We start from the raw sequence: 48649 nt of genomic DNA, 5'->3' as shown, positions 1-48649 counted from the left end.
TATATTTTGCTGTATTCGCTATTTTATCCTGGCGATTTACAAGCACGATAAAATCACCACGTGAAATAGGCATAAATAGCCCTTTGGGTAGTGTTAGCCGTAACTCACGTTTTAGTTCATCTGCTTCTTTTTCTAATTTAGAGATCTCTTTTCTGACCGCTTCCGCCTCTATCCAATTTTGTTTAGAGCTAGCTTCAAAAAAAGGGACCAATAAGTCGCAACAGAGAGCTACTTTGTCCATATGCATCTGAATGGGGTGAATGGGAGACTTTGCAAAAACTCCAAATATTGAATTAATTGGCATGACTGATCCTATTGTTTTAGTTTGATAACCGTCTAAATTGTTTTGTTTTAGTTTGATAACCGTCTAAATTGTCAGCTTGAACAGCAATATTCGGCGCATGTTATCTTTCTTTTGCACACATTTGAACCTGAATTTAGTATAATTTACGAATTATTGCGATTTTAGATCGTTGCATACTTGATTAATAGGGTTATTCGGAAAAATTATGGAAACAGAAATCGAGATAAAGTTTATTTTCAGCTCAGAATTTGAACTTGAACTGTACCAGAAGATTAATGCGCAGCACTTTATTTCCAGTAAAACGCAATTGTTACATAATGTCTATTTTGATACCGCGGATCGTGCATTGCGCAAAATGGATATGGGGTTACGTGTGCGTAGTTGTGAAAACCGCAGCGTACAAACGATTAAAACAGCAGGACGCGTGATCGGCGGCTTGCATCAACGGCCCGAATATAATGAACCGATAGAAGGCGCTCGGCCTGAACTTTCTCGCTTTAACAGTAAAATATGGCCGGATGACTGCGATATCAAATCGCTTGAGAGCGAATTATTTCCCATGTTTACTATCGACTTCGAACGTCAAACATGGCTTGTAGAAATGGCTGACGATACGCTTATTGAAGTTGCTTATGACCGCGGTTTCATTGAAAGCAATCAAGGTAAAGTCGCGATTTGTGAAATAGAACTCGAATTAGTTAAAGGTGATGAAAAACAACTGTTTGTTTTGGGTAATGATATAGCTTTATTACCCGAGGTGCGCTTAGGTAATGTCAGTAAAGCGCAACGTGGTTATATGCTGACAGATAAAGCCCTTTTTAAGGTAAAACCGCTTTCTCACTCTCCCCTTTTTCCCTCTATGTCAGTTGAGCAGGCCTTGCTTACCAATATGCAGCATGGCTTGCGTCATATTCAGTACCATGAAAGTTGTTATATTGAGTCATGTCAGGATGATGCTTTAATTGAATTGTTAACCGGCATTAAGTTTCTGCATCAAAATTTAAAATTATTTAAACAATCCTCGCCCCTTCTGCTTAAAGCGTCATGGATTGAAGATCTACATTGGTTAGCGCGCGCTTTTTCTTGGATTGATCAGCGCAGTACTTATCAGAGCTTGCTCGAAAACAGAGGGTATTATCTTAGAAAGCTGCCTAAATTTAAATCGCTGCTTAAAAAATTAGAGATTCAGGATAACAATCTGCCAAAGAAGCAAGATGTACTCGAACTGCTTAAATCCACCCGCTATTGCCAATTTATTTTAAATATTACGCAATGGCTGATTCAGTTTGAAAAGAGTACTTTTTCTAGCGAAAAGGCAAATTCTATTAATGATTTTGCTCGCGGCTATTTAACCTCTGCCTGGGAGGAATTAAGAGTTGGCCTCACTTCTGAAAAAGAGAATCAGCTGTTAGCCTATCAAGGCTTGTTAGAGGCTAATTTATTAATAGGTTTAAGTGTTGGAAATTTATTTTCAGAGGAGAAAAATACCGCTTTTCGTTCTCCCTGGTTAGATATTAAGCAGGGCTTAAAAGAGTTGGCCATGATCAATGTTATTGCTGATTTTGCAGAGCAGGAAGTGGATACAGAGCGTCGCAGTGAATACATTAAATGGATCAAACGTAAAGAGGAGTCTTTGCTGCATGCCCTAGAGCAGTCTAAAGAGCAGGCATTATTAAAAGAGATTTATTGGCGTGATAGTATCTATCAATAGGCATGCTATTAGCTCGTTATGTGACAAATTGTAATCAAATTACTTTTAGATCACAATTCTCTATTAATTCATTTCCAATTCAGTTCTTTAAGTCTATTTTTAAGGTATAACGTGTAGACTTTCCTTATCTCTCGTTGAGTTAGTTGCGGAGCTACTCAGCTGATATTTATTATTTATGCAGGTATATAAAATATGGCTTTATCAACATTAAATACAATTGAAAAAAAGTTTGTTAATAGGTCGATGACCCAAAAATGGGGATTGCTGTTATTGGTGGGAGCCTTTCTGTTTGTTATAAAAACATTGAGTGTAGGAATTCTCTTAAGCGATAAATTATTTACTAATGCACAGGATGCGTTGGCGCTTGTCAGCAGCTATAATTTATGGGCTGATTTAATCATTTTAGTTATTTTTATAGCCGTTTTATACTGGGCTATGTCGGTGATGAAAAAGCATATTTTAGTAACCTCTCGAGATTTAGAACTGGCCATAACTCAAGGTACCCTGGTGGATTACGCGCAATTAACTTCAAAAGATGAACTCGGAAATGTTGCGCGCATGGTTTGTACGGAAACTGGTAAGCTGCAGAATATTTTTCAGATGCAGAAAGAGAGTGCGATAGAGTTAAATGACATTATCGAGAGTCTATCAACCTGTATGGAAATTATTACGGAGTCGATGGATGAGGAATTTGGACAGGTTGAACAACTTGCCACGGCAATGAACGAGATGACTGCAACAGTCAATGAGGTTGCAAGCAACGCAAACAGCGCGTCATCTTCCACAACTGAAGCATCTGCCGTTGCCCAGGAAGGCAGTCAATTTGTTAATGCAACGGTCGCTACCATTAATTCATTATCAAGCAATATTGGCGCCTCAGCTGACGCGGTAAACAATGTTGAATTAAAAGTAGAAGGTATTGGCAGTGTTGTTGATACTATCCGCAGTATCTCTGAGCAAACTAACCTATTAGCATTGAATGCCGCCATTGAAGCGGCTCGAGCAGGTGAAGCTGGGCGCGGTTTTGCGGTTGTTGCAGATGAGGTCCGTAACCTGGCAAAACGTACGCAAGATGCAACGGTTGAAATTCAAGGTATGATTGAACAGCTGCAAAGAAGTGCGCAAGATGCAGTTGGTTTAATGGGTAAAAGTGTTAAAGAAGCTGATACGGGTGTGGAGCAGGTAACGCAAGCGGGCATACAGTTAGCCGGAATCGTTGAAAAAGTTCACCATATCTCTGATATGAACTATCAAATTGCATCGGCGGCAGAAGAGCAAACGACAGTGGCCGGCGATATCAACAAAAATTTAGATGAGGTTAAAGAGATTGTTGAAGGCTCAGTTACCGTATTAAAAGAGGTAACGGAAATGGTAGAAATGATAAGCAAGCATGCACAGAGCTTAAGCAAGTAGGCGAACAGTTAACCCTCCTTTACAATAGTAAAAAAAAAGCACTTCTAAGGAAGTGCTTTTTTTTACTTGTTAATATTAGAGTGGGATCAGTTTGCAATTATTTCTTAACTTCACTTTCCAGTGCAAATTTAGTCAACTCCTCAATCACCGACTTTTTTATTTCTAATTGTTGTTCTGCCGGAATTTTATAGCGTTCACTCAGTTGCTGGTAATCATCATCACTTAAGCTGACCGTTAAGCGAGGGCGTTTGGGTTTTGTATGAGTGGGCAGATCTAATAGGTAGCGGATCTGCTCTGATGGGCTGATTCCCTTATCTAATGCGCTGCGCCTAATGCTATATTGCAGTTTTGTATCCATATCAAATGCAATTTGTACCGCTTTAACGACCTTTGCTGATTGTTGCCATTTCTTTGGTAATTCTCTGTCAGCCATGGGATTATTCTCCTTTGATCCATAATTCTGAAATTTCATTGGCGGGTCTTAAAAAAGAGAGGTAGATATCGGTATCGCCATTTTCAAAAATAAATATATCAATGAAACGTTTTTCTTTGCCCCCCGATAATGAGTAAAACTCAAACTCACGGCCATGTTTTTGTGCATTGTCTTGCGGTGGTGTTGTTGTTCGGTAATCTTCCTGATGTTTATAACCTGTGGTCATAAAATCTTGCTGAATATATTCATCAGCAATCATATCCGCATAATGATGATTATTTGTATGTGGTTTCAGGCGCGCATTACCCGGCTCTTCGAAAATCTCAGAAAAAGCGTCTAAATCAAATAAGTTTTCAACATCATTTCGAGTTAGCAATAAACTAAATTTAACTAATTGTTGGGGATTAATTGGGAAACTTAAATAAACTAACTGTGGTCCGCTGCCTTGGCCGATAATTTGTGGATAATGTTCATGTTTAAACTCAAGTGTTTTTATATCAATGACTTGTAGTTGTTGTTTGCGCATCGCTTGAGGCAGCGCAAAACTATCCCCAAAGGTGAAAATGTCGTTAATTTGCAGATCTTGCGGCTTTGTTAATGTACGTGTTGTGATCGGTTGTTTTTTACTAAACAGAGACTTAAAAAAACTCATGATTTTTCCTTCTTTAAAAGCAAATAACCCAGTGCACTTTATGTTATTTGCTTTAATTTCACTCTTTATTACTTGGTTTTTAGGCGATCTAGAATTGACTGCGCGCTACTCTGTTGTGCGCCGATACCCGCTTGTTGTAATTTAGCCTGCAGTGAACTATCGCTATTTTCAGATTCAAGTTGCTCGGCGGCTTTGAGTTGATCATCAAACATCGCCTGTTTTTGTTTAATGCGCTCTAAAGAATCTTTCGCATTTAATAGCTTAGAGTTGCTTGCAGTAAAATTATCTGTGATTGCGGATGTGGCTTTCTGCACGCTTTGTGTTGTTTTTACCATGCTCAGCTGGCGTTTATAATCGGTTAATTGACGTTCACTTTTTTTAATTAACTCTTTTAAACGATCCGCACTTTTAAGATAACTTTCATTTGCTTGCTGCTGGTCAGCTGCGCTGCTTTCGAGTTCTGCAATTTTCTCCGCAACTTCAATCGCCAAGGGCTCATTGCCTTGATTAAGGGCCTGCATTGTGTAACCTTCATGCTCTTTAATGCTTGCCTGCAGTTGTGTGACCTCTCGTTCCGCCTGCATCTGTTTTGCCATCACTTCGGTTAAATCACGTTTGGCAAGGGTGATATGTTTTTCTGAATCGCGGATCTCCTGTTCAAAAATGCGCGTAGAGTTGGCATCAACGACAGCTTCACCCGCTTCGCGTGCGCCACCACGAACTGCGGTCATGATTTTTTTAAATATGCTCATAATAAACTCCAAATTAATTTAAGTAACTATCCATCTCAGTAATTACTTCAAGGCTGTTATCACTTAGCGTGACAATCTCTAACTCGATATCAGCAAGGTTTGAATTCACAGACAACGCACCAAATACCACATATTTGTCTTCTATTTTTGCAAATGCAGAGAGTGGCATGGGAATATTCATCTCCAGCATCACTTCCATCATATTGGCTTTGAGTTCAGTTTTAACCTCATCCTCGCCCCACAGGTAAGCAATACATAGAATTTGGTTATCACTAATAGAGATAAAAATGGGGATCTCTTCCCGGCCTAAAATTTCAACTTGCAAAACATCAATGTCGCCATTAATTGGCGTACAATCAAAACTAAAACCAGTTTCTGTTTTGTCATCTAACTGATTTAAATGGGTGGCAATTTTATGAATATTCATAATACTCCTTAATGGGAAAAGACATTTAATGTCTATATGCAGGTTAATTTAGTTTGCTTGTCATTATATGTCAAGCGCTTTAAGTCTGTTTTTATAGCTCTGCCGTATTAGTAATATTGTGGTGGATCTTCTATTATTATATTAGGTTGTATAGGTTATTCTCATGCATTGAGAAGCTAGTATCGTTTTTAGTATTTTTGTTTTTTTGTCTCTATGGATGCTCTATATGTCTTTATTAAATGATAATGCGTTGTGCCAATTTGAAAAAATTAACCAGCAAATTGATCTCTCTTTTCTCAATGCGCCGCAACAGGCTGATTTAAAAACAGCGTTAGGATTAAGTGATTTTATTAGTGATGCATTATCAAAGCAGCCCGAACTATTAACTGAGCTATATGGATCTGGTTTACTTGAATCAGAGCAACGCACAACACAAATCAGCGAAGATCTGCAACGTTTATTATCCACAACTCAAGACGAATTACTATTACATAAAGGGTTACGTTTATTCCGCCGTAAACATATGTTGGTTATCGCTTGGCGAGATCTACTCGGTAAAGCCAGCCTAGAAGAGAGTTTTGAACATACCTCGCACTTGGCAGAGCAGCTGATTCAACAGAGTCTGAACTGGTTATATAACAAACAGTGTAGTGAACAAGGCACCCCAACAAGCCCAGAGGGAATAAGGCAGCCTCTGTATGTTTTTGCGATGGGTAAGCTTGGTGGGCGGGAATTAAACTTCTCTTCCGACATTGATCTGATTTTTGCCTACCCGGAGCGGGGAGAAACGATGGGGGGGCGGCGTAGTATTGATAACCAGGCTTTTTTTATCAAACTAGGGCAACGACTTATTGCGGCGTTACATCAAATAACGGTGGATGGTTTTGTTTATCGCGTCGATATGCGTCTGCGGCCCTTTGGTGAATCGGGGGCGCTAGTAAGCAGTTTTGCATCAATTGAAGATTATTATCAAAGGCATGGTCGCGAATGGGAGCGTTATGCGATGGTTAAAGCGCGTGTGCTTGGTGAAGAAGGCACGTATAAAGCTGAGCTTGAGGCTATGCTCAAGCCATTTGTTTATCGCCGTTATATCGATTACAGCGCAATTGAATCGTTACGTAAAATGAAAGCGATGATCAGTGCGGACGTACGCCGTAAGGGATTAAAAGATAATATTAAATTAGGCACTGGCGGAATTAGAGAAATAGAGTTTGTGGCGCAAGCATTTCAGCTTATCCGAGGCGGGCGCATGGTGGAGCTGCAGTGTGAAGGGTTGCTGCAAACCTTAAAGGTACTTGCGCAATCAGGTGAATTGCCCGTTGAGAGAGCGCAGTGTCTGCAGGAATCCTATTGTTTCTTACGCAGAGTCGAAAATGTTTTACAGCAGATAGGGGATCAACAGACACAAACCCTGCCTGATAGTGATCTTGATAGACAACGTTTAATTCACGTTATGGGATTTGCCAATTGGGCTGGTTTTTACGTGCAGTTGCAGCAGGTGATGAAAAATGTGAATAATGAATTTAACTGGGTAGTTAGTGGTGAGGAGCAAGAAAATAAAGCTGCCGAGCAGGGATTATGCGAATTATGGGCCGTGAATTTAAGCCATAAGGAAACGGTTAAATTATTACAAGAAAAAGGGGTGGATCAGTTATCGGCTGATGGTTTCGCTGTGCAGTTATTAAGTTTAAAGGACGATATTAGCAAAAGACCCGTCGGACCTCGTGGTCAGGAAACGCTGGAAAAGCTACTGCCGGAAATAATCGAGCGGGTCGCTGTCTATAACAATCCTGTCGAACTGATTAGCCGGATGCGTCTTTTGCTCGTAAAAATCATGCGCCGCACCGCTTATTTAGAGTTGTTAAATGAAAATAAAGGGGCATTAAATCAACTGCTCAAATTATGCAGTGCTAGCCCGCTCCTAAGCGAACAACTTGCCCGCTATCCTATTTTATTAGATGAGCTGCTTGATCCCCAGCACCTTTATAACCCGACTGAGTTGGGTCATTATAAACGCGACCTACAACAATTTATGTTACGTATTCCAGAGGAGGATATGGAACAACAGATGGAAGCGTTACGCCAGTTCAAGCAGATCCAGTTTTTATATATCACAGCTGCAGATATTGCCGGTGCAATCACGCTACCTCAGGTCAGTGATCACCTTACCTATTTAAGCGAAGCGTTGATGGATTATGTGGTGCAGCTCGCATGGAAGCAGATGGTTGAAAAATTCGGTTTGCCGAGCAATGTTGTTGGCTGTGATCGTAAAGGTTTTGCGGTAATAGGTTACGGTAAAATGGGCGGTTTTGAACTGGGTTATGGTTCCGATCTGGATGTGGTTTTTTTGCATGAGAGTCATATCCAAGGGCAGACAAGCGGACCGCGTGTGATTGATAATCAGCTTTTTTATGCACGCCTTGCACAACGCATTATCCACCTCTTCAGTACGCGCACTAACTCAGGTGTTTTATATGAGATTGATATGCGTTTGCGCCCATCGGGGGACTCGGGATTATTGGTTTCTAGTGTGGCAGGTTATAGAAAATATTTAGAGAATGAAGCCTGGACATGGGAGCATCAAGCCTTGGTTCGCTCGCGTGTGGTATTCTCTGATCCGGAAATTTTAGCTGAGTTTAATCAGGTGCGTCATGCTGTATTGGTCTTACCACGGCAAAGTCAGTTGCTAGCAAAGGATATTAGTGAGATGCGCGGTAAAATGCGTAAACACCTTAATCGTGCTAAAAAAGGGGAGTTTGATCTGAAACAGTCACCAGGCGGTATGGTCGATATCGAATTTATTGCGCAGTATCTGGTATTAATTAATGCCTGCCAATCGCCACAAGAGCTGTGCAACTGGTCGGATAATTTACGTATTTTTGCAACGTGCAAAGATCTGGCTTTATTAACGCCTGTTGAAGAAAAATCGCTGACTGATGCATATTGCCATCTTCGCGATGCAGCTCACCGTTTAACGCTGAATAAACAAAGCCGTATCGTCAGCGATAAGCTGTTTGTTGATGAGCGCAAAGCGGTGCTAAAAATTTGGCATAAATGGTTAGATTAGATAAGTAGTATATAGCCAAGCTACCTCAAGATGCATCTTTAAGTAATTTGGCTGTTTTTATTACTAATAGAGGCTTTTCTCGCCCTCAGGACGTGTTTTAAAGCGTCGATGCATCCACATATACTGATCATCGCATTCGCGTACCATCTTCTCAATCTGCTGGTTAGTGCGCTGTGTATCTACTTGCAGATCTTGTGTCGGAAAGTCCTCAAGTTTAGGATAAAAAACTAGTTCATATCCGGCCTCAGCAGGCAGACGTTTTAAAAAAACAGGAATAACACAACTGTTTTTAACGCGTGCAAGGGTACTGGTACCCGCCACCGTATTGGCCTCTTTTATTTCAAAGAAGGGTGCGAAGACACTGCTTTTATGGCTGCCGTAATCATGATCCGGGGCATACCAGAGCGCTTCCCCCTTTTTCAAGGTACGTAACATAGCTTTAAAATCTTTGCGATCCAGCATCGCGTTATGTTCCCGCATCCGTCCCCAGTAAAACCAGTAGTCGAGCAGCGCATTGGAATGTTTACGGTAAACTGCACAGCAAGGTTGTACTAAACCTAATGCACGCGCCCCCATCTCTAGCGTTAAGAAATGTGCGCCGAGAAAAATAATACCCTGACCCTTCTCTTGTGCACCTTGAAGATGCTCTATGCCGGTTATTTTTAATAAACCGCGAACACGCCAGCTTGGCCAAAACCAGGCCATGCCCATCTCTAATAAGGCAATACCGCTGTTTTCAAAATTTAGGCGTACTTTTTTATCTACTTCGGCTTGTGATAATGTTGGAAAACATAATTCAATATTACGTCGTGCAATTTCGCGTCTCGATTTTACAATGTGGTAGGAGATACGACCGAGTTGCCTGCCGATAAAAAGTAAAACACCGTAAGGTAATAAAGAGGTTACAAATAGCGTAAAAATACCCGCCCAAGCGAGCCAGTATTTGGGATGGCAGAAGCTGACTTTCAGTTTGTATTGGTCCATAAATGCTCGATCTGGTCTAAAAGAATAGAAAGATTCTACCGAATTATCTAATAAATGCCTATTTTGTCTGGTATTTTTTTATTTTGCGGAACAGATAATTTTATCAGCGCGCTTCTGCGCCAGTTGCTGTAAATTTTTTAATGAGACCTTGATGGCTGATTGGGCTGGCAGTGCAAAATAGTGAATTGGCCGCTTATAGCGGCTGAGTTTACCCTTGAGGTAATTATCGAGCGCTGTTTGCAGTGGCGCTTCATCTAAGCAATCAATAAATGCAACGGGACGTTTCCCAAAAGCAGCGTCGTTAATTGCCACGACGTAGGCCTGCTTTACGCCAGGAAACGCCAACAACAGAGATTCAATCTCCTCGGGTTGGATATTTTCACCGCCACAGATAAACTGTCGATCCTTCCTGCCGATGATTTGTAATCTATTGCCAACCTTTTTGCCGAGATCTTTACTGGCAAACCACTGCTTTTCAGGCAGCAAACTATCCGCCATGACACCATTAAAGTAACCTGCAAAGCGTGTTTTGCCGCGCAGGAAAATCTCCCCTTTTATTATCTTCAGCTCTCTATATTTTAATATAAACAGGCTCGAGTTATTGCTTGAAGTCGCAACTTGGGAGCTCATTTCAGTTAAGCCATAACTTAAATGATAGTTAAAGCCACGCTGCTCTGTCTCCTTTAATAGTCGCTGTGAAAAGGCGCTGCCACCGAGCAGGAGATGTTTAATGGGCAAGTTTCTTTGCTTAAATTCGCTGTTTTCTAATAAACGGGAAAGTTGCGTGTTGACTAAAGATAGGTGGGTAATGTTCAGCTTTTTAAGCTGTTCGGCAGTTAATTGGCTATCACTGAGTACCACTGTTGCCCCTGCAAGTAAGGTCCGGAGTACTGCGGCATAACCGCTAATATGAAACAGGGGCAAAGATAATAAATTTTTATCGCCGCGTTGCAGGGGAATGACTTCTTGCGAGCCTAATGCGCTGTAATAGTGGTTACTAAAATTATGCATCGCCGCTTTCGCTTGACCACTGCTTCCGGAGGTGAAAATTATATTAATGACCTGCAGGGGATCGATGTTTAACTGCGAATTATTAATCTCCAGAGTGTCATCTACAGTGAAATTTAATGGCAAACTGGTTAACCCTAATCGTGATTGGGTCGGCGCTAAATAGATAAATTCACTATTAAGTATTGCCACACGAGAGGTTATTTCCGGATCGCTAAAACGCGGGTTGAGCGGACAAAAAATAATCCCGCTACGCAGGCAGGTAAGCTGTAGGAGAATGAGGTTAACCGAGTTGGGGGCAATGCAGACTAAGCGATCGCCTGTTTTTATTCCCTGTAAGCGCAACTGTTTTTCCAGTGAATTTATGCGCCCATCCAGCAGCTTAAATGTCAGCGAATGTTGTTCATCTTTAATCGCTATCTGCTCTGGTTGGATGATCGCTTGAAAACGGATCGGACAGTAATTTAGTGGCTGCGCCATAAACACTCCAGTCTCTGCAGATCCTGCTCAATCCGATTCTTATCTGTTAATAAAGCGGGCTGAAAATACTTCAAGGTATCCAGCCCTAGTGAGACTGATGCCTCTTTTTTATAACTATCTGCCAGGTAGGCAAGTTGTAATAAACCGATAATTGACTCAAAGGAGGAGCTGATACTGACCTGTAACTGCTGTTGACTGGCAATATTGATAAAATATTGCACTCTACTTAATGAGCCGATTAACGTCGGTTTTAAAATCAGCGCTTTGATCTGTTTGCTCTCTTGAAAGCAAAAATCGGCTTGCTGCAGAGTTTCATCAAGCGCCAGGCCTATCTGATAGCGCTGCGCCAGTTGTAGATTATCGCGAAAAGAGGGCGTTGGCTCTTCGATATAATCGAGCTGCTGCGTATTAATCTGGCTAAAAAAGCGGCTCGCCTGCTCGGTTTCCCAGCCTTGATTGGCATCGCAGCGAATTGCCAAAAGTGGATTAAGGGCGGTTAACTTTTTAAATAATAAAATATCTTGTTGCACGCTCTGTCTCGCGACTTTGAGCTTAATAAGGGGCGGTTTATTTAAGCTCAGATACTCCTTGATAAGATCGCTATTATCCCCTTGTAAGAGCGGGATAATATCGCTATCGGCAAAGGTTTTTGTAAGAGGGGTATGCTGCAGGGCGTTATCTAAAGCAAACTGCACACTGGGATAAAGCCCAGATTGCTGATTTAATACACTGATCCCTTCTTCTAATAACGTGATTATTTGCGCTGTTGCCTGTGCTAAATTCTCACTGCTAAAACCGGGCAAGGGGGCTATTTCGCCAAAGCTGCAGCGACCCTGCTTATCTTGCAGTTGTAAAATAAGTCCCTTGCGCAGGGAGATTCTCTGCCCGTTAAAGGTAAGCGGGCAGGTAAAAGGGATCTTATAGAGAAACAGTTTGGCTTGTGTTGCCTGAAAAAGAGCGCTCATCAGTTGAAAATTATTCGCGGTACTGCAAGTCAACACGGGCAGTCAATTTGGTGACTAACTCATAAGCGATAGTGCCTATATGCTCGGCCACCTGCTCCGCAGGTAATCCATCCCCCCAGAGCGTGACAGCATCGTCAACACAGTCTGAACTGTCTATACCTAAATCAACCGTTAACATATCCATCGATACACGCCCGACAATCGGTACTAACCGGCCATTGACCAAGACGGGCGTACCTTGTGGAGCCATGCGCGGATAACCATCACCATAGCCGATAGCAACTACGCCTAATTTGGTATCCTCTGCTGCAGTCCAGCTTGCGCCATAACCGACACTTTCTCCGGCTTTATGATCATGCACTGCAATCAAGCGCGATTTTAAGGTCATCACCGGCGTTAATTGGAAATCAGCGGCACTTTTCTCGCTAAAAGGTGAAATGCCATATAGCGCAATACCCGGGCGGATTATATCGTAATGTGCGTTCGGCCAGGCAAGGGTTGCGGCTGAGCTGGCCAGTGAATTTAAGCCGCTGCTCTCTTTGATATGCTTTTTAAACAGCGCAATTTGTAATTCCGTAACGGGGTTGTCCAGTTGATCAGCACAGTTAAAGTGGGTCATTAAGTTGATCGGTTTCTGTACGTTTTTGCAGTTTTGCAGCTGTAGATAAACCGCATCAAACTGTTCTGGGAGAAAACCTAAACGGTGCATCCCAGTATCAAGCTTCAGCCAAATTTGCAGTGGTTTGGCTAAATCGGCGTTTAAAAGTGCATCGACCTGCTGCTGTGAATGAATCACCGGCTGAAAATCTTGTTCCACCAAAGCCTGCAGTTCACTGCTGTTAAAAAAACCTTCCAGTAGCACGATCTGCTTTGTTATGCCGGCATCGCGTAACAGTAATGCTTCATTGAGACGTGCCACACCGAAGGCATAGACATCCTTTAATGTTTGCGCCACTTTGACTATACCATGGCCATAAGCGTTGGCTTTCACCACGGCGAGCACTCTGCTCTGTGGTGCTGTTTTTTGCAGCACATTAAGGTTTTGCTGCAAGGCATTTAAGTTGATAACTGCGTATGTGATATTCATTAAAAAACTCTACTTATCATTATCAAAAGGTCCTCACTATTATATGCGGCGCCAGTATAATCATCAAATCGGGAATAACGGCCTTGGAAAGTTAACCGTATTTTTCTGTATTTGGAATCCACTTATTCTAGACGTGTCAGCATGATTTAGTCCTCACTATTATATGCGGCGCCAGTATAATCATCAAATCGGGAATAACGGCCTTGGAAAGTTAACCGTATTTTTCTGTATTTGGAATCCACTTATTCTAGAAGTGTCAGCATGATTTAGTCCTCACTATTATATGCGGCGCCGGTATAATCATCAAATCGGGAATAACGGCCTTGGAAAGTTAACCGTATTTTTCTGTATTTGGAATCCACTTATTCTAGACGTGTCAGCATGATTTAGTCCTCACTATTATATGCGGCGCCGGTGTAATCATCAAATCGGGAATAACGGCCTTGGAAAGTTAAACGTATTTTTCCTATCGGTCCATTACGCTGTTTACCGATAATTATTTCAGCAATCCCCTTATCATTGCTGTCCTCGTGATAGATTTCATCGCGATAGATAAACATAATCAGATCGGCATCTTGCTCAATCGCACCCGATTCACGTAGATCCGAGTTAATCGGGCGTTTATCGGCGCGTTGCTCAAGGCCACGGTTGAGCTGTGAAAGTGCGATAACTGGGCAGCGTAACTCTTTTGCCAATGCTTTTAATGAGCGGGATATTTCTGAAATTTCTAAGGTGCGATTTTCACTTAAAGAGGGAACACGCATCAGCTGCAGGTAATCGACCATAATCATGCTGATCCCACCGTGATCTCGCGCGATTCGGCGGGCACGGGAGCGCAACTCAGTAGGCGTCAGACCTGAGCTGTCATCAATAAACATATTCCCTTGGTTTAATAAAATAGACATAGTGGATGAGAGGGATGCCCAGTCGTTTTCATCAAGCTGACCGGTACGGATTTTCCCCTGATCAATACGCCCCAGCGATGCCAGCATACGATTCATAATTTGCTCTGCGGGCATCTCCAGTGAAAAGATAACCGTCGGCTTATCTGAATTAAGCGCCGCATGCTCTGCCAGATTCATCGCAAAGGTGGTTTTACCCATTGACGGACGGGCCGCGACAATAATCAAATCACCGGGTTGGAAACCTGTGGTCATCTGATCTAAATCATTGTAACCCGAAGATAAACCGGTCACACCGTCACGCGGGTTTTTGCACAGATCATCAATTTTAGCGACGGTTGCTTTTAGAATATCCTTAATCGCCAGCGGGCCTTCACTTTTATTACTGCGTGCTTCAGCTATTTGGAATACGCGGGTTTCAGCAAAATCAAGCAGTTCAGCGCTATCTCGTCCTTCTGTCTCATAACCCGCTTCGGCAATTTCATTGGCGACTGCAATTAACTCTCGAACAACGGCGCGTTCACGGACGATATCCGAGTAGTTATTAATATTGGCGGCACTTGGGGTGTTTTGTAAAAGCTCGGCCAGATAGGCGATACCACCAATTCCTTCCAGCTCCTGTTTATTGTCAAGATGTTCAGAAAGGGTTACTAAATCAACCGGAATATCTTCACTGCTGAGCTGTTCAATGGTGGCAAAAATTTGTCGATGTGCACGGTGATAAAAGTCACGATCGACCACCCGTTCAGCAACATCATTCCATGCATCATTATTTAATAGTAAACCGCCGATAATTGCTTGTTCAGCTTCAAAGGAGTGAGGCACAGTTTTAATTGAAGCGATGGTTTTGTTTTTTGGTGCTGAATAGGGTTTATTTGCCATGGGATAATCCTAGCTCTGTTAATGATGCTTATAAAAAAAGGATTTCAATCCAAATATACGCGGTTAGAATCAAGGCGATTAATACTGCAGCGGAGCCCATATCTTTGGCCCGTCCGGATAATTCATGCAGCTCACTGCCAATTCGGTCAACGACGGCTTCAATTGCGGAGTTAATAATCTCAATAATCACAACTAAAACAACAGGTGCAATCATTAAAATCCGCTGGATTTGAGATACCTCTAAATAACAGGCAAGTGGAATTAGAATCGCCGCTAATAATAACTCTTGGCGAAAGGCTGCTTCATGTTTAAAGGCACTTTTTAACCCTTGTATTGAATAACCTGTGGCAAGAATAATGCGTTTTAATCCCGTGTTTTTTTCCATGGAAAGTTGAACCTGTTGGTAGTTTTAGTCAGTTAGTTATTTTAGCAAAATGCGCTGCTAAGATCACTGTCTATGCGGTGAATTTTTTAATAACCTTAATTATTTATTGCATATAAGCTGCCATTTAAAATGGCGCTGCTACTATCGAGATAGTTGTGCACTTTTTATATGTTAATATTCCTTATCTTTTGAATTTTCTCTTAGCCAGTGATTAAGGTTGTATTGTGTTAGCAAAAGGTTCGCTTTTTTCCCGTTTAATTAATAAATATTGGGTCCGCAGTCATTATGTGCCTGTGCAGCCGAGAGCCGAATTGCAACTGGATCTGGATCGGCCAATTATTTATCTTGTCGAGCAAAATAGCGCAACTGATTTACTGGGATTGCAGTCAAGTTGTTTAAAGGCGGGCTTGCCTGATCCCTATCGTACACTCAAAGTGAACGGTCAAAGCTTGAGCGCCACTATTTTTATTGATGATTGGTCGCTTTTCTCAACGCAGCATAAAAGCGAGCAAAATCCAGATGCTCGCTACATAAGGCAGTATCAGCAGCTACTCACTTTACATAAAGCGGATCCAAGTTTAGATATTCAGTTAGTGCCGGTGACATTTTATTGGGGAAGAGATCCGGGTAAGCAGGGTAAAAGCGCCTGGTTTGATCTGCTCGATCAGCGCCGCGTCGGTGCACTGCATAAGTCGCTGGTGGTGCTGAAAAACGGTAAAGATCATCTGCTGCGCTTTAACCCGCCGATTTCAATTGCACGGTTATGCCAGCGTCATAAATCGGAATCAGCGCAGCACTTAGCGCATAAACTGGCAAAAGTGGCGAACCGTTATTTTACTCAGCAAAAACGCAGCAGTGTCGGCCCCAAATTAGTCAATAGAAAAGAGATGATTAACGCTATTTTAGCGCAGCCGAGTTTACGGCAGCTGATCAAAGAGCGGGCCGAAATTGAGCAGCGTAGTGAAGCGCTCATTGAATCGCAGTGCCGCGGCTATTTGCAAGAGATCAGCGCAAACTTCTCTTATCCCTGGTTACGTCTATTTCGTAAAATATTAGGCTGGGTATGGAATCATATCTACCAAGGTATTGAAGTGCATCATGCACAAGCTGTTCGCCAGGCGTGTCAAAGCGGCGCAGAAATTATCTATATGCCATGTCATCGCAGCCATATGGATTATCTGTTACTTTCATCTGTTTTATTCGAGCAAGGGTTAACGCCTGCCCATGTTGCCGCGGGAGTAAATCTTAACTTTTTTCCTGCTGGAGCTATTTTCCGGCGCTCTGGTGCGTTCTTTTTACGCCGCACGTTTAAAGAGTCACCTCTTTATGCGCAAGTCTTTAATGCCTATTTTGCGTTCTTATTTAAGCAGGGTTATCCGATTGAATTTTTCACTGAGGGCGGACGCAGTCGAACCGGGCGTTTACAGCCACCGAAAACGGGTTTGCTGGCGACCGCTCTGCGGACCTATTTAAATCAGCCGGAACGTAATGTTTTGCTGGTGCCTGTCTATATCGGTTACGACCATATTATGGAGGTAGCCACTTACACTAAAGAGTTGGCCGGACAGAAAAAGGAGAAAGAAAGTTTTTGGCACGTTTTAGGGATTGTAAAAAAACTGGGTAACTTTGGGCGTGTTTTTGTTAATTTTGCTGAGCCGATTAATATTAAACACTATTTTGACAGTGAAGCGCCGAACTGGCAACAATCCGGGATTGAGCCGCTACAGTTTAAAAAGCAGGTAGATCAAGTCGCTTATAATGTGATGGTGGCTATTAATTCGGCCAGCGCAGTTAACGCTCTGCCTTTGTGTGCGGCGATCTTGCTGGCCAGTAAAAACCGCTGCGTGCAAAAAACGCTATTTCTTGAGCAGATAATTAAGCATCAGCAGCTGCTGGCGTTACTCAAGAAAAATAGTTTGCTGACCTATGCGCAGGGCAATGCTGCTGATATTTATCAGCAGGCGCTGATTTTAAAAAAATTTAGCGAGTCTGATGGTGTGGTTTTCTGCTCGCAAGTAGAGGCGATGCAGCTGGGCTATTACCGCAACAATATCATTCATCTTTTTGCCCTGCCCGGTTTACTGTGCAGCACAGCACGTTATCTTTTACGGCAAAATGAACCCTTCACCTTTGCCAATATCACCTGTTATGCTGCTAAAATATATCCGTTGCTAGAGACTGAATATTTTTTAAATAATAACCAGGATCTAAACAGTTTAATGGCAGAAGGGGTCAAGCAATTACAACAGATAGGTCTGTTTAGCGTTGAACATGGTCTGTATTTGATAAGCGATGAGCTGTTATTAAACCTCTTTATCGGTCATTTACAGGAAACATTTTCACGTTATCAGCAGCTTTTCCTGCTTTTGAGCGAACAAGAAAATTGCCGGGATTGGGATGGAAATCGTCTTGTTTTGCTATATAAAGCGCAGTTACAACCAGCAGTTATTGACCCTTTTGATGAAAAAAGTTTGCTCCTATTTCTGCAAACCTTGCGCGCCTTATACCCTGATGGTGTACGGCCCGATCAGCAACAACTATTGTTAGCGCTTGTTGACCATGCGCGTTGAAATTATTTTAAAACAAAGAGGGTAAGCAGATGGTTATGAATGGTAGAGCGCTTGTTGAGTCACTTAGATCGCAAGTACAAGAGTTAGACGTTGCACAATTAAAAGCAATTATGCAGCAAAACCCGCAGGCGATTGTTATCGATATCCGTGAAGTGGCGGAAACCGATGCCGGCTCCATTGCTGATACACTGCTTATTCCTCGTGGTATTCTGGAGATGCAGATTAATACTCATAAGCGCATCACCGAGCGTTTTTCGAACGTTGAATTGTTAGCTGAGCAGCCCATCTATTTGCTCTGCCGTTCTGGTGCGCGCTCTGTGTTATCTGCATTTTCCCTGCAGATGATGGGCTTTAAAGATGTTTATTCAGTTGCTGGTGGGTTTTTAGCGTGGCAGGCTGCAGGTTATGATTGTGCAAATTGATCGGCGGCAAGCCGGTACAGGTTTTTATTTTGTTTGCTAAAGGGTGTGATTTTTTATGGAATCTTTGTGACTGAGCCTTATCCTATTTTACAGGCTAATCTCTCTTTTGAAGAAGAGATCAAAAAAAGCCGTTTTATTACCTATCTGGCGCATGTTGAAGGCAAGCAACAGGCATTAGAGTATCTGCAATCAATAAAAACGTTGCATAGAGATGCCGGTCATCATTGTTGGGCTTATATTGCAGCTAGCCCTCACGATTGTGTCAATATAGGTTGTAGTGATGATGGTGAGCCCAAAGGCTGCGCAGGGAAACCTATGCTGGCTATTTTACAGGGTACGCACCTTGGTGAGCTTATGGCAGTGGTGGTACGCTATTCCGGCGGAATAAAACTCGGCACAGGCGGGTTAGTGCGTGCTTACTCCAATGGAATACAGCAATTAGTCAAGCAGATGCAAACAACTGAAAAACGCTTTTATCAACAATATCAATTGCACTGTGATTATGCTCAAATGGCAGCGATAGAGGGGATGTTAGCAGATCACTCCGGACGAATTGTGCAGGTAACCTATTTGCAGTCGGTCGATGCCGTTATTGCGGTGGATTTGCAGTTTACCAAGCAGTTTACTGAGCAGCTGCAAGCGCTGACACAAGGCGCAGTTTCTGCCAAAAAGATTGCTATTGAAGTCAACTAAAGCAAAAAACATCTAAATGGATTGTAATTATTACCATCTTGTTCGCTAGCTTTACTCGTTTTGTTTATTCCTGTTTGTGAGAAAATTAAAAATGACAATTAAAACGCTCGTCTTATACTCATCTGTTGATGGGCAAACGTTAAAAATAATAGAAAGAATTACAGCGCAGATAGAGGACGAGATCACTCTGTTTAATGTCGAACAGCCAGTGGATATCGACTTTAGTGAATATGATAAAGTACTGATCGGTGCGTCGATTCGTTACGGAAATTTCCGTAAAAGTCTGCTGAAATTTGTCAATAAACATAAAATACAACTCGACCAGCTGCCCAATGCTTTCTTTTTGGTTTGTTTAACGGCGCGCAAGCCTGAAAAAGCAAATCCGGAAAACAATGCTTATATGACCAAGTTTGATCAATTATCTTTATGGCAACCGCGGCTAAAAGGGGTGTTTGCAGGGGCTCTGTTATATTCGCGTTATAACTGGTGGCAAACACTGATTATCCAGCTGATTATGAAAATGACGGGTGGCAGCACAGACACAACAGTAGATATCGAGTTGACTGACTGGGCAAAAGTGGATCTTTTTAGTCGAGATTTCGCCGCTTTATAGCGCATCTATTCTCAACAAAAAAAGATGCGACAGACATGTCAGAATCAAATGTGTTGCGTATTAGGCTGAATTTTTCACCTGTCTGGCTTACAATACAGACTTTAAAATCATTAGACCCAAGCTAGGTGAAGATGCACAATCTGCATCTTCAAGTAGTTTAGGGTTATATTAATTTAGGCAGAAGTATAGTGAATCAACAACCTTGCCTCAACGCGCAACAGCTTCTGTTTGATGTGTTTGGATACAGCACGTTTAGAGAAGGACAAGAGCCGATTATCAACCAGCTTTGCGCCGGTAATGATGCCTTGGTGGTAATGCCAACGGGCGGTGGTAAAAGCCTCTGTTTTCAAATTCCAGCCTTGCTGCGTCCCGGTATCTGTTTTGTTATTTCGCCGCTTATTTCATTAATGAAAGATCAAGTTGATGCGCTCTGTGCCTGTGGCGTTGCTGCTGCCTATCTTAATTCCAGCCTCTCCTATGCGCAGCAAAATCAGATTATTAATGAGATGCATAGCGGGCAATTAAAAATTGTTTATATCGCACCGGAGCGCTTATTACGTCCGGACTTTATTGAACGTCTGGAAAACCTGCCGGTTAACTTGTTTGCGATTGATGAAGCGCACTGTATTTCACAGTGGGGGCACGATTTTCGACCTGAATATGCTCTGCTTGGGCAATTAAAACAGCGTTTTCCCAATGTCCCTTTGGTGGCCTTAACCGCTACCGCCGATCATGCAACACAGCGCGATATTTTGGCGCGTTTACAGTTTAATGATCCGCTGATCGCCATTCATAGTTTTGACCGTCCGAATATCGAATATCTACTGATTGAGAAATACCGTCCCCTGGCGCAGCTGTTTCATTATTTAGACGAGCATAAAAATGAAAGTGGCATTATCTACTGTACCAGTCGCCGGCGCACTGAAGAGTTAAGCCAAAAACTCACTGCAAAAGGTTTGCAGGCGCGTTGTTATCATGCCGGTTTAGCAATTGCAGAGCGGCAAACGGTGCAGGATCTCTTTATTAAAGACAAGCTTGATATCGTCGTCGCAACGGTTGCGTTTGGAATGGGGATTGATAAACCGAATGTGCGTTTTGTGGTGCATTATGAGATCCCTAAAAATATAGAGTCCTATTATCAGGAAACGGGGCGCGCGGGAAGAGATGGTTTACCCGCACAGGCGATGCTCTTCTATGATCCTGCTGATCCGGCAAGAATTCGTGGTTTGCTTGAAAAAAATGAAAACAAAGAGCAGCTGCGCATCGAGCTGCATAAGCTCAATACTATGGTTGCTTTTGCCGAGGCGCAAACCTGTCGCCGTCAGGTATTGCTCAATTACTTCGGAGAATATAGCCATAAAGCATGTGGTAACTGCGATATCTGTTTAGATCCCCCGAAAAGCTACGATGCAACTGAAGATGCGCAAAAGATTCTATCCTGTGTTTATCGTACCGGGCAGTACTTTGGTATGGGCCATGTTATCGAGGTTTTAAAAGGCGCACAAACGGCACGGGTCAAAAGTTTAGGGCACGATAAACTGTCAACCTTTGCCATTGGTAAAGAGCAATCCGTTGAACATTGGTTAAGTATTATCAGGCAATTGATTCATTGCGGTTTATTGATGCAGAATTTAACTCGAGGGTCAGCGTTGCAGTTAACGCAAGCCTCCCGTCCCATTTTAAGATCTGAACAGGTCTTGCTCCTGGCTGTGCCACGTTTGAAAATGGTTAAAGCTAAAAAGAAACGGGGGTCTTTATCCTTGGGATCCGAGAATAAACTGTTCGCTCGCTTACGGCAGTTGCGCAAACAGATTGCAGATCGTGAAGATTTACCTCCCTATATTATTTTTAGTGACGTATCTCTTTCGCAGATGAGTGAACTGTTGCCCCTTACCAATGCTCAGTTTTTGAATATTAGTGGTGTGGGGCAAGTTAAGCTTGATAAATATGGGGTTGAATTTTTAGCGATTATTAATGAATATTCACAATCGCTGTAAAACCAGTAGCAAACTATCTCAGCGACCATTAATGGTAGCTGAAGAACTGAAGTCGTGTTAATGCGCACTCTAATATATATGGGCTCATTTGTTCTTGCAGTTCAGGCAGATCATATGTTTTGAATATGTCTCCTAAAATAACGCACAAGTAGATTAAAGGTGCATGGGAAAATAACTTTGGGTTGTTTAAATAATCCTGTCCTTTTTCTCGCATCCAATTGGTATTATCATATTTGCAGCTAAAGTTGAGCTCATAAACGGCCTTTTTCAGGCTGCTTAAAAGCTGCGTGTAATTAAAGGTCTCTTTATCAAACTCTGAGCGATAGGTTGCAATTGAATCGATAACTGCTTGGCTTGGTAAAATATTAAGTGCATGTATATCTGACATATTAGCCCTCATTTTTTTTAATAAGTTTAACTGCGACCCGTTTCAGAATCCCAGCAATTGTTTACTATTTACCTGTTTTTTTGTGCCATGATTAAGACGTGATTTTATAAATATCATTGACTGTTAGTGGAAATTATCATCTTATTTGTAGAGTTTTATTTTGTAGATACAGTGTAGTGCTATTTGTCATTTGTCACCCAGTTTTTAGAAAAAAATAAAAAATAAAAAATAAAAGTGATAAAGATCTTTTTATGTTGCGTTTTTATCATTAATTCATAAAGTTGTATCTTGCTATCTGCTTCTGATTTTTTAGTCGCAGGTTATCCCTTTTTAAGGAGCAATTATGCTACTAGCTCGAATAGAAGTGGTCGGATTTCGTGGTATTAATCGCTTGTCGATCAATGTCAAAGAGCTGAGTGCTTTTCTTGGTGAAAACAGCTGGGGAAAGACCAGCCTTTTCGATGCGTTATCTCTTTTTTTCTCTGGTACTCATAAAACCTATAAATTCATCGCCACTGATTTTCATCAACCCCCGAATCCGGAAATTAGCAGTAACAAACTGATCCATCTTGTTTTTACTTTTAAAGAGCAGTGTAGCGGCGAGTTTCAGCAGCGCCAATATAAAAACATCACTGAAATATGGAACCCTTCTAAAGACTCTTTTCGTTATATTTATCTGCAAATTGATGGCGAAATTAGCGACTCTGGCGAGATCATAACGCGGCGCTATTTTTTGGATAATGAGGGAAATGAAAAATTATTCAGTAAAAAGAGGCTAGCGAATCTGCTTAATGAATTTATCTCTTTTGTGCCTGTTTTGCGTATGGGCAGTGAAATCAGTAAAAGAGAGGAAGTTGACTCATCAGAGGCTTATAGCAAACGGGAGCGCTGTGAAGCAAGAATAAAACGAATTTTCAAACGTTTGCTTAGCTCTTCACAACAGTTATCCGAATATGAAATGAGCCGTGGATATGAAGCATTAACCTATCTTTTTGATCATTATCTGTTTAAACGTTATGGCACAGTCAACTATAGCCGGGTTGATTTTGAGCATGATATCCACACCCAGCGACCTTTATCTTTTCAGGGATTAACTCGATTCAATGATCTCTTAAAAACAGGACATAAAAGAGATAGGGCGATGTTGTTATTAATATTTGGGGAATTTTTAGAAACTCGTGGCGAGCACCTGTTGCGCCGCGGGGCTAGCCCTATCTTATTACTTGAGGGCCCTGAAAATAATTTACATCCCGTTAATTTAGCTATTACCTGGCGCTTTTTTTCATTATTACCGATGCAGAAATTGGTCTGTACCAACTCCAGTCCGCTTCTCTCTTTTTTTCCATTAAGCCGCATTCAGCGTTTAGTGCGTCATGCTGACTTAATTAAAAGTTATTCGTTAAATGTTAAACATTTTTCAGGGAATGATCTGCGCAGAATTGCTTTTCATGTGCGTATGAATAGACCACAGAGTCTATTTGCTCGCTGCTGGTTGCTGGTAGAGGGGGAAACTGAAACTTGGTTATTATCAGAACTTGCTCGTTTATGCGGTTATTCTTTTTTGGTAGAAGGGGTACAAATTATAGAATTTGCGCAGTGCGGGCTAGATCCCTTAATTAAGCTTGCGCAAGATCTCCATATTGAGTGGCATGTGTTAACCGATGGGGATAGTGCAGGGCAAAAATATGCGCAACGAGTTGCTGATATATTATTAGGCAAGGATTTTTTGGGTAACCGCCTTTCGGTTTTACCCGCGTTAGATATTGAACATCTGTTCTTTGAACATGGTTTTGCGCATGTCTATCTTGAGGCTGCAAGCTGCACGGAAAAAGATTTAGCCCACCTTACGGTGAATAAAGTTATTGAGAAAGCGGTCCATAAATATTCAAAGCCAGAGTTGGGTTTGGCGATCGCCAGCGCCGTTGAAGAGTGTGGTGCGGATTCTATTCCGCTGATATTAAAACGATTATTTGCGCGCTTGGTGGGGTTGGCAAGAACGCAATCGGGGTGATTTAGTTGCCATAAAAAGGTTACTGCTGAATTGTATAGTTCAGGCTATGCGCCGCACCTAGCAGTGTAAGTTTATTGCCGCTTAAGGATACTGCAGACCAGTCACCTAAGATACTGGAAACAACCAGTTCAATATCATTCAATTCACCTTGGCACATTTTACGTGTACTGGCCATCTTATCTATTCTTAATCTGTTATCTTTGAGTTCCAACGTACCAAAAAAATGGTTGCAGGCGAGATTTCCCGTTGCTTTGGCTCCGGCTGCAATTGTTAATGTACTTGTTATTTTTGTATTTACTGCTTGCTTATCAATGGCGACCAAAACCCATTGTTGCTGAATCTGTGCCAGTTCAATTGTTTTTTTTTCAGGTTCAATAGTGTTAGCGGTTTCAGCGCTACAAGCAAATAAAAATAGTGCAGTTAAAAAAAACGGCTTTTTGTTAATAAATTTCATCTATTGCTCCTCTTTTATCTGTTTCTTTTTATTGCCGCGCTTGACACTTTTAACATTAGATAGTTTTTTAATTTGCCGCATCAAACGTGATAAGTGGATGCGGTTAATAACAGTCAAGGTGACATTAATTGCGTAAACATGATCGGGCAGTTCTGTGGTTTGCAAATCCATTACATTCGCATTACTTTTGGCGATGATGTTAAACAGCTTAGCTAGCCCTGCTTTATGGTTAATCATCACTATATTGAGATCGCTAGAGTATTCGTACTGGTTCATAAAGTTCATATCCCACTCTACGGGAATATACTTGTCTAGCTCAAGCTCGAAACCGCTAACATTGTGGCACTGTTTGGTGTGTACTACCAGACCTCTGCCCGGGCTGGTGCGTGCCACAATTGAGTCACCCGGTAAGGGTTTGCAGCAGTTTGCATAAGAGAGCATCATATCCTCAGCGCCCTTGATGGCACTTTGGCGGTTGCTCTGTTTTAGCTCTGACTCCGTTAACTCATTGGCATTGCCACGCAAACGACGGGCAATCACAATACTCAATAATTTTCCGCTGCCAATCTCATGTAATAAACTATTAAAATCATTGAGGTGATGATCCGCTATCACCTTATCAATATTATCTTGTTTAATATCGGTTAAATTGGTTTTATTTAAAGCCAGTTTTAATAAACGTCGCCCTTCAGGAATAGTGACTTCTTTAGGCTGTTGTTTGAGGTACTGGCGAATACTATTACGGGCTTTATGAGTGGCGACAAAGTTCAGCCAATCGGCATTGGGATGTGGTTGATCAGAGGTGATAATATTAATGGTTTGACCGCTTTCAAGCTTATCACTGAGCAAGGCAAACTCTTTATCGACAGTAGCGCTGATGCAGCGGTGGCCTATTGTTGTGTGCAGCGCATAGGCAAAATCAATCGGTGTTGCATGGGCAGGTAAAACTATAATTTTACCTTGTGGGGTTAATACATGAATTTCATTATTGCCCAGCTCTTGCTTGATATTTTCTAACATGACCAAAGAGTTACTTGAAGGCGTTTCATTTTCAGAAAGCCCTTGGAACCAGTTTCGCGTTTGCAGTTGCGCAGTGAGTTTGGAATTTCCTTTGCCCTCTTTGTAGCTCCAATGTGCTGCGATTCCCTGTTTTGCGACTGCATCCATATCTTCAGTGCGGATTTGGATTTCGATATTTACGCCATGTTGGGTGATTAAGGTCGTATGCAATGACTGGTAGCTATTGGATTTGGGAATAGCAATATAGTCTTTAAAATACTCAAGCTTAGGCTGATACAGGTGGTGCATCTGTCCTAATACTCGATAGCAGGTGTCGAGATCTTTTACTATGATTCTAAAGGCATAAACATCCATCACATCATGGAACTGACAACCTTTTTTGCGCATTTTTTGATATAGGCTGTAAAGGTGTTTTTCGCGGCCGGTCACCTCAGCGTCAATTGAAATATTGTCTAATTTGGCACGAATTTCATTACAAATACCCTGAATAAAATCCTTCCTGTTACCGCGCGCTTTTCTAATCGCCTCATGCAATACATTATAGCGGGCTGAATTTTGTGCCTTAAAAGCGAGTTTTTCCAGTTCATTTTTAAGGTGATGGAGACCCAGTCTATCTGCTATGGGGGCAAAAATTTCAAAGGTTTCCTGGGCAATGCGGTGGCGTTTATCGGGGCGAAGAGAACCCAGGGTGCGCATGTTATGTACACGATCGGCAAGTTTAATAAGCATTACGCGGAAATCTTTGGACATAGCAATCAGCATTTTACGAATATTTTCCGCTTGCGCCTGTTCCCTATTTTCAAAGTTAACCTTATCTAATTTAGTGACCCCTTCGACTAAGTCAGCCACGCTGGGATTAAAAGCATCTGAGATTTCTTGATAGGTTATATCTGTATCTTCAAGCACATCATGGAGTAGCGCGGCTGCAATTGCTTCATGGTCAAGTTTCATCTCTGCCAGAATTTCAGCGACAGCGACAGGATGAGTGATATAGGCTTCGCCACTGGCACGCGCGATACCATCGTGTGCGTGATAAGCAAATTTGTAGGCTCGTTCAATAAACTCACATTGCTCAGGGGCAAGGTAAGATTGAATTGAATTTTTAAGAGCTTGAAACATTGACATTTGCGACCTTTTTTTAAATGATTACTATGGCTTGTTTATCTTTGTTATTTATTCCTGCTGGAGACTGTTTTTATGCTCAACAGAGGGTAACTTCAAAGATAAACAGGCTTTAATGATAGTAAAGCCAGTTTGTTTGCTTGGGAAGCATAAAAAAGAACTTTTTATAGATTATTTCGCCCATTCTTTTAATTGTCTGATCTCTTCTGCCCAAATATCAGGATTTGTTGTCTCTAACACCATGGGAATCTGCTCAAAGCGCGGATCCTGCATAATATATTGAAAACAGGGCCAGCCAATTTCGCCCTCGCCCAATGGGGCGTGTCTGTCGACGCGGCTTGCAAAAGGTACCTTGCTATCATTGATATGCATGGCACTTAAATAGTCGAAGCCAACAATATCTGAAAATGCCTTAAATGTATCGTCACAGCTCTTCTTGCTGCGCAGATCATAGCCAGAAACAAAGGTGTGGCAGGTATCAAGGCAGATTCCAACACGTTGCTTATCTTCAATATGTTCAATAATGGTGGCCAACTGCTCAAAACGGTAACCTAAATTAGTGCCTTGGCCTGCCGTATTTTCAATAACGGCCTTAACCGATCTTGTCTGCGTTAATGCCTCGTTAATTGATTCTGCAACGCGCAGTAAACAATCCTGCTCGTTTATTTTATTAAGGTGGCTACCCGGGTGGAAATTTAACAGCGTTAAACCGAGTTGCTGACAGCGCTGCATCTCATCAATAAATGCAACTCTGGATTTTTGCAGCGGTTCACTTTCAGGGTGGCCGAGATTAATCAGGTAGGAGTCATGCGGCAATATTTGCTCTGCACTGAAATTATAGCGGGTACATGCTGCTTTAAATTGAACGATTGTATTTTCATCAAGTGCTTTGGCTTCCCAGCGGCGCTGATTTTTTGTAAACAGAGCAAAGGCGGTTGCGCCAATGTCATATGCATTTTTAGGGGCATTAAAGACGCCTCCTGCAGCACTTACATGTGCGCCGATATATTTCATAGATGCTTTTCCAAAAGAGAAATAGTGTAAACTCGATTTGAGTTAAAATCCGGATAAAGAAAGTAAATGATTTTAACCTCCTTATCAATCGATTTAAAATAGTACCTTAAATGCACTGATCAAGAGTAAATAAAAGGAAAAATTGTGCCGTGTAAATTCTGTGCTAAAAATACGTTTCGGGAAAAACTGGGGCGTTGCCAATTTTGTATGTGGCTTAACCTATTATTGCTGGTAGCGAGTGCTATCAGCTGGTTTATCTGCTACCAATCAGCTCCCAGAGAGGTTGCAACCATTGCGTTATTGTTAACCTTTATTGCGACTGCGCTTTTGATGCTGCTGCATATAGGTGCTTATATTTATTACCGTTATCAAGGGGTAACAAACCCTACGCAAGATAAACACAACCTAAAATAGCATCTTGCCGCGCGCCCGTTACGCTTTTAAGGGCGATCGGTGCCTTTAACAGGCGCTGCTCTGCGAGCCAGGCAAAGGCAATCGCTTCAACAAACATAGGGTCAATATCCAAGGCATTAGTATCATTAACAGTATGCAGTGGCAGTAAGCTTTGTATGCGCTGCATAAGTAACGGATTTAATGCGCCTCCGCCGCAGACAAAAACATCCCCGCCTGCGCTGCTTTGTTTTATCTGCTGGCTAATGGTTTGCGCGCTCAGCTCCAGCAAGGTCCGCTGAATATCGGCATCGGACAATAAAGCGCCGTCAATTTCAGTTAACTGCTGCTCGAGCCAGTCAAGGTTGAATTTTTCCCGGCCGGTGCTTTTGGGGGCCGGGAGTGCAAAGTAGGGATCGCTGAGTAACTGCGTTAATAATAGCGATGACACTTTTCCATGTTTGGCAAAATCTGCATTTTTATCAAACGGTTGGTTTTTTACTTTATTGATCCAGCCGTCCATAAGCATATTACCGGGACCGGTATCGTAGCCAAGCAACGGTTTATCTTCACTTAATAGCGTGATATTGGCAATGCCGCCAATATTGACAATGACACGATTTTTACCGTTTTTAGAGAATAATGCGTGATGAAAGGCAGGTACTAACGGCGCCCCTTGTCCGCCATAGGCCATATCCATGCGTCTAAAATCGGCAACACAAGGGATGCCTGTGCGCGCGGCAATCAGGTTGGCATCACCTATCTGTTGGCTAAAGGGAAACTTGCCAAGCGGGCTGTGAAAGATTGTCTGTCCGTGACTGCCAATCGCGCAGATCTGCTGGGCATTAATATTGCTGTTTTTAAGGAGTTGGTTGACCGCCTCTGCGCAGGCTAAAGCAAACTGATGATCCACTTCACCGAGCATCTGCAGGGTAACCTGCTTATCCTGGCAAATTTTTAAAATCTGCAAGCGCAACGCTTCCGGTAGAGCCGGAGAACAAGCCGCAATCTGTTTAAAGCCCGATCTGCTGCGCTGTGCAATCACCACATCAATGCCGTCCAAGCTGGTGCCGGACATAATGCCAATATAGTAATTGCCTAAACTAGGTTGAGGAGCCGGCTCTGTTAAGTTAGCCATTTAAATAACGCGCGAGAACTGCTGCTGGCGCGCTTTGCTGCGCAGATAAATATCAAAGCACATGCAAATATTACGAATCAATAAGCGTCCTTTGGGCAGGACAGTGATTGTCTCCGGGGTGATGACCAGCAGTTGGTCATCGATAAAGCACTGCAGTAATTTAATATCTTCAGCAAAATAATCGCTAAATACCAGATCGAATTGTTGTTCAATCTGTTTAATATCCAGTTTGAAATTACAGATAAGTTTTTTGATCACCTCGCGGCGAATCAGATCATCTTGGTTAAGGCTAACACCGCGCCATTGCGCATGGCCTAATTCATCTATTTGACTGTAATAGTTCGCCAATACTTTCTGATTTTGTGAATAGGTGTGGCCAATTTGACTGATTGCGGAAACGCCCAGCCCGAGAAGATCAGCATCCTCCTGCGTGGTATAGCCTTGGAAATTACGGTGCAATATGCCATTTGTCTGTGCAAGTGCCAGTTCATCATCCGGTTTAGCAAAATGGTCCATACCGATAAACTGGTAACCGGATTGGGTTAAAAACTCAATCGTATACTGCAGCATGGCCAGTTTTTCAGCAGGCTTGGGCATATCATTCTCATTAATTTTACGCTGCGCCGCGAAAATAGTCGGCATATGCGCATAATTAAAAATGGATAAACGCGCGGGATCTAACTCCAGCACTTTTTCTAAAGTATGAGTAAAACTTTTTTTGGTTTGCAGCGGCAGTCCATAAATCATATCTAAATTGGTTGACTTGAAACCTTGCTCTTTAGCGCGCGTTAGCAGCGCGATTATAAAGTCTTCATCCTGCTCGCGATTAACCGCTTTTTGCACCTCTTTATTAAAGTCCTGCACGCCAAGACTGAGGCGGTTAAAACCTTCATTAGCAAGGTGATCAATGGTACTTAACTCTATTTCGCGAGGGTCAACTTCAATACTTAATTCGGCATCTTCTTTAAAATTAAAGTTATCGCGTAACAGTTTCATCAAACGTGTGATTTGCGCCGGTAACAGGAAGGTCGGTGTACCGCCTCCCCAGTGTAATTGGCTTACATGGCGATTGCTAAAATAAGGCGCTTGAATTTTGATTTCACGTTCAAGGTAATCGAGGTATTTATCCGCTTTTCCCTGATGGCGGGTGATCACTTTATTGCAGCCACAAAAGTAGCAAATTTTATGGCAAAACGGGATGTGGATATAAAGAGAAAGCGGGCGCTCGGGATAGGTTTTTGTGGCCTTGATTAACGCGGGGTATTGAAAACTTTCGTCAAATTCTAATGCGGTAGGATATGAAGTATACCTTGGCCCGCTGTAATTGTATTTTTCAATTAGCGCTTGATCCCAAACGAACTTTTCCATTTATATCTCTCCTCTTTGCTATTGGCAACGACTTTTACAGTGAAAAATTTTCCAGTTGTAAGGCTTCTTTAATAATCGCCTGTTCAAGTTCTGCTTCAAAACCTTGGCGTTTTTTATCCAGTATTTTAAGCGCTTTTACTGCGATTTTTTTACGTTGCTCATGAGTAGGCATCTCTTTCACTTTATCGAACAGCTCTGATAAAGCGGGGTACCTATTTTCTATATCAATTGCTTCTTCCACGAGTAGGGTTTCCAGCAAGACGGTTAAACGAATCGCTGCCTCGGAAACATTACACTGTTTTTGCGCTGTCGCACGGGCAATCAAACGAATACTTTCACAAATATGGTCATTTCGCTGCTGTTTTTTTAATACAGCCTGTGCCGTTTGCTCAGCTTCTCGGTGCAGATTCTGAGCTTTTTGCCTTTTTATTTTGCTAATCAGCATGCCAGCATAAAATGCCAAGGCGATAATAATAACAACCGAAATACCGGCCAATAAAAGATCAAATTGCATTTTTTCCCTCGTTATTATCGAAACTCATCTAACGCTGAACTTGCATCTTCAAATTGCTGCAGAAGATCTTCTTCTCCATCGTCATCTAACCAACCCAGTTCTTTCATCAGTTGTTGATGGCGTTTGGTCTGCTTATTAAGCCATGACTGATCGCTTTGAGAGATGGTTTGCTCGTTATCAAGTTGTTCAAGGAGATCATTAAGGCGATCATCGTTTTCAATTAAAGCGAGCTCTTTTTCCGGTGACAATTTTTCTTTAACTTCAACTTCTTTAACTTCTTTTTCAATCACTTTTTCTTGCGTTTTGGGCTCTGCTTTTGCTGTGTTATTTTGCGGTTTTTCTCCAATAACCAGCGGCACCGCTTTTTGGCTGCCGAGACGTTTGCCATGGAGCGCTTGCTTGGCGTTATTCTCCTGCGTCGGTTTGGATTCATTGGCATTACGGCCGCCGGGTTTATTGCCTTTTAGCTTAGTTTTGCGTTTTTTTTCACGCGCATCTTTTGCCTGCGAAGATGACTCTTTACGCTGACCGCTGAATTTCGGTTCTGAACCGTCTGAGGTGCGATTTTTTTTAGTGCGGGACATGATTATTTACCTTTCATTTTTTTTAACTGGGTTGGCATTTTGCTTTGTGCTGAATATGCGCAGAATAGCAGATCTAAATGTGTTTAAAAAGCGCATAAAAAAGACGTTTCCTGTATGAAACGCCTTTTGAAATGGAGTTAAAAAATGCAGTGGTTAATGATCAGCTTAATGCAGTGCTGAAATATAGTGGGAAAGTAGTTCAATATCCGCATCTGTCAGTTTACCTGCAATGTCCGTCATCATACTGTTTTGATCATTATTACGCGCTTTACTGCGAAAGTTCTCCAGCTGTGCTTTGAGATAAGCGGGATGCTGGCTTGAAATTTTAGGAAATTTAGCAAGCGCTAAGCCATTGCCACGCGGTCCATGGCATGCGGTGCAGGCCGGGATTTTACGTTGCGGGCTGCCGCCCATATAGAGTTTTTGTCCAGCTTCTGCTATTTCAGCGGCTATTGTTTCAGGGGTGGTTGTTTGCGCGCGGTAATAAGCGGCAAGATCTTTAATATCCTGCTCAGAAAGCGCAGCCGACATACCCAGCATAATTGCATTTTCTCGTTCACCACTTTTAAACTGTTGTAATTGTTTTTCAAGGTAGCTGGCATGTTGCCCGGCTAATTTTGGGTAGAGATTTGATGGGCTATTTCCGTCCGCGCCATGACATGCAGTGCAGGCAACGGCCTTTGTTTTACCTGCTTCGATATCACCTTGTGCTTGCGCTAGACCTGAGAAGGCAAGTGCGGCAATTAATGTCATCAATAATTTATTCATAACTATCCATTTTATTCTTAAAGTATGTACAATGAGCCCGAATTAAAACACGTATAGTTTACACAATTTTAATAAATTAACAATTTTGCTACATGGGTAAAGCGAGGCATATCTTGGAATTTCCAAAAATACATTTTCAAAAGGCGCATTTTTTAATTAGTGCACCAGATATTCGTCATTTAGATAAGCATTTGCCACCCGAAAGCGGTATTGAAATCGCATTTGCCGGGCGTTCGAATGCAGGTAAATCAAGTGCGTTAAATCGCTTAACTCGACAAAAGGCACTGGCAAGAACCAGTAAAACACCCGGTCGTACGCAATTAATCAATGTCTTTGAAATTGAAGAGGGCAGACGTTTAATCGATCTGCCCGGTTACGGTTTTGCTAAAGTGCCATTAGCGATGAAGCTAAAATGGCAACGTTCATTGGGTGAGTATTTACAGCAACGTGAATCATTAAAGGGTCTGGTTGTTTTAATGGATATCCGTCATCCTTTTAAAGATCTTGATCAACAGCTTATTTACTGGGCGATTGATGCGGATATTCCTGTATTAGCTCTGTTAACCAAAGCAGATAAATTCAAACAAGGTCTACGCAAAACAACCCTGTTAAAAATGCGCGAAGAAGCGAAGCGTTTCGACGGTGATGTCCAGGTTGAGCTGTTTTCCTCTTTAAAAGGTTTTGGTGTTGATATTTTAGAGAATAAAATCACCGGGTGGTATGGCTCGAATGAACCACAGAGTTTGCCATTAAGTGACGCTGAAGAAAGTGAGCTTGAAGAAAGCGGCGCTGAAGAGTAGCCGCTGACAAGATTACGGGAAGTTTTCCAACTCATTATTATCTGAATTATTGTACCAAACTGTTTTTAAAGGGAATTTATGCGTTTTTTATCACCTGTGTTGTTGCTTAGCTGTTTGTTAATTCCGGTTGCTTCTGTGCAGGCGGTCAGCAGTTCCATGGCGCAGACCGGATTTTCGGGGATTTTGCGTGTACCGCATGCAGAGTCTTTACCCTTTGGCGATTTTTCAATTAATTATCAGTGGGAAGACAATATTGATTACGATACCTGTTATGGCTGCGGTGCACATAAAACCGTATTGATGGGCGTCGGTTTGCTTCCCGGCTTAGAATTTACCGTACAAAACACCCATAAGTTAATCAGTGACGGGCCGGGTTGGAGCGGCACACACTCAAGCGACCTCTCTTTTTCAGCCAAATATGATTTTAAACCTTTCCTGCCTGAGCAGTGGTTTAGTTTTGCCTTAGGTGTGCAGGATTATGGCGGCGCAGCGAGTAAACACCGCAATCTCTATGGCGTTGCCTCTAAAGAATTTTTTGCCGATACTCCTTATGATCTGCGTTTAACGGCGGGTTACGGACAAGGCGATGCGCGCAATCAGATGGGCAGTGATTATTTGCAGGGGGCTTTTGCCGGTATCGAGTGGCAACCGTTTTCATGGTTACAGCTCGTTAGCGATTATGATGGCACGGGCGTAAATGGCGGGTTTAAGCTGCTTAGTGCAGAGAACTGGTTGCCTTATGGTTGGCAAGCCAATTTCAGCTATCAACTCTATTCTGGGTCAGTCACAGCCAATCGAGATAATCAATGGATGGGGCTAGGTTTAACCCTGCCTTTAGCTGTCGGCAGTGATGCCAAACGCTATACCCGTGAAGGCGTGGATGAGTTCTACCAAATTGAGGCAATGCCAGAGCAGCAGATTAAACAACAAGTTGCAGCGGACAAACAGAAACAAGGCAAACAATTACAAGCCAATATTCCTTCGCTATCAGCACTTGAGCAAAAAGATCAGCAAAACCAGCAGAGTGAGCTTTTATTAAAAATATTAGTTGACTACGGTTTTGAAAATGTGCGTATTGGCTGGCGTGAAACTACATTAGTGGTTTCATTAGAAAACAATTTATTCAATTGGAATGAACTGGACGGTTTAGGCGTGGCGCTTGGTCTGATTGTTGATAATAGTGATGCGCAGTCATTTGAATTTCATCTCCTCAATAATCAAATCGCTGTGTTAAAGGTAACCGGAAAGAGCAAAACTTTCCGGGATTATCTGCACCAGAAATCAGATCAAGCAGTAAAAACACACGGCTTGACTATTTCCAATCAGGTTAGCGCATTGAGTGACGTTACCTGGTATTCGCAAAGGCAGGCATCCGGCAACTTTGTCCCCCGCTTTATCTTTTCACCCCATTTACGCTCTGCCATGGGCACCGAATTTGGCGTGTTTGATTACTCTCTGGCATTAAGCAGTAACCTGCAGATCTCTTTATGGTCGGGCGGTGTTGTGGATGTTCGCCATCTATTACCTGTTGCACATTCAGATAGCTATGATGATGGAGAATATTTTGCAAACGCGCGCCATAAAAGTGAAGTGGATCGTATCCTTTTCCATCAGGCATTTGCATTGCCAGGGGCAATCATGACCCAGTTTAGTGCAGGACAAATATATAAATCTTACCGCGGCGTATTAAATGAAACGCGCTGGGAATCGGCAACGGGAACGCATCGCATCAAAACTGAGGTTGGTGATTTCAGACATGAAAATAATGATTATAGCTACCGACCTGTACTTGCCGCCTATCGATATTATCTGCGCGGTTTAGATTTAGCGGTTGAAGGGCGATACGGGCAACATTGGTCCGGTGATTTGGGGGGAAGTTTAAGCCTCAAGAAGTGGTTTGGTGATATGTCAGTGAATCTGACTTACCAGAATACAAGCTGTGACCGTTCCAAGCGGGAATACTCATGCTCTGCTGACGGTTATGCTGAAAAGCATGAATATGCCGGCTTAACTTTCCAGTTCCCGTTTGGTACACGTAAAAACAGTGCGCCAACGTTGGGATTACAAATCAAAACACTAGAGCAATGGGGGTATGGTTACCGTTCGAGAATCAATAATCATGCTAACTACATTGGTGGTAATCGTGGCGGAGCGAGCAACTTGCAATACAATGTAGATCAACAGTACTTTAACCGGGATCGTTTATCAAAAAGCTATATTGAAAGTAATATGCAGCGTTTACGTGAAAGTTATAGCGCTTATGCGCACTAGAATATAATTTTTTTGTCGATGTGTCAGCTTTGAGAAAAAACGCGGAAAAGATATTTGCTTGATATGTAGTGTTTTATTTTTACTTTAGTCTGGTGTGAAATTTCATTATGATGTGGAATGTTATTATGATGTGAAATTTAATTATTATAAATTAGAATAGTAAATTATCAAAAACAGACAAACATAGACAATCAATAGAGGATGTTAGAATATGAAATTGAATAAATTAGTCATTGCCATGGGCCTAGCTAGTGTTGTATTAACAGGTTGTGGCAGCAGCAGTAGTACACCAACAGCGGAAGCTGATTTTAATATCACAGCCATAGATGGTTATATTGCTAATGGTATAGTGACAGCTACCTGTAACGACATTGAATATACTGCGCGTACTAATGGAGCTGGTGTTGCGGCGATATTGGCTGATGGATCTGATATTAGCGAATGTACAGCGGAAATAATGGGTGATGCAGAGACTCGTGATCTTGATGCACCAGACGTAGCATGGTTACATACAATGGCTACATTGAAGGGGTTATCTGTTATTAACCCTTATACAGATGTTGCTGCTGTTATTTTTGCCAATAACCCTGCTTTATCAACTGCCGAACTGATGGATGAAGTTGTTGCACTTTTAGATATCCCAGCTGATGTTGTTGCAGGCGGCGTGAACCTGTTTGCTGATTTTGGTGGCAACAATGCTGACTCTGGTTTAGATACAGAATCGCTAGCTAAAATTTCTGTTTTAGCACAGTCTACATTTTCAGCCATTGTAAAACTTAAAGCCGCACTACCTGCAAATGCGACGCCTGCACAAGCCAAAGCGTTATATGCAACTGTTCTACCAAAAGTTACAACAATGGTTGCAGCTAAAATAACCGAGCTTGGTCAATCTAATCTGACTGGAAAAGTGTTTGCTGCTAAGTTTACGTTACCTACGCTCGCATTTAATGAAGATGGCACTCTGAGCAGTGATCTTTCCGGTTTAACTGTTGAGTTAGTCGAGTCGGTTGATCCAAAAGCTACAGGTACAGGTACAGGTACAGGAACTGGTACTGATGGTCTTAACCAAGGTTAATATTCCTAGTGAATAATAAAAAAGGCGCTATTTATAGCGCCTTTTTTGTATCTGTTAATTTTGTATGGTCAAAATACTGGCCATTTGAGCTCGCCTGATAAGGGGGTTTATCTTAAAGTGAGTGCTTTTTTAGCTGCCAGATATTTAGTATTAACTATATTGTAAACTATATGCGAGCCTAAACTGAGCCGCGTTTGAAGGTCACAAAGGGATCAAAAAACGATCCACAATATCATCCAGAATACCTTTGCCGGTATCACGATAATCAATCTTAAATTCATTACCCTGCTGCTTTATATCAATATAAATACCGCACTTGCCTTGCCCGTTTTTAAAACCATGAATTAAAACTTGATTGCTCTACTGCAACCGGTTTGAAGCTACTTAAGGATTCAGGTTGCTAGGTAACAGCAATATTTTAACCGGAGCGTTTATCAAAAAATCATATTGAAAGTAAGGTACCGCGTTTGCGTGAAAGTTATATAGCTTACACACACTAAAGTGTGATATTTTATTGATATTAGTGGCTTGGAAATGAGGAGATACTTTTTTATAAATGTTAGCTAGCAGTAATGCAGTCAACGGTATAAGATATTAAACAGACATTAAACAGATATTTAAATGTTGTTATGGTGTGAAATGTTACGGTGATGTGAAAAGCACCGTTATATGTTAATTTAATGATTTGTCAAAAAAGATAAAAAACAGAGGATGTTATAATATGAAATTGAATAAATTAGTCATTGCAATGGGCCTCGCGAGTGCGGTATTAACCGGTTGTGGCAGCGATAATACGACAACACCAGTGCCAGTACCAACACCGGAAACTGATTTTTCTATCACAGCAATTGATGGTTATATTGTACACGGGCTTGTGACAGCTACCTGTAACGACATTGAGTATACTGCGCGTACTAATGAATCCGGTGTTGCGGCAATATTGGCTGATGGGTCTGATATTAGCGATTGTACAGCGGAAATAACGGGTGATGCAGAGACGCGTGACCTAGATGCGCCAGACGTAGCATGGTTACATACAATGGCTACATTGAAGGGGTTATCTGTTATTAACCCGTATACAGATGTTGCGGCTGTTATTTTTGCCAATAATCCTGCTTTATCAACTGCCGAAGTGATGGATGAAGTTTTCACACTTTTAAATATTACACCTGATGTTGTTGCAGGCGGCGTGAACCTGTTTGCTGATTACGGTGCCAATAATGTGAACTCTGGTCTAGATACAGAATCGCTAGCTAAAATTTCTGTTTTAGCGCACTCTACATTTTCAGCCATTGTAAAACTTAAAGCCGCACTACCTGCAAATGCGACGCCTGCACAAGCAAAAGCGTTATATGCAGCTGTTCTACCAAAAGTTACAGCAATGGTTGCAGCTAAAATAACTGAGCTTGGTCAATCTAATCTGGCTGGAAAAGTGTTTGTTGCTGAGTTTAAGTTGCCTACACTCAAATTTAATGAAGACGGCACTTTGAAAAATCACTTTTCCGATTTAATTATTGAGTTAGTCGAGTTGCTTGATTCAACTGCTACAGGTACAGGTACAGGTACAGGTACGGGTACAGATGGTGTTGGCCAAGGTTAATATTTCTAATGAATAATAAAAAGGCGCTATTTATAGCGCCTTTTTATCTCTGCATATCCATTATATTTGTTGTCAGAATGGCAAAAAACTAGCTATTTGAGCTCGCTTGATAAGGAATTTTTATCTTAAAGTGGGTGCCTTTTTTAGCCGCTAGATATTGGATATCACCTTTGAGTAACTGCTTAACTATATTGTAAACAATATGCGTGCCTAAACCACTGCCACCTGAGCCGCGTTTGGAGGTCACAAAGGGGTCAAAGATACGATCAGCAATCTCATCCGGAATACCTTTTCCTGTATCGCGATAATCAATCTGCAATTCATTACCCTGCTGTTTTATATCGATATAAATATCACACGTGCCTTCCCAGTTTTCAAAGCCATGAATTAAAGAATTAAGAATTAGGTTAGAATAAATTTGCGCAAAACTGCCGGGAAAGCTGTAAATAGAAAGATCTTCAGGGCAGGTTACATACACTTGGCCGGGGACTTTTTTGAGCTTGTGTTTAAGAGAGGTGAGAACCTGATTAATATTGTCGGCTAATTTAAAGGAGTAGCAGGCTTCACTTGACTGGTCTACTGCAACCTGTTTAAAGCTACTGATCAGATCGGCTGCCCGATTCAAGTTGGTATGTAATAAGCGGCCGGATTCGGATATGCGCTCGATTACTTTTTTTACATAACTGCGTGTTAAACTGTTATCGTCTAATCTGGTTTCTAATGTGTCTATCTCCTCTTGTAAGAATGATGCTGCAGTGACGCAGATACCTATCGGCGTGTTAATTTCATGAGCAACACCTGCGACCAAGCCCCCTAATGAAGCCATTTTTTCCGATTCAACTAATGTTAGCTGGGTGCGTTTCAGTTCTTCTAAGGTTTCTGTTATCTGTTTGTTACTATCTGTCAGGGCCGCTGTGCGTGTATTGACCTTCTCTTCAAGTTCGTCATTAAGTCTTGTTACTTGCAGCTCTATCTGTTTCTGTGGGGTAATATCATGACCAAAGCCGATCAGGTATTTAATATTCATCCCTTCGTAAAAGGCTGAAAAAGTCCAGAGCAGCGTGTTTTTTCCCCCCATTTGATCATGCATATCAATTTCAATGCCTTGAATCGCTTCATTATTCGCAAATTTATAACCTATTTTCTCTTTATTATCATCAAGGACAAAAATATCCAACCAGTTTTTATTATGCAACTCTTCTTGGCTATAGCCGGTTAAGATAACGGCTGCAGGGTTAATGGTGGATATGGTCAAGTCCGAGTCTAAACAGCAGATCACTGTGCTCGATGAATTTATGATGGTGGCGGAGAAGTCACGCTCCTGCTGTAATTCCTCTATTGCGATCTTTTTGTCAGTGAGCTCGGCAACGATCCTTTTTTGCATTTTATTGAGCAGATAAACCAGCTCATCCAGTTCATCCGCATCAGAAATGGATTGCCTGCCGTCCAAAATAAGATTTTTATTATGTGTATTGAGTTTTATATGACGCGTATAGCGTGCAATTTTATTGATATGGCGGATCACTGTGTAGTAGATAATTAATAAAATACAGATTGAAACCAGCATAGTTTTGATCGTTTGACTCACCAGAATAAGTACTGATTTGGCAATTAATCGGTCATAAACTTCACTGAGAGAGGCCGCAACAAAAAGGGTACCGACCACCTCGTCCTGGTAAACAAGGTCAAATTTTTTGCTGATATCAAATTTATCTTTTAATATTCCCTGTTCAATCAAAGGAACTTCTGTATTACCCAGCACTTCATGAACCCGAACATACTGCATGTCGGAAAGTTTCATAATGCCTTCAATTTGAATTTGAATTTGCTCTTCATCAAGATTCCATAAGCTCGCTGCCATGGGGTGTAAAAAACTGGCTTCTATTTGATCGATACTTGCTTCAATTTTCCTTACATCTTGTTTGTAGTCCCAAGTTAATTGCACGAGCGTGATGATAACTGCCAGTGCACTGCTGCATAGCAGGATATAAGCCAATAATCGAGTAGATAGCGTGTGCTTTATCTTTATTGGGTTGAATATTGAAAAGATATTTTTTAATTGCATTCTTAAAAATCCGAGTCATGGCAAAGCGAGAGGCCGTAGTCTGCCATAAGCAATCGCTTCTCCCTACTGTTGAGCTTATAAAATGTAACCAATCGCTAATAATTTGTAGATAAAAACGGCACTTGATTTTTTAGTGAATGCCCATATCTCTAATATATACGCACAATTGTAACTTTTCCTTTATTTAGAAGACTGCTATGAACAATATTGAAAAATCAAGCATCAACCAAACAGATAGTTTGCCTTTATTTAGTCAAATCACACCAGAACAAATAATACCTGCTGTAAAACAAGCCATTAGTGAGAATAAAGCGTTAATAGAAAAAAAATTATCAACACTTAACCATTTCAGTTGGGATAATTTTGTCAATGTTTTAGATGAAGCGGATGATCATTTATCTAAATTGTGGTCGCCCGTTGCCCATATGAATGCAGTTGTCAGTAATGATAAGCTTCGTGAAGCGCATGATGCCTGTTTGCCTCTATTTGCCGAATACGGCACTTTTGTCGGTCAGCATCAAGGCTTGTATAAGGCCTTTGTGAGTATCGCCAATAGTGATCAGTTTGCCGGTTTAAAAACGGAACAGCAAAAGGTCATTAATGATGCGCTACGTGATTTCAAGCTGGCGGGCATTGCCTTATCAGCAGATAAAAAACAACGTTATGGTGAGATTAAGCAACAGCTTGCTTTACTGCAGTCACAATTTAGCAATAACGTTATGGATGCAACCTTGGCATGGAGTAAATTAATTACCGATGTCAATCTATTAGCCGGTTTGCCTGAAAGTGCATTGGCCGCAGCTAAGCAAGCCGCGCAGGAAAAAGGTAAAGAGGGTTACCTGTTAACACTCGATTTCCCAAGTTATCAGCCTGTTATTACCTACGCTAAAAACCGCAAGTTGCGCGAAGAGGTGTATCAAGCATTCACTACGCGCGCCTCTGATCAGGGGCCAAATGCGGGAGAGTTTGATAACACCGATATTATTGAACAACTATTGGCACTGCGTCATGAATTGGCGCTGTTATTGGATTTTTCCGATTATGGTGAATATAGCTTAGCCACTAAAATGGCTGAAACTCCTGAACAGGTGATCTCCTTTTTAACTAAGCTGGGTGAAAAATCATATCCGCAAGCGATTAAAGAGCGCGATCAGGTGTTAGCCTTTGCCAAAGAGATGGATAACCTTGAGCAGTTACAATCTTGGGATTTAAGTTATTATTCGGAGTTATTAAAACAGCATCGTTATGCGATATCAGATGAGGAGTTGCGTCCCTACTTTCCTGAAAATAGAGTGGTCAGCGGCTTGTTTGCCGTCGTCAATCGTCTCTTTGGCTTAACCATCAAAGAGGTATTTGATGTTGATAGCTGGCACCCGGATGTGCGGTTTTTCGATATTTTTGATCAGCAGCAAACGCATATTGGCAGTTTCTATTTAGATCTCTATGCGCGCGAGTTTAAGCGTGGCGGGGCTTGGATGAATGATTGCCGCGTACGTCGCCGTCAAGTGAATGGTGAGTTACAACTGCCTGTGGCTTATCTCACCTGTAATTTTAGTAAACCACTTGGCGATAAACCGGCGCTATTTACACATAATGAAGTGATCACTCTGTTCCATGAGTTTGGTCACGGGCTGCACCATATGTTAAGTAAGATGGAGTCTGCAGCGGTCTCCGGTATTAACGGCGTGCCATGGGATGCGGTGGAGTTACCCAGTCAATTTTTAGAAAATTGGTGTTGGGAGCCAGAGGCGTTGGCCTTGATTTCAGGGCATGTAAAAACTGGAGAAACCCTGCCGGCAGAGTTGCTTGGTAAAATGTTAGCCAGCAAAAACTATAACAGTGCCTTAATGATGCTGCGTCAATTAGAATTTTCACTATTTGATTTTGTACTGCATCATGAATATCTCCCTGAGCAGGGATCACAGGTAGAGCAGGTGCTCAATAAGATCCGTGAGCAGGTCGCGGTGATTATTCCCCCTAAATTTAACCGTTTCCAGCACAGCTTTAGTCATATCTTTGCCGGTGGTTATGCGGCGGGTTATTACAGTTATAAGTGGGCCGAGGTGCTCTCTGCAGATGCATTTTCTCGTTTTGAAGAGTTAGGTGTGTTTAATCAGGAAACCGGACAAGCGTTTCTACAGGCTATTTTAGAGAAAGGCGGCAGTGAAGAGCCAATGGATCTGTTTAAAAACTTTATGGGACGTGAGCCGAGCATTGATGCCCTGCTTCGCCATTGTGGTATTAACTAGTTTGTACTGTTAACTAGTTAAAAAACAAGCTAGAAAGTGGCCAATAGGCTGTTTTCTAGTTGTTTCTCACCTGCTTAGGAATCGTTGCCAAATAACTTGCTCTAAATTATTTCCAAAAAGCCTTAAATGACTGGCTATTTTGAAAACAAAAGAGCAAGTAATTTTGAAGCCGATCCTTAATTACCTACCATTCAATACCCGCTTGTGCTTTAACGCCCGCCTTAAATGCATGTTTTTCATTTAAAATTAGGCTGTAAGTATCCACCGCATCAATCAGTTCCTGGCTTGGTCCGCGTCCGGTTAAGACGACATTCATTTTTTCTGGCCTGTTTTTTAATGCGTTTAGCGTGGGCTCAATATCTAAGTATTGATACTTAAACATGTAGGTGATTTCATCGAGGATAACCAGTTGATACTGATCATCTGCCAACAGCTGCTGTGCTTTTTCCCATGCTTTTTTCGCGCTGCTAATATCTTTTTCTCTATCTTGTGTCTCCCAGGTAAACCCGTCCCCCATGGCGAACCAGTCAACATTTTTTTGCTGGCTGAAAAACAGCTCTTCGCCGGTAGACATCGCGCCTTTTAAAAATTGTACAACCGCAACTTTATGACCGTGGCCAAGTGATCGCGCTAACATGCCAAATGCCGAGCTGCTTTTTCCCTTACCTGGACCTGCAAGTAAAATAGTTACACCGCGCTCCTGATCCGCGGCAGCAATTTTCTGATCTTGCTTTTCCTTGACCGCCTGCATTTTTTTCAAGTATTTCTGATCGCTCATCTTTTTCTCTACCTTATTTTTCAAGACAAAAAACCTGCTAAAAAGTTGCAGGCTGCTAATGTTTACTAGCCTATTAAGCAATATTGTTAGTGGCTGGTTTCGCCCTTACTAAAATCAGGTAGCCGATAATACCCGAGAGGATTGACGCCACTAGCACGGTAACTTTGGCTATAATTTGGAACTCTGGATCCTTCAAGGCAAGATCTGTGATAAAGAGTGACATAGTAAAGCCCATCCCAGCTAAGAAACCCGCACCAACTATATGCGTCCAAGTCACTCCCCTGGGTAACTGTCCTAAATTTAAAAGCGTAAGCAGTTTGGTAAACAAAACAATGCCCAGAGGTTTACCGATAATTAAACCGGCTGCGATGCCTAATACAATGGGGTTGGTCAGCTCCGCAAGCATGCTGCTGTCGATACTGATACCGCTATTGCCCAATGCGAAAAAGGGCACAATAAAGAGGGTGGAGATGGGGTGCAGGGCCTCTTCTTTAAGTTGCAGCGGATTGGCCGCCTGAAAGCTTATTGCCTTGATTTTTTTTAGCGTTTTAATGGCATGAGTAGTCAAAACATCATTTTTAAAATGACGATCGCTTTCTAAATCAGTTAACAATATTTTGGCTTGCTTGAGGTAACTGTCCATTGATATTTCGCGACGAGAAGGGATGGTAAAGGCGACTGCTACGCCAGCAATGGTTGCATGTACGCCCGACGCTAAGAAGCTTATCCAGACAATAGATAAGCCGATAGTGTAGTAAAAGAGGGGGCTGCGCACGCCCGCACGATTGGCAATCGCCAAAACGACCAAACCGACCAGACCAAAGGCTAATTCATTAACGAAGATCTGTTCGGTATAGAAAATAGCAATAACAATAACCGCCATTAAATCATCACCGATAGCCAGTGCGGATAAAAATAGTTTTAAGGTTAAGGGGACTCGGCTACCAACAATGGCTAATACGCCCAAGGCAAAAGCGATATCGGTTGCCATGGGGATTCCCCAGCCATTGGCAGAGGGAAGTCCTAAATTGATCAGATAATAGATAGCCGCGGGGAAAATGACCCCGCCTATGGCTGCAAACAGGGGTAAGGATGCCTTTTGAAAGCTGGAAAGATCGCCATCTAACAATTCACGTTTAATTTCCAGACCGATAAAAAAGAAGAAAATGGCCATTAAAAACTCATTGGCAATTTTGTGCAGGTTTATCACATGTACTTTGTCACTTAACCCCGTTGATACTTCCCATAAGGTGTTGTGCCAAAAGTGGTGATAATGTTGCGGTGCTATATTGGCCCAAAACAGTGCTGCCGCAGCTGCGATAAGGAGTAATACTCCGCCTGTAATCGGGCTATGTAGCCAGTGCCATTTATGTGAAGTCATTAATGCTCCTAAAGAATAAATCTGTAGACTTGGTATATCTACGTGCGTTGAGTATAAATAATATACAAAGCCTAGTGTTTAACTAATCTGCTTGCTGTAATCTACAATGTTTTAATTAAAGAATGAAGTAAGATCGTGACATTTTAGGTCAATGAGGCAAACTTCTATTTTTAGTGCGCTTATCGCTAAATTACTTGCACATTCATTTTTATATTATTCCCTGCAATTTGGACGCCCCATGAAAAAATTATTAATTAGTCTGCTGATTGTCACTGTCGTTTTATTATCAGGTACGTACGTTGTCGGTAACCGGGTGGAAAACGAAACTCAAATTATCTTGGCAAAAAGCGCTGAACAAGGTTTATCAAGCAAACTGATTCGTTATGACCGCCATTTTTTAAAGGCAACGGCGGTTAGCGAGGTGACAGTAGTGATTGACGGGGAGGCGCCGATTGTTTTTGAAATCAACAGCTCAATAACGCATTACCCCTACAAGGCAGTCATCACCAATCAAATCCGTGTACTTGATCCTGATCTGAGTAAAAAAATAGAAGAGTATTTTGCCAGTAAAAATTGGATAAGCTCGATAGAAGAGATCAACTTATTAGGTCAGTTAACGGGTCAACTCAAGTTATTGGCGGGTAGTTATCATCACGGTGAAGAGCACTTTGCAACAAAAGCGCTGCAGTTGGATTATCAGGTTAATTTGCAGGATTATTCCGGCTTGATCAACTTAAATTGGCCGGGGTTGCAGGCGCAGACAAGTGATGGTGATTTTTCAGTGGAATCGGTGCAGTTAAAATCTAACTTTAGTTCGTTATCAGCACACAATGAATATGATTATTTTGCTGAAATTGCAAATGTAACTATCCAGCAAGAGGATTTTCAATCTCTATTACAGGGGATTGAACTGCAGGGCAGCAGCAGCGAGGGTAAGCAACTCGATACGGTTGATACTAGCAATGAATGGAAAGTTGCACTTTATGAAGTTGGCAGTGGCAGCAAACGGGTATTTACAAACAACCATATTAAGCTTGATATAGAAGGTTTATATTCTCCCGCACTGCATATTTTAAGTGCAGCTTCGGAGGATAGCCAACAAGTTGAAAAGGCGCTTTCAGCCTTATTGATCCACGGTGCTAAGTTAACCCTTGCAAAATTAAACTCACAAACGCCTTGGGGTGATGTAACGGGCTACTTAAGCGTAACTCTGCAACCGGGTGCTCTATTTAGCGACGTTGCGCTTAATCCCTTTGCATTATTGGATTATGTTACAGGCAAGGCTAATTTTCTTATGCCTGCGGGCTTATTGGAAGAGCCGCACCTATCTGAGCCTCTACAGATGGGGCTGAGGACAGGATTCTTAAAGATGCAGGAGCAAATGCTCAGCTTTGAAACACAATTTAAGCAGGGCGAGTTAACTGTGAATGGACGGGTGATACCGCTGTAGGGTTCTAATTCTTTAAATATAATAAAAAAGGGCAGTTAGCCCTTTTTAGCTTTTATCTGCGCAATACCGCTTTTGTGTTTGTTAACGTAAAAAAGGGTTGCTGGCTTTTTCTTTGCCGATAGTGGTCGTCGGACCGTGGCCCGGATAAACGAGGGTTTCAGGCGGCAGAGTTAATAACTTTTTCTTAATGCCGCTAATCAGTTGCATCTGATTTCCGCGCGGAAAATCAGAACGACCCACACTGCCGTTAAAGAGAATGTCACCGACAATAGCTTGCTTGCTTTGCTCATCAAGCAGCGCGATATGGCCCGGTGTATGACCTGGAATATGCAGCACTTTCAGCCTAATATTGCCCACTTCAACAATCTCATTTTCCTGCAGCCATCTGTCGGGATCAAAACTAGGGGTGGTTGGGAAACCAAAACGCTGGCTTTGCGCCTCTAACTGTTCCAGCCAGAACAGATCCTCTTTTTCAGGGCCGATAACAGGCACATTGAGCTCTTTAACAATGGCCTGAGTGCCACCGACATGATCTAAGTGGCCATGTGTCAAAATAATTTTATCCACGTGCACGCCTTGATCTGTGACTATTTTTAAAATTTTTGCATGATCGCCACCGGGATCAACAATCGCAGCTGTTTTGGTCTCTTCACAAATTACTAAACTGCAGTTTTGCTCATAAGGGGTAACCGGGATAACAATAACTTTCATTACTTCACTTCTCTTTAAATAAGCCGGCAGCAAACAGAAGTTTGCCGCGCAACTTTTGAATTAAACCTGATCGGTACGCAGGCGCTCTTGCTTCTGCACTTCAATTGCCTGTGCTAAGTGGATATGATTCATAACATGAATCATAGCTTTCGCAGAAGAGGCGATAATATCGGTGGACAGGCCTAAGCCATGGAATTTTTGTCCTTTATAAGTGGCCACAATATCCACCTGACCTAATGCATCTTTACCTTCACCTTTGGCACTGATGTGGTAATTATCCATACTGATATCTAAACCTGTAATACGCATTAAGCATTGGTATGCCGCATCAATCGGGCCGTTTCCTGTCGCAGCCTCGACGATTTTCGGCTGATCGCCGACAGTCATAGTGACCGTTGCTGTTGCCACCAAACCTGTTCCAGAAACAACCGTAATATTTTCCAGTTTATAGTATTCAGGTTGATCATTGACGGTATTAAAGAACATTAATGCCTCTAAATCGTAATCAAAAACTTGCCCTTTTTTATCTGCAAGCTCAAGGAAGCTGGCGTATAACGCTTCAATATCATAATCGCTATCGCGGTAGCCCAATTCCTGCATGCGATGCTGAATAACATGGCGACCGGAGCGCGAGGTTAAATTTAATTTATTGGTTAACAGGCCAACACTTTCAGGTGTGATTATCTCATAAGTATTCTGCGCCTTTAAAACACCATCTTGATGAATACCTGAAGAATGCGCGAACGCGTTGGCACCGACAATCGCTTTATTGGCTTGAATTGGCATATTACAAAGCTGGCTAACCAATTGGCTGGTGCGTGAAATTTCAACCGGGTTGACGCTGGTGGTAAAGCCCATTTTCTTTTTACGCGTGTGTAAAATCATTACCACTTCTTCAAGTGAACAGTTGCCGGCACGCTCACCAATACCATTGATAGTACACTCAATCTGACGCGCACCGTTTTCAACGGCGGTAATTGAATTGGCCACTGACATCCCTAAATCATCATGGCAATGCACAGAAATAACCGCTTTATCTATGTTTGGCACACGATTGAATAGCGTTTGGATAATGCCGCCAAATTCACTGGGGATAGTATAGCCGACGGTATCGGGAATATTGATGGTGGTTGCGCCCGCTTTGATCGCCTCTTCAACCATACGGCATAAATTATCAATCGGTGTACGTCCGGCATCTTCACATGAAAATTCAACATCATCGGTAAAGTTACGAGCATATTTTACGGCATTGACACCCATTTCTAATACCGCATCAAAAGTGCGCTTTAATTTGTTTTCAACGTGAATGGTTGATGTTGAAATAAAGGTATGGATACGAAACGCATCAGCAACTTTTAAAGCCTGTGCTGCGGCATCAATATCTTTAGGCAGCGCACGTGCCAGGGCACAGACGCGGCTGTTTTTTATCTCTTTGGCAATGGTTTGCACTGATTCAAAATCACCGGGGGATGAAATAGGGAAGCCCACTTCCATAACATCAACACCTAAGCGTTCAAGAGCAAATGCGATCTGTAATTTTTCTTTTACGGTAAGGCTTGCGCTTAATGCCTGTTCGCCATCGCGTAATGTGGTGTCGAAAATAATAACTTGATCGGACATAAGAAATCCCTCTTCTTTGGGGTTAGGTCATTTATACCCAAGCTACTTCAAGATGCAGGAATCAGCAAGTCGATAAATGATGAGATTCTAGGCAGCAGGTTGATGATCTAGTCATTCTAAATCAAAACCTG

General features: G+C 42.1%; 41 protein-coding genes. 16 read left to right on the top strand and 25 right to left on the bottom strand.

All coding sequences use genetic code 11. The features are described 5' to 3' along the window. Nucleotides 1–304 (bottom strand): DUF47 family protein (locus ACJAT7_RS05085; protein WP_415225719.1); only part of this gene is annotated, 304 nt, incomplete at its 3' end. 205 nt (nt 305–509) lie between these two features. Here ACJAT7_RS05085 and ACJAT7_RS05080 point away from each other — a divergent pair. Both ACJAT7_RS05080 and ACJAT7_RS05075 read left to right on the top strand, forming a co-directional pair. Next, complete coding sequence (locus ACJAT7_RS05080; protein WP_415225718.1) at nt 510–2015, top strand: CYTH domain-containing protein; 1506 nt, start codon at nt 510–512, stop codon at nt 2013–2015. Between the two features lie 192 nt (nt 2016–2207). Then, on the top strand, nt 2208–3428 hold the full coding sequence (locus ACJAT7_RS05075) for a methyl-accepting chemotaxis protein (protein ID WP_415225717.1): 1221 nt from the start codon (nt 2208–2210) through the stop codon (nt 3426–3428). Nucleotides 3429–3525: 97 nt separating this feature from the next. Here ACJAT7_RS05075 and ACJAT7_RS05070 read toward each other — a convergent pair whose 3' ends face one another. The 4 genes from ACJAT7_RS05070 to ACJAT7_RS05055 all read right to left on the bottom strand — a co-directional run bounded on the left by ACJAT7_RS05070 (nt 3526) and on the right by ACJAT7_RS05055 (nt 5692). Then, nucleotides 3526–3861, bottom strand: a complete 336-nt coding sequence (locus ACJAT7_RS05070; protein ID WP_415225716.1) for a hypothetical protein — start codon at nt 3859–3861, stop codon at nt 3526–3528. Between the two features lie 4 nt (nt 3862–3865). Then, nucleotides 3866–4513 (bottom strand): hypothetical protein, encoded by a 648-nt coding sequence (locus ACJAT7_RS05065; protein ID WP_415225715.1) that lies wholly within the window; start codon nt 4511–4513, stop codon nt 3866–3868. Between the two features lie 68 nt (nt 4514–4581). Then, entirely contained in the window at nt 4582–5265 is a 684-nt protein-coding gene (locus tag ACJAT7_RS05060; protein WP_415225714.1) for a PspA/IM30 family protein, read from the bottom strand. 13 nt (nt 5266–5278) lie between these two features. Next, nucleotides 5279–5692 (bottom strand): YjfI family protein, encoded by a 414-nt coding sequence (locus ACJAT7_RS05055; RefSeq protein WP_415225713.1) that lies wholly within the window; start codon nt 5690–5692, stop codon nt 5279–5281. Nucleotides 5693–5918: 226 nt separating this feature from the next. On the opposite strand from ACJAT7_RS05055, the gene glnE reads away from it, so the two are divergent. Continuing rightward, nucleotides 5919–8759, top strand: a complete 2841-nt coding sequence (glnE, locus tag ACJAT7_RS05050; protein ID WP_415225712.1) for a bifunctional [glutamate--ammonia ligase]-adenylyl-L-tyrosine phosphorylase/[glutamate--ammonia-ligase] adenylyltransferase — start codon at nt 5919–5921, stop codon at nt 8757–8759. Between the two features lie 63 nt (nt 8760–8822). On the opposite strand, the gene lpxL is transcribed toward glnE, so the two are convergent. The 6 genes from lpxL to ACJAT7_RS05020 form a co-directional block, all read right to left on the bottom strand. Then, nucleotides 8823–9743 carry an LpxL/LpxP family Kdo(2)-lipid IV(A) lauroyl/palmitoleoyl acyltransferase gene (gene lpxL, locus ACJAT7_RS05045; RefSeq protein WP_415225711.1) on the bottom strand — a complete coding sequence of 307 codons (921 nt, stop codon included), beginning with the start codon at nt 9741–9743 and terminating at the stop codon, nt 8823–8825. Nucleotides 9744–9821: 78 nt separating this feature from the next. Beyond that, the gene (gene menE / locus ACJAT7_RS05040; protein WP_415225710.1) at nt 9822–11231 is read right to left on the bottom strand and encodes an o-succinylbenzoate--CoA ligase; all 1410 of its coding nucleotides are present in this window, start codon (nt 11229–11231) and stop codon (nt 9822–9824) included. Beyond that, on the bottom strand, nt 11216–12196 hold the full coding sequence (gene menC, locus ACJAT7_RS05035) for an o-succinylbenzoate synthase (protein ID WP_415225709.1): 981 nt from the start codon (nt 12194–12196) through the stop codon (nt 11216–11218). The genes menE and menC overlap by 16 nt, the downstream gene beginning before the upstream one ends. A 10-nt stretch (nt 12197–12206) precedes the next feature. Beyond that, nucleotides 12207–13283: an alanine racemase gene (gene alr, locus ACJAT7_RS05030; RefSeq protein ID WP_415225708.1), complete on the bottom strand. Its 1077-nt coding sequence runs from the start codon at nt 13281–13283 to the stop codon at nt 12207–12209. Nucleotides 13284–13669: 386 nt separating this feature from the next. Beyond that, nucleotides 13670–15067, bottom strand: a complete 1398-nt coding sequence (dnaB, locus tag ACJAT7_RS05025) for a replicative DNA helicase (protein ID WP_415225707.1) — start codon at nt 15065–15067, stop codon at nt 13670–13672. A gap of 28 nt (nt 15068–15095) precedes the next feature. Next, nucleotides 15096–15452, bottom strand: a complete 357-nt coding sequence (locus ACJAT7_RS05020; RefSeq protein WP_415225706.1) for a diacylglycerol kinase — start codon at nt 15450–15452, stop codon at nt 15096–15098. Between the two features lie 224 nt (nt 15453–15676). On the opposite strand from ACJAT7_RS05020, the gene plsB reads away from it, so the two are divergent. The 5 genes from plsB to recQ all read left to right on the top strand — a co-directional run bounded on the left by plsB (nt 15677) and on the right by recQ (nt 21747). Further along, nucleotides 15677–18022: a glycerol-3-phosphate 1-O-acyltransferase PlsB gene (gene plsB / locus ACJAT7_RS05015; protein WP_415225705.1), complete on the top strand. Its 2346-nt coding sequence runs from the start codon at nt 15677–15679 to the stop codon at nt 18020–18022. Nucleotides 18023–18057: 35 nt separating this feature from the next. Further along, nucleotides 18058–18444, top strand: a complete 387-nt coding sequence (locus ACJAT7_RS05010; RefSeq protein WP_415225704.1) for a rhodanese-like domain-containing protein — start codon at nt 18058–18060, stop codon at nt 18442–18444. Between the two features lie 66 nt (nt 18445–18510). Next, on the top strand, nt 18511–19137 hold the full coding sequence (locus tag ACJAT7_RS05005; RefSeq protein WP_415225703.1) for a YigZ family protein: 627 nt from the start codon (nt 18511–18513) through the stop codon (nt 19135–19137). A 91-nt stretch (nt 19138–19228) separates the two neighbouring features. After that, a complete protein-coding gene (hemG, locus tag ACJAT7_RS05000; protein WP_415225702.1) occupies nt 19229–19750 on the top strand; it encodes a menaquinone-dependent protoporphyrinogen IX dehydrogenase in 522 nt (173 codons plus the stop codon). A 188-nt stretch (nt 19751–19938) separates the two neighbouring features. Next, entirely contained in the window at nt 19939–21747 is a 1809-nt protein-coding gene (gene recQ, locus ACJAT7_RS04995) for a DNA helicase RecQ (RefSeq protein ID WP_415225701.1), read from the top strand. Nucleotides 21748–21775: 28 nt separating this feature from the next. On the opposite strand, the gene ACJAT7_RS04990 is transcribed toward recQ, so the two are convergent. After that, nucleotides 21776–22135, bottom strand: a complete 360-nt coding sequence (locus ACJAT7_RS04990) for a hypothetical protein (protein WP_415225700.1) — start codon at nt 22133–22135, stop codon at nt 21776–21778. Between the two features lie 343 nt (nt 22136–22478). Here ACJAT7_RS04990 and ACJAT7_RS04985 point away from each other — a divergent pair, with 343 nt between their 5' ends. Beyond that, nucleotides 22479–24146 carry a DUF2813 domain-containing protein gene (locus tag ACJAT7_RS04985; protein ID WP_415225699.1) on the top strand — a complete coding sequence of 556 codons (1668 nt, stop codon included), beginning with the start codon at nt 22479–22481 and terminating at the stop codon, nt 24144–24146. Between the two features lie 19 nt (nt 24147–24165). Here the strand turns inward: ACJAT7_RS04985 and ACJAT7_RS04980 are convergent, their stop codons facing one another. The 3 genes from ACJAT7_RS04980 to nfo all read right to left on the bottom strand — a co-directional run bounded on the left by ACJAT7_RS04980 (nt 24166) and on the right by nfo (nt 27756). Next, entirely contained in the window at nt 24166–24600 is a 435-nt protein-coding gene (locus ACJAT7_RS04980) for an META domain-containing protein (RefSeq protein ID WP_415225698.1), read from the bottom strand. Next, nucleotides 24601–26745 (bottom strand): RelA/SpoT family protein, encoded by a 2145-nt coding sequence (locus ACJAT7_RS04975; RefSeq protein WP_415225697.1) that lies wholly within the window; start codon nt 26743–26745, stop codon nt 24601–24603. Nucleotides 26746–26913: 168 nt separating this feature from the next. Next, nucleotides 26914–27756 (bottom strand): deoxyribonuclease IV, encoded by an 843-nt coding sequence (nfo, locus tag ACJAT7_RS04970; protein WP_415225696.1) that lies wholly within the window; start codon nt 27754–27756, stop codon nt 26914–26916. Nucleotides 27757–27900: 144 nt separating this feature from the next. Between nfo and ACJAT7_RS04965 the strand changes: the two genes are divergently transcribed. Continuing rightward, nucleotides 27901–28170 carry a DUF3624 domain-containing protein gene (locus tag ACJAT7_RS04965; protein WP_415225695.1) on the top strand — a complete coding sequence of 90 codons (270 nt, stop codon included), beginning with the start codon at nt 27901–27903 and terminating at the stop codon, nt 28168–28170. On the opposite strand, the gene ACJAT7_RS04960 is transcribed toward ACJAT7_RS04965, so the two are convergent. From ACJAT7_RS04960 to ACJAT7_RS04940, 5 genes are all read right to left on the bottom strand, one after another. Then, entirely contained in the window at nt 28142–29284 is a 1143-nt protein-coding gene (locus ACJAT7_RS04960) for an anhydro-N-acetylmuramic acid kinase (protein ID WP_415225694.1), read from the bottom strand. The genes ACJAT7_RS04965 and ACJAT7_RS04960 overlap by 29 nt on opposite strands. Further along, nucleotides 29285–30652: an oxygen-independent coproporphyrinogen III oxidase gene (hemN, locus tag ACJAT7_RS04955; RefSeq protein WP_415225693.1), complete on the bottom strand. Its 1368-nt coding sequence runs from the start codon at nt 30650–30652 to the stop codon at nt 29285–29287. It lies immediately after the preceding gene. 34 nt (nt 30653–30686) lie between these two features. Next, complete coding sequence (locus ACJAT7_RS04950) at nt 30687–31166, bottom strand: DUF2489 domain-containing protein (RefSeq protein WP_415225692.1); 480 nt, start codon at nt 31164–31166, stop codon at nt 30687–30689. A 14-nt stretch (nt 31167–31180) separates the two neighbouring features. After that, the gene (gene yihI / locus ACJAT7_RS04945) at nt 31181–31750 is read right to left on the bottom strand and encodes a Der GTPase-activating protein YihI (RefSeq protein ID WP_415225691.1); all 570 of its coding nucleotides are present in this window, start codon (nt 31748–31750) and stop codon (nt 31181–31183) included. 165 nt (nt 31751–31915) lie between these two features. Further along, nucleotides 31916–32518: a c-type cytochrome gene (locus ACJAT7_RS04940; protein ID WP_415225690.1), complete on the bottom strand. Its 603-nt coding sequence runs from the start codon at nt 32516–32518 to the stop codon at nt 31916–31918. Between the two features lie 113 nt (nt 32519–32631). Here ACJAT7_RS04940 and yihA point away from each other — a divergent pair, with 113 nt between their 5' ends. From yihA to ACJAT7_RS04920, 4 genes are all read left to right on the top strand, one after another. After that, a complete protein-coding gene (gene yihA / locus ACJAT7_RS04935) occupies nt 32632–33318 on the top strand; it encodes a ribosome biogenesis GTP-binding protein YihA/YsxC (RefSeq protein ID WP_415225689.1) in 687 nt (228 codons plus the stop codon). 78 nt (nt 33319–33396) lie between these two features. Continuing rightward, nucleotides 33397–35589: a YjbH domain-containing protein gene (locus ACJAT7_RS04930; RefSeq protein WP_415225688.1), complete on the top strand. Its 2193-nt coding sequence runs from the start codon at nt 33397–33399 to the stop codon at nt 35587–35589. A 211-nt stretch (nt 35590–35800) separates the two neighbouring features. Further along, nucleotides 35801–36664, top strand: coding sequence for a hypothetical protein (locus ACJAT7_RS04925; RefSeq protein ID WP_415225687.1), 864 nt, complete (start codon nt 35801–35803; stop codon nt 36662–36664). 721 nt (nt 36665–37385) lie between these two features. Continuing rightward, nucleotides 37386–38264, top strand: coding sequence for a hypothetical protein (locus ACJAT7_RS04920; protein WP_415225686.1), 879 nt, complete (start codon nt 37386–37388; stop codon nt 38262–38264). A gap of 88 nt (nt 38265–38352) precedes the next feature. On the opposite strand, the gene ACJAT7_RS04915 is transcribed toward ACJAT7_RS04920, so the two are convergent. After that, entirely contained in the window at nt 38353–40329 is a 1977-nt protein-coding gene (locus ACJAT7_RS04915; RefSeq protein WP_415225685.1) for an ATP-binding protein, read from the bottom strand. 197 nt (nt 40330–40526) lie between these two features. Between ACJAT7_RS04915 and prlC the strand changes: the two genes are divergently transcribed. Next, complete coding sequence (prlC, locus tag ACJAT7_RS04910; protein ID WP_415225684.1) at nt 40527–42578, top strand: oligopeptidase A; 2052 nt, start codon at nt 40527–40529, stop codon at nt 42576–42578. Between the two features lie 184 nt (nt 42579–42762). On the opposite strand, the gene cobO is transcribed toward prlC, so the two are convergent. Together cobO and nhaA are read right to left on the bottom strand one after the other, a co-directional pair. Continuing rightward, on the bottom strand, nt 42763–43356 hold the full coding sequence (cobO, locus tag ACJAT7_RS04905; RefSeq protein WP_415225683.1) for a cob(I)yrinic acid a,c-diamide adenosyltransferase: 594 nt from the start codon (nt 43354–43356) through the stop codon (nt 42763–42765). A gap of 73 nt (nt 43357–43429) precedes the next feature. Beyond that, nucleotides 43430–44737, bottom strand: coding sequence for a Na+/H+ antiporter NhaA (gene nhaA, locus ACJAT7_RS04900; RefSeq protein WP_415225682.1), 1308 nt, complete (start codon nt 44735–44737; stop codon nt 43430–43432). A 238-nt stretch (nt 44738–44975) separates the two neighbouring features. Here nhaA and ACJAT7_RS04895 point away from each other — a divergent pair, with 238 nt between their 5' ends. Then, entirely contained in the window at nt 44976–46187 is a 1212-nt protein-coding gene (locus ACJAT7_RS04895) for a DUF945 family protein (protein WP_415225681.1), read from the top strand. A gap of 81 nt (nt 46188–46268) precedes the next feature. On the opposite strand, the gene ACJAT7_RS04890 is transcribed toward ACJAT7_RS04895, so the two are convergent. Both ACJAT7_RS04890 and leuA read right to left on the bottom strand, forming a co-directional pair. Further along, a complete protein-coding gene (locus ACJAT7_RS04890) occupies nt 46269–46898 on the bottom strand; it encodes an MBL fold metallo-hydrolase (RefSeq protein ID WP_415225680.1) in 630 nt (209 codons plus the stop codon). Between the two features lie 60 nt (nt 46899–46958). Next, a complete protein-coding gene (leuA, locus tag ACJAT7_RS04885; RefSeq protein ID WP_415225679.1) occupies nt 46959–48518 on the bottom strand; it encodes a 2-isopropylmalate synthase in 1560 nt (519 codons plus the stop codon). Nucleotides 48519–48649: the final 131 nt, after the last annotated feature.

The sequence above is a fragment of the Psychromonas sp. genome, from assembly GCF_047632995.1.
In the GTDB taxonomy this organism is placed as follows: domain Bacteria; phylum Pseudomonadota; class Gammaproteobacteria; order Enterobacterales; family Psychromonadaceae; genus Psychromonas.
This window is presented reverse-complemented; position numbering and strand designations above follow the sequence as displayed.

Excerpts from the sequence above, each read along its gene's own strand:
- ACJAT7_RS05080 (WP_415225718.1), top strand. The coding sequence starts at position 510 with ATGGAAACAGAAATCGAGATAAAGTTTATTTTCAGCTCAGAATTTGAA.
- ACJAT7_RS05075 (WP_415225717.1), top strand. The coding sequence starts at position 2,208 with ATGGCTTTATCAACATTAAATACAATTGAAAAAAAGTTTGTTAATAGG.
- ACJAT7_RS05070 (WP_415225716.1), bottom strand. The coding sequence starts at position 3,861 with ATGGCTGACAGAGAATTACCAAAGAAATGGCAACAATCAGCAAAGGTC.
- ACJAT7_RS05065 (WP_415225715.1), bottom strand. The coding sequence starts at position 4,513 with ATGAGTTTTTTTAAGTCTCTGTTTAGTAAAAAACAACCGATCACAACA.
- ACJAT7_RS05060 (WP_415225714.1), bottom strand. The coding sequence starts at position 5,265 with ATGAGCATATTTAAAAAAATCATGACCGCAGTTCGTGGTGGCGCACGC.
- ACJAT7_RS05055 (WP_415225713.1), bottom strand. The coding sequence starts at position 5,692 with ATGAATATTCATAAAATTGCCACCCATTTAAATCAGTTAGATGACAAA.
- glnE (WP_415225712.1), top strand. The coding sequence starts at position 5,919 with ATGTCTTTATTAAATGATAATGCGTTGTGCCAATTTGAAAAAATTAAC.
- lpxL (WP_415225711.1), bottom strand. The coding sequence starts at position 9,743 with ATGGACCAATACAAACTGAAAGTCAGCTTCTGCCATCCCAAATACTGG.
- menE (WP_415225710.1), bottom strand. The coding sequence starts at position 11,231 with ATGGCGCAGCCACTAAATTACTGTCCGATCCGTTTTCAAGCGATCATC.
- menC (WP_415225709.1), bottom strand. The coding sequence starts at position 12,196 with ATGAGCGCTCTTTTTCAGGCAACACAAGCCAAACTGTTTCTCTATAAG.
- alr (WP_415225708.1), bottom strand. The coding sequence starts at position 13,283 with ATGAATATCACATACGCAGTTATCAACTTAAATGCCTTGCAGCAAAAC.
- dnaB (WP_415225707.1), bottom strand. The coding sequence starts at position 15,067 with ATGGCAAATAAACCCTATTCAGCACCAAAAAACAAAACCATCGCTTCA.
- ACJAT7_RS05020 (WP_415225706.1), bottom strand. The coding sequence starts at position 15,452 with ATGGAAAAAAACACGGGATTAAAACGCATTATTCTTGCCACAGGTTAT.
- ACJAT7_RS05010 (WP_415225704.1), top strand. The coding sequence starts at position 18,058 with ATGAATGGTAGAGCGCTTGTTGAGTCACTTAGATCGCAAGTACAAGAG.
- hemG (WP_415225702.1), top strand. The coding sequence starts at position 19,229 with ATGACAATTAAAACGCTCGTCTTATACTCATCTGTTGATGGGCAAACG.
- ACJAT7_RS04990 (WP_415225700.1), bottom strand. The coding sequence starts at position 22,135 with ATGTCAGATATACATGCACTTAATATTTTACCAAGCCAAGCAGTTATC.
- ACJAT7_RS04985 (WP_415225699.1), top strand. The coding sequence starts at position 22,479 with ATGCTACTAGCTCGAATAGAAGTGGTCGGATTTCGTGGTATTAATCGC.
- ACJAT7_RS04980 (WP_415225698.1), bottom strand. The coding sequence starts at position 24,600 with ATGAAATTTATTAACAAAAAGCCGTTTTTTTTAACTGCACTATTTTTA.
- ACJAT7_RS04975 (WP_415225697.1), bottom strand. The coding sequence starts at position 26,745 with ATGTCAATGTTTCAAGCTCTTAAAAATTCAATTCAATCTTACCTTGCC.
- nfo (WP_415225696.1), bottom strand. The coding sequence starts at position 27,756 with ATGAAATATATCGGCGCACATGTAAGTGCTGCAGGAGGCGTCTTTAAT.
- ACJAT7_RS04960 (WP_415225694.1), bottom strand. The coding sequence starts at position 29,284 with ATGGCTAACTTAACAGAGCCGGCTCCTCAACCTAGTTTAGGCAATTAC.
- hemN (WP_415225693.1), bottom strand. The coding sequence starts at position 30,652 with ATGGAAAAGTTCGTTTGGGATCAAGCGCTAATTGAAAAATACAATTAC.
- ACJAT7_RS04950 (WP_415225692.1), bottom strand. The coding sequence starts at position 31,166 with ATGCAATTTGATCTTTTATTGGCCGGTATTTCGGTTGTTATTATTATC.
- yihI (WP_415225691.1), bottom strand. The coding sequence starts at position 31,750 with ATGTCCCGCACTAAAAAAAATCGCACCTCAGACGGTTCAGAACCGAAA.
- ACJAT7_RS04940 (WP_415225690.1), bottom strand. The coding sequence starts at position 32,518 with ATGAATAAATTATTGATGACATTAATTGCCGCACTTGCCTTCTCAGGT.
- ACJAT7_RS04930 (WP_415225688.1), top strand. The coding sequence starts at position 33,397 with ATGCGTTTTTTATCACCTGTGTTGTTGCTTAGCTGTTTGTTAATTCCG.
- ACJAT7_RS04925 (WP_415225687.1), top strand. The coding sequence starts at position 35,801 with ATGAAATTGAATAAATTAGTCATTGCCATGGGCCTAGCTAGTGTTGTA.
- ACJAT7_RS04920 (WP_415225686.1), top strand. The coding sequence starts at position 37,386 with ATGAAATTGAATAAATTAGTCATTGCAATGGGCCTCGCGAGTGCGGTA.
- ACJAT7_RS04915 (WP_415225685.1), bottom strand. The coding sequence starts at position 40,329 with ATGCAATTAAAAAATATCTTTTCAATATTCAACCCAATAAAGATAAAG.
- prlC (WP_415225684.1), top strand. The coding sequence starts at position 40,527 with ATGAACAATATTGAAAAATCAAGCATCAACCAAACAGATAGTTTGCCT.
- cobO (WP_415225683.1), bottom strand. The coding sequence starts at position 43,356 with ATGAGCGATCAGAAATACTTGAAAAAAATGCAGGCGGTCAAGGAAAAG.
- nhaA (WP_415225682.1), bottom strand. The coding sequence starts at position 44,737 with ATGACTTCACATAAATGGCACTGGCTACATAGCCCGATTACAGGCGGA.
- ACJAT7_RS04895 (WP_415225681.1), top strand. The coding sequence starts at position 44,976 with ATGAAAAAATTATTAATTAGTCTGCTGATTGTCACTGTCGTTTTATTA.
- ACJAT7_RS04890 (WP_415225680.1), bottom strand. The coding sequence starts at position 46,898 with ATGAAAGTTATTGTTATCCCGGTTACCCCTTATGAGCAAAACTGCAGT.
- leuA (WP_415225679.1), bottom strand. The coding sequence starts at position 48,518 with ATGTCCGATCAAGTTATTATTTTCGACACCACATTACGCGATGGCGAA.